Source organism: Bacteroides caecigallinarum, assembly GCF_021530995.1.
GTDB classification, from domain to species: domain Bacteria; phylum Bacteroidota; class Bacteroidia; order Bacteroidales; family Bacteroidaceae; genus Phocaeicola; species Phocaeicola faecigallinarum.
The window spans coordinates 1-44,110 of sequence record NZ_JADYTF010000015.1 but is presented as its reverse complement, the minus strand read 5'-3'; the positions used below and the strand labels follow the sequence as shown (position 1 = coordinate 44,110).

Here is a 44,110-nt window from a genome sequence, read left to right as displayed (position 1 = left end):
AGCCTTTGTGAGGATGATATAACTGTTTTATCCGCTGAATTTATATGAAATATGAGTATAATATTTTTGGGCATTTCCATGACATTATTATGAAAAATAAATGTCATTTCGGATAGAAGGCCTGATAAAGTATCTAAATATATATTTCAGCTAAATTTAAGAAAGTTTAATCTGCAACTATTTTTTATATCAATCAGAGGATTGCTTTTAGTTGTTCAGACATCTGTTGTTGTACTTTCTGTGCTTCTTCGCCTGCCACTTTTGCAAAGTTTTCAGTCTTGTCTGCATAGATGATTGCACGGCTTGAATTTACGATAAGTCCACATTCCTTAGTCATACCGTACTTACAAACCTCTTCCAGCGAGCCGCCCTGTGCTCCGATGCCAGGAACCAGAAGGAAGTGGTTAGGAACGATCTTACGGATATCTTCGAACATACGTCCCTGAGTAGCACCGACTACGTACATCATGTTTTCGTCGTTTGCCCATTCCTGACTCTTGCGCAATACTTTTTCGAAAAGACGTTCGCCTTCTGTGTCAGCAGTAAGCTGGAAGTCGTGTGAACCCTTGTTTGATGTAAGTGCAAGAAGAATTACCCATTTGCCTTCGTAAGTAAGGAACGGAGTAACACTGTCTTCACCCATATATGGAGCTACAGTTACAGAGTCGATGTTCAGTTCTTCGAAGAATGTACGTGCATACATAGCCGAAGTATTACCGATGTCGCCACGTTTGGCGTCTGCTATGATGAACTGGTCAGGATAGTTAGTCTTGATGTATTCTACTGTCTTTTCGAATGCAATCCAACCCTTCACACCCATGCTTTCATAGAAAGCCAAGTTTGGTTTGTAAGCGATACAGTAAGGAGCTGTAGCATCGATGATAGCCTTGTTGAATGCGAATATAGGGTCTTCTTCTTTCAGAAGGTGTTCAGGAATTTTCTTGATGTCAGTGTCAAGTCCCACACAGAGGAATGACTGTTTCTTCTTGATGTTTTCGAATAACTGTTGTTTGTTCATATCACGTAGTTTTTGAGATTTTTTTTAAGCTTTGTTTAAAGTTCGCTTTCCTTCAGTCTTTCAGCATTTTCAGCCACGATCAAATGGTCTATACAGTCCTGGATATCGCCGTCCATAAATGCACTCAGGTTATAGATTGTATAGTTTATGCGGTGGTCTGTGATACGTCCCTGAGGATAGTTGTAAGTACGGATTTTAGCCGAACGGTCTCCGGTGCTGACCATAGTCTTACGCTTCGAAGCTATATCGTCGATGTATTTCTGATGCTCCTTATCGTATATAAATGTACGCAGGCGCGCGAGAGCACGTTCCTTGTTCTTTGGCTGGTCGCGTGTTTCGGTACATTCGATAAGGATTTCCTCCACAACTCCGGTGTTAGGATTTTTCCAGTTATAGCGCAGACGAACTCCGGATTCCACCTTGTTTACGTTCTGTCCTCCGGCACCTCCGCTTCGGAATGTATCCCATTTTATTTCGCCTTCATTGATTTCCACATCGAATGGTTCAGCTTCAGGCAGTACGGCTACCGATGCGGCCGATGTATGTACTCGTCCTTGAGTCTCAGTGGCAGGTACTCGCTGCACACGGTGTACTCCCGATTCGTATTTCAGAGTTCCGTAAACCTTTTCTCCCGTTACGGAACAGATTATTTCCTTGAAGCCGCCTGCTGCACCTTCGTTAGCGCTTGATACCTCAAGTCGCCAGCCTTTGGTTTCGCAATATTTAGAATACATGCGGAACAGGTCGCCTGCAAAGATGGCAGCTTCGTCACCACCCGTACCGCCACGGATTTCAAGAATCGCATTGCGGTCGTCCTGAGGGTCGGCAGGAACAAGCAGAAGTTTGATTTCCTCTTCCAGTTCCGGAATGCGTGCCTCGCAGGCAGCAGCCTCTTCGCGGGCCATTTCCTTCATTTCAGGGTCGCTTTCGTTCATCATCATTTTGGCCTCTTCCAGACCGTTGATGCACTGCAGGTATTCCTTGCGTGCATTCATGATGTCGCCCAGCTCCTTATATTCCTTTGTAAGTTTTACATATCTTTTCTGGTCTGCTATCACGTTCGGGTCAGTAATCAGTGTAGATACTTCTTCAAAACGTGATACCAGTCCTTCAAGTTTCTCTAATATGGTGTTATTTTCCGCCATTTAAATCTTTTTGTTTTGTTTTTTTACCACAATCTGCCTTCGAATAACAATGTTATAGGTATAGCCAATAATAGTATTGAAATGATTAGGAGTATAAAACCCTTCCAGTTTTTGAATATAGGTTCCTTGCTATTATCAATAAAATATTTTGCAAATATAGCTCCCGAAAATCCGGCCGTCATATAGCCTAATGTTTTGATGTAGTAGATGTCTTGAGAATCTCCTAATCCGATTATAGCTATACTTGCTACAAAAAGCAGTGCTAAAACTGCAAGTTTCAATGACTGTTTATTGTTCTTTCTATCGTTACTCATAAACATTACTGTTTAATTGTTACCACAATTTACCGTATAGTATAAAACATACTGAAACGGCAATCAGCAGCGTAATCAATGAGATAATAATCTGCTTTCTGGGGGTTCAGTTCTTGTCTTTACCTTTAAACGGATTGTATATGCTGCCACTTTGTGCCGGCAATAGGAAGCCTAATACGTAAAGAATGTGAATGTCATATTCCAATCCGATACATATGCATACTATACCAGCCGCTAGAAAGGCTAAAAGTATAAGGCATCCTTTGTTTTCTTCTTTCATAGGCATTGTGGCTTTATTATGTTAGTATCTGAATTCTCCGAATTCGCTCTTGATAATCAATTCCTTGGAACCGTTGCTTTCTTCTATGCGACCGATAATCTGTGCGTCGATATTGAACGATTTACTGATTTCGATAACCTGTTCAGCGTGTTCAGGAGAAAGATATACTTCAAGACGGTGTCCCATGTTGAATACCTTGTACATTTCGTCCCAGTCAGTACCGCTCTGTTCCTTGATAGTGCGGAACAATGGAGGTACAGGGAAGAGGTTATCCTTAACCACGCGGCAGTTGTCGCCAACGAAGTGCAGAACCTTAGTCTGCGCACCACCCGAGCAGTGAACCATACCGTGGATTTCAGGACGGAGAGCATCAAGAAGTTTCTTCACAACAGGTGCGTATGTACGTGTAGGAGAGAGAACCAGCTTACCAGCGTCAAGTGGAGAACCTTCTACTGCGTCTGTCAGTTTCAAGTTACCGCTGTAAACCAGGTCTTCAGGTACAGCCTTGTCGTAGCTTTCAGGATATTTCTCTGCAAGATATTTTGAGAATACATCGTGACGTGCGCTTGTCAGACCATTGCTACCCATACCACCGTTGTATTCCTTTTCGTAAGTAGCCTGTCCGTAAGATGCAAGACCTACGATAACGTCGCCCGGACGGATGTTTGCATTGTCAATCACGTCTGAACGCTTCATACGGCAAGTCACTGTGCTGTCCACGATGATAGTACGAACCAGGTCGCCAACGTCGGCTGTCTCGCCGCCTGTAGCGTAAACGCCTACACCCATTTCGCGGAGTTCGGCAAGCAGTTCGTCAGTACCGTTGATGATAGCCGAGATAACTTCTCCCGGAACGAGCAGTTTGTTACGTCCGATAGTAGAAGAAACAAGTATGTTGTCAACTGCTCCTACGCAGAGCAAGTCGTCGATGTTCATGATAAGAGCATCCTGTGCGATACCTTTCCATACAGACAAGTCGCCTGTCTCTTTCCAATACAGATATGCCAGTGATGATTTTGTTCCCGCACCGTCTGCGTGCATGATGTTGCAGTATTCAGGGTCTCCGCCAAGAATATCAGGAATGATTTTACAGAAAGCCTTAGGGAAAATACCTTTGTCAATGTTTTTGATAGCGTTATGTACATCTTCCTTAGATGCCGATACGCCGCGCTGCATGTATCTTTGATTACTCATGAGTGATGATATATTATAAATTATAATTTTCTAAATCGATTCGATGTGCAAAAATACTCAAAATCTGATATATATCAAAGTTGGCAGGTGGTAAATAATGGCTCGAAGTATTAGTTTTTAGAACTCCTTTTCAAGTGTATAGCACGTAAAAAGGTAGAGGTGTTGTTTTATGTGTTCTGACAAAATGAAATCGTTTTTAATGGTATTTGTTGCATAATGTAATTATAAAGTCCTGTTCTGTCATTTATAGCCTTAGATATTTTATTCAGAAAAATCTGTAATGTTAATGGTTTTAGTCCTTATGATTGATAATAATGTATGTATAATATTATGAATGGTTAAGAATGTTAATTTAAACGCCTCGGCGTTTTATGTAAAATGTCTTGTTATTGTCTCAAAAACTCCTTGTCTTTTCAGGAAAAACTTCTTTTTCTTCTTCATAAAGTGACGGGTTGTCAATATTTTTTGTAAAAGTTGCCTTGTTTTATTCTAAAAAGAAGATTTTTAGATTTATTCTCGTTTTGATAGAATGATGTAATAATTCCTTTCTTGTTGTATTGGTGTAGGCGTATAGGCGGTTTGTGTGATATTTTGAAGGGATTTGGCTTTTATTTGTGATAGAATGATTTGGTAAAGCTTTCTGGGGATTGATTTTTCCCTGTCTTGATTTATATTGGTATTGATTATTCTATTCTTGGAAATCGCAAATAACAGAATGTCAATCTGACAAAAATATATTTCTGTCAATATTTTGCAATCATGTCATAGGATGTTTTTATTAGTTCTTAGCGGAAATTTTTTTAGTGTTGATTTATAGAAATCAGCCCAAAGCTGTTGATTATAATTTAATATTGTGTTATCTTTACAACATAATATTAAGAATCAAATAAAGTCTGTTTATGAAATACCCGATAGGAATCCAGAGTTTTGACCAGTTGATAGAAGACGGTTATGTGTATATCGACAAGACCGATATGGTATATAGCCTTGTGACCGAAGGTAAAATCTACTTTCTTAGTCGTCCGCGCCGTTTCGGAAAGAGCCTTCTGGTTTCTACATTGAAGAACTATTTTCTTGGTAGGAAAGAACTTTTCAAAGGCTTGAAGATAGACTCTCTGGAGAAAGACTGGAATGTATATCCGGTGTTTCATTTGGATTTCAATGGTACAGACTATACTGTTAGGGGAGGCCTTGAGAAAAAAATAAGGTATTATCTTTTAACTTGGGCAGAAGAATATTCTTTACCGGAACGAACTAAGGAGCTTGGTTTGGGCGACTTGTTTGCTGAGCTTATTCGTGCTGCCCACGAGCAGAGCGGGTGCCGTGCCGTAGTTCTTATAGACGAGTACGACAAGCCTATTCTTGATGTCCTTGACGTGGACAAAAATCTTGAGGAAGAACATCGCAATATATTGAAAAGTTTCTATTCGGTGTTCAAAAGTGCCGATGAACATCTTCAGTTCGTATTTCTTACGGGAGTTACCAAATTCTCTCAGGTCAGTGTGTTCAGTGGTTTCAATCAGCCATTTGATATAAGTATGCACGGTAAGTATGAAACTCTCTGTGGTATATCACAGACTGAGTTGGATACAGTATTTCATGAACCGATAGAAGAAATGTCTGGCAGATACGAATGTTCTTATGATGAAATGCGTTTAATGCTTAAATCTCATTACGATGGTTATCATTTCAGTAAGAACATGACCGATGTTTATAATCCGTTCAGCCTGCTTAATGCTTTTGCTACTTTGGATATCTCTGATTATTGGTTCAAGAGCGGTACACCGACCTATCTCATCCGTCTGCTTTCGCACACCGATGAGAATATGGACGAGATAACGGGGCGCTATTATTCGGCTGAAGAATTTATCGACTATAAAGCTACCGTAGAACAACCTTTGCCGATGATTTATCAGAGTGGCTATCTTACTATAAAGGATTTTAATCTGCGCCGTAATGTTTTTCTTTTGGATTATCCAAACAACGAGGTAAAGAAAGGCTTTCTTTCTCTTGTTGCCAGCAACTATTTCAATACCCGTGAGAGCATTTACTCATGGATTCGAAATGCTGCTTTTCAGTTGGAGGATGGAAAGATTGAGGACTTCCGTACAGGGCTGACTTCTTTCCTTGCCGGCATTCCATATATCATGCGACGTAAGGAAAACGAACGCGAACGTGAAAGATATTTCCAATATACTTTCTATCTCATCATGCGCCTGATAAGCGTATATACGGTTTATATTGAAAAGCTGCAAAGTCAGGGAAGAGTGGATTGTATTGTTGAAACTCCTGATTATGTCTATATATTTGAATTTAAACTTGATGGTACAGCTTGTGAAGCTATACGTCAGATAAATGAGAAAGGGTATGCTCTTGAGTATTCTTCCGACAAAAGAAGAATATACAAAATAGGTGCTGTGTTTTCATCTGAAACAGGTACTATTGCAGACTGGCTGTGCGAGTAGCCAGTCAGTATATTCTCATTTACCTGTGTTCCGAAATTATCAGAGTTATATTCTCCTCTTTTCCATCCGGGAGAACATATTGAATAGAATACACTCCTTTCTGGAGTTTCTTTATCAATTCATCAGAAGTGCTTTTCGTTCTGAAAAGCTCCATTCCGGTAACGTCGTTCACGACGACAGTGCATCCTTCAGGTGCTTCCGGCAGTCTGTTTACTGAAATAATTCTTTCGTCGTCCGCCGGACGGTTTAATTCGAGCGGCGAGCTTTCGTTGCCGTAGCGGTCGGTAGCCGTGATAGCCCAAAAACGTTTGATGTTTCCATTCTTTGTGCTGCAACGGAAACTGTTGAAGCTATGTTTCAGGCAGATAATGTTTTTACCGTCGTTTGTATCTACCGGATAAAAATCCGATGCATATATGCGATAAGTCAGTTCTTCAGCTTCCGAAGAGTCCGCTTTCTCCCAATTAATCATCACACTGTCATTCCTGAATGATATTATTCCGTTTACAGGCTGCTCAGGTGCAATGCTGTCCTGCCATACCATTGGAGGCACGGCAGCCGGATAGGCATAGAACCGACACTTCAGGCTGTCTGTCAGACCACACGTGTTTTTCATCAGAAATTCGTTTCTGAAGAAAGCCTGTCCGTCAAGTCCGTTGCGACGTGTGAAATGTATCTGCCTCATTATCTCATTTATGTCCCATTCGTGGGCTTTATGTTTAAGGAAATATATTCCCAGCCCCGGAACAACCCATCGCCCGTGTTTGTTTTCTTCCCAATCAAGCGCAAAAGGGTAGAACTGGTTGTTGCGGAAATACATCATTGGGAATATGGCATCGTGTATACCTGTTTCCAGCCATAGTTTCGCGTCCTGATATACGGCGTTGTAGGCGTTCCAGCCTTTCGAACTGTAGCGTCGAGTGTCGTTATATTTGCCTACAGGCGAGCTGCTGACCTTTACCCATGGCTTTATGCTCTTGACGTCATTGTATATTGTTTTCACTATCGATGTGATGTTGTCCCTGCGCCATTGTGCTAAACTCTTCCCTTTCCCGTATTTGCGGAATGTCTTTCCGTCGGGAAAGTTTTCTCCGTTTTCCGGATATCTTATATAGTCAAGATGAATTCCGTCGATATCGTAATTCATGGTGATTTCCTTTGCTATCGATGCCAGATATTTAGCTGTCTCGGGATTGCCCGGGTCAAGATACCAGGCTCTCTTGAAATGTATGCATATCGTTGGTTTTTTCTTTACTACGGATTGTTTTCTGAGCAGTTTTACCTGTCTGTCATTTCCTGCAGGTATGCATACCATCCACGCGTGAATTTCCATTCCGCGCTTATGGCATTCTTCAATTGCTAATTTCAGTGGGTCGTATCCCGGATTGCGGCCTGTCTTGCCTGATAGCGATTCCGCAAAAGTTTCATAAACAGAAGGATATATCACGTCGCCTCTCAGTCGTGTCTGGAATAAAACAGTGTTGAAGTTGGCTTCCTTCAGCATATCCAGCTGCCTGCATAGCTCCTCCTTCTGACGCTTTATTCCATATTCGGATGTAGCTTTCGTCGTAGGCCAGTCCAGACCTCCGATAGTCGTTATCCATGCGGCTCTGATTTCATATTTGGAAGATGCCAGAATGTTTGTAGTGAATATCGTTATTAGAGATATTATTATGATGATTCTTTGCATATTATTGAATTTTGAATGCAAAGATACTAAGACTTTGCCGAAAAATCTTCATAAAGAGAGTAATCTGTTGTTTTATGTTTTATTTCTGATTAAATAACATTACTTTTGTAACTGAAAATAATGAAAAACAAACAAAAAATATTATGATAACATTTAGTTTAGCTTTAGTATTACTTATTGTAGGCTATCTGGTTTACGGAAAGTACGTTGACAGACTTTTCAAACCGGATGCATCGCGCAAGACTCCTGCCGTGACTATGGCGGATGGAGTGGATTTTATTCCTCTTCCTACATGGAAGATTTTTATGATTCAGTTTCTTAACATTGCCGGTCTTGGTCCTATATTCGGAGCCATAATGGGTGCGCAGTTCGGTACTGCATCTTATCTTTGGATTGTTTTCGGTACTATCTTTGCCGGAGCCGTGCACGATTTCTTTTCCGGAGCGCTTTCCATACGTAATTCCGGTGAGAGCCTTCCTGAGATTATCGGAAGATATTTGGGACTGACCACTAAGAAAGTGGCATGTATATTTACCGTACTGCTTATGATTTTGGTAGGTGCGGTGTTCGTGTCAGGTCCGGCAGAACTGCTTGCTGGCATGACTCCGGATTATATGGATATATATTTCTGGATGGTAGTGATATTCATATATTATATCCTTGCCACAATGCTTCCAATCGACAAAATCATAGGTCGTATTTATCCGCTGTTTGCGTTTGCCTTGTTGTTTATGGCTGTTGGAATTCTTGTGATGCTTTACGTCAAGTCGCCTGAACTGCCTGAAATGTGGGACGGTTTCGGGACAAAATACGAGAAGAATCCTATCTTCCCTATGATGTTTATCTCTATCGCCTGTGGAGCAATCAGCGGTTTCCATGCCACACAGTCACCTCTGATGGCAAGATGTATGGTCAACGAGAAGCATTGTCGCCCTATTTTTTATGGTGCAATGGTGACAGAAGGTATAGTAGCCTTGATATGGGCTGCTGCAGCTACATATTTCTTCCACGAAAATGGAATTGTTGATCAGGCTACAGGCATAGCATATTCGGGTGCAAAGGTGGCTACAGATATTTCCAACCAGTGGCTTGGCACTTTTGGTGGAATACTTGCCATTTTGGGTATAGTTGCAGCTCCTATCACCAGCGGTGACACTGCACTCCGTTCGGCACGTCTTATCGTTGCCGACTTCCTCGGTATCGAACAGCGAAGTATCGCAAAACGTCTGCTGATATGTATTCCTATATTCCTTCTCACTGTAGGACTTCTGGTATTCAGTTTCAGTAATGCGGAAGGTTTCAAGATTATATGGCGATACTTTGCATGGTGTAACCAGACACTTTCGGTATTTACACTTTGGGCAATAACTGTCTATCTGGTGAAGAATAAGAAAAACTATTGGGTGACTCTCATTCCTGCCTTGTTTATGACATGCGTATGCTCCACATATATATTGATAGCTCCGGAAGGTTTCAGCCTTTCGCCTGTTATATCTTACTGGGGAGGAACGGCATGTGTCATAGTAGCTGCAATATGGTTTGTGGCATGGTATAGAAAATCTGTTAAACACTAAAATATAGATAATATGTTAATGACAACAACCAATAATGTAGAAGGCAAGCGTATTCTGCATTATTATGGAATAGTTTCTGGAGAGACTATAATCGGTGCAAACATGTTCAGAGACTTGTTTGCAAGTATTCGTGATATCGTGGGCGGACGAGCAGGTTCTTACGAAGAGGTTTTGCGTCAGGCAAAGGATAGCGCTATGAAAGAAATGTGTGATGAGGCTATGCGCCTGGGAGCTAATGCTGTCATAGGAATTGATCTTGATTTTGAAACTGTAGGTGGAAACGGAAGTATGCTAATGGTTACAGCTTCGGGTACTGCTGTATATTTGGAATAATATTTTTTTATAGGGTAGAAATGAAGAAAAGTTTAGTTGCGGTAGCCTTTATGGCATTACCTGGTTTGATGATGTCCCAAAAAAAGGGTTTCGACTACAAGTTTTACGGTCAGGTGCGTACCGACCTGTTCTATAATTCAAGAGCAAATTCGGAAACTGTTGACGGATTGTTCTATATGTATCCGAAAGACATATCTCCTGATGCCGACGGCAAGGACCTTAACAGTTTTGCCAACGGTGGATTCTATACCCTGTATTCACGTCTTGGAATTGACGTGAAAGGTCCTGAACTGATGGGGAAAATCAAGACTTCTGCAAAGCTGGAAGTGGATTTCCGCGGCTCGGGAACTTCATTTTCAATGTTCCGTATGCGACATGTATATTTCAATCTGGACTGGGGGAAGTCTGCATTGCTTGTAGGTCAGACATGGCATCCTCTGTATGGCGATGTTGCTCCCGACATACTGAACCTGAATATGGGTGCACCGTTCCAGCCTTTCAGTCGAGCTCCACAGCTGAGATATAGGTTTACTACTAAGGGAATGGTGCTTACAGCTTCTGCTATATGGCAGTCGCAGTATCTTTCTGTAGGTCCGGCAAATAATACTCCGGGAACTACATCAACTGTTAAAAGCCAGAATTTTATAAAGAACAGTTGTGTTCCAGAATTCTATTTCGGTGCGGACTACAGGACACTGGGAATGATTCTTGGTGCCGGAGTGCATGTTTCTTCTATGACCCCACGTACACAGTCGGAAACCGGAGGTAAAGTTTATAAGGTGAACGAACGTATAACAGGAATTTCCGGTGAAGCCCATGTGAAATATGTGAAGGATAAATTCTCTCTCGCGGCAAAGACTTTGTTGAGCTCCAATCTTACAATGACAAGTACAGTAGGTGGTTATGGAGTGACATCTGTTGACAGTCGTACAGGAGAGCAGGAATATGCTCCTTTGCGAGTTTCTCATTCGTGGATAAATATGGTATATGGAAGCAAGTTGCGTTTCGGAGTTTTTGCCGGCTATCTTAAAAATCTTGGTGCAAAGGAAAACGTGACCAGTCTGATAGGTACCGGTACAAATCTTGATCAGTTGACAAATGCATCAGCCGAGCTTACATATAATATCCCTAACTGGAAATTCGGTGCTGAATATTCATGGACGGGAGCATGGTATGGAGACAATGATTCTAAGGGAAAGGTAGTTGATGCACATCTTGTGAAAAACAATCGTATAGTGTTTACCGCGATGTTCCAGTTCTGATAATATCTCGTTTTTTTAAACCTGTTAAATAATGATATTATGAAGATAAAAGTTTTTCTTTTGTTTGCATCTTTGTTCATATCTTCAGCTGGTTCTCAGGCAAATCCGTTTGCCAATTATAAGGAAATGCTGAAGTCGGACAAATATTCGGACTATGCTTCTGTCACGTTGCTTGACAGCACAAATGTGTCTGTACAGCCAACCGGACAGGGTGCTTTCTCTATAGTAAAGGCCATAAAGGTGCAGACTCTGAAGGGAGTAATGACAAACCGTGTCCTGAAATATGATTATGATCCGCTGACCGCTGCTGCCAAGTTCAAGGTTGTCAGGATATATCATGAAGACGGAACATATACGGAAGTCGATGTAAATAAGACCTGCGACTATGCGGCACCTGCAAGAATGATATACTGGGGTGCACGACAGATTATGCTTCAGCTGGATAATCTGAAACCGAGAGATGTAATATATTATGAAATAGATAAGAAAGGTTTCACATACGCACTTCTTGGAGCTGGAGAAGATGATGACTCTCGTTTCATTCCTCCTATGCGCGGACAGTTCTATGATATAGTTCCGTTCTGGGTTTCCGAGCCGACTCTCAGAAAGGTATATAGGGTAGGCATGCCTATGGAAAAGGAACTTCAGTTTCAGTTCTATCAGGGAGAGTGCTCGTCGTCAATGCGTTATGACGACGGCAGGAAGGTATATACATTCACGATGGACGATGTAATGCCTTTCGAAAAGGAACCTAATATGGTTGATCTTTTCGATGCGGCTCCGAAGCTGATGATGTCAACTACACCGGACTGGATGGAGAAGTCACGTTGGTTCAATAAGGTAAATGAGGATTACGGCAGTTTCGAAGCCATACCTGAAGCACAGAAGAAAGTTGACGAGCTGATAAAAGGCAAGAAATCCGAGATGGAGAAAATAGCTGTTCTTACCCATTGGGTAGCCGATAACATCCGTTATGCCGGAATAACAATGGGAAAGGGGGAAGGTTTCACTCTCCATAATCTGAAGATGAATTATACAGACCGTTGTGGAGTGTGTAAGGATATAGCGGGAACATTGGTCGCTTTCCTTCGTATGGCTGGTTTCGAGGCATATCCTGCAATGACCATGGCGGGAAGCAGAGTGGAAAGCATACCTGCCGACCACTTTAATCATTGTGTGGCTGTAGTGAAGCTCAGCAACGGTACTCTTATGCCTCTCGATCCTACATGGGTTCCTTTCTGTCGTGAATTGTGGAGCAGTGCCGAACAGCAGCAGAACTATCTGCCGGGCATACCTGAAGGCTCGGATCTTTGTGTCACTCCTGTTTCTGCCCCGGAAAATCACTATGTACGCATCAAAGCTGAAAACCGCCTGAAGTCCGACGGAACATTGGTGGGAAAATTCACAATTTCTGCCGAAGGACAGAGCGACAGCAATATACGCCGTATATTTACAACAGGATTCCAGAGTGAATGGCGAAATACGATGGAAAAGCAGTTGCTTAGTGTGTCTCCTAAAGCTGTGATGAAGAGTGTTGACTACGGACGTTCTCCTAAGGATTACCAGAAGGCACCTATAAGCATAACGTTTACCTATGAGATACCTGAATATGCGATGACAGGCGACGGTGAACTGATTTTCAAACCGTTCGTGATGAATAACCTCTATACACAGGTATTGACTTTCCTGCGTGTAAATACAGACTTGAAGGACCGTAAGTATGGATTCAAGGATTCATGTTCGCGCCTTGTCGAGGTGAAAGAAAAGCTTTCTTTGCCTTCCGGATATAAGATGCTTGGTGACGAAAAGCATGTTAATATTGACGGTAAGGCCGCTGATTTTGATGGAATTCTGAAGCAAGATGGCGGTAAGATTCTTTTGGATACCAGACTGTCTTTATACAAGAGAGTCTATTCGGCAGAAGACTGGGATGATTTCCGTAATTCTGTAAATGCCTATAAATCGTTTGGTGAGTATATCGTAGTTAGAAAGTAATAAAGTAGGAGATTATGAAAACCATAAAACAATATTTATGTCTGGTATGCTTGCTTCTGATAGTAGCTCCGGTTTATTCCGCTTCGGAGGCAAGTTTCAGAAAACTATATAAGACATATACTCTGAATCAGGACGGGAGCATGGAGGAAAGGGTATATAAGGAACTGAAGATTTTCACTCATGCTGCAATGAACAGCAAATATGGAGAAACGTTCATTGTATATAATCCGGAATTTCAGGAGCTGATAATTAACGAATCTTATACAATACAGAAGGATGGCAGCAAGGTGATTACTCCTGCCAATGCTTTTGTGGAAGTACTGCCTTCTTTTGCGGCTGATGCTCCAGCTTACAATCATCTGAAGGAGATGGTGGTGGTTCATACAGGGCTTGAACTAGGAGCGACCATTGTGCTTGATTATTCTATCAAGACCAAAGCTGCGATGTGTGGAGAACTGGATGTGTTCACCATGATTAAGGAGCTCTCTCCTATAGAAGATTTCAGGCTGACTGTAAATGTGCCTGAATCTAAAAAGATTAATTATGAATTACTGAACTCTTCTGCAAAACCTGATGTGAAAGTTGATAATGGTATAAGGACTGTGTCATATAATATGAAGAATATAGCCCCGCGTCCTTATTCGTATCCGGTTTACAGTACTTCAATCGGTATAGTTCAGCAGGTGGCAAGTGGAATGATGCCTGCTTTTACAGCTTCTACGTATGATAGTAATGCTGTGGCTATTGATGTTTTGAAGAAGCAGTTCACTGTGGGTGATAGCAGTGTTATTGAAAATAAGATTGCCGAATTAAAGAAAGAGCCCGGTGATGACAAGAACAAACTTCGTATGGCTATAAACAAGTTCATGACATATTTATATAGTGTGAAAGGACAATGCGGAGTGTCGTTAAGTCAGGCTGGTTATAGGGTGCGTCCGGCTTCGGAGGTTCTGCTTTCAATGTACGGAACACGTGCTGAATTGGCAAATCTTGATAATGTATTACATAAGGCTGCCGGTTTTGATGCGGAGATAAAGGTTGCTTTTGTTGAGGCTAAAGATATGAACAGTGTAGGACTGAGCGGTGTAGTAGCCATTCTTTCAGACAGCGAAATGAACACATACGCAAACGGTTGGTATGCAGATGTTCAGGATTACATGTCGGTTACAGATTTAAATGGAGTAAAGTCATCATTGAGAACAGACAAACCTGAAAAGCCTACAAAGAATATCAAGACTATTGAGCTGAATGAGACTAATTCAAGAACATTGCCAGGAGGATATGTTGCTGTAACAATTCCTGATACTTATATTGCCGCAACTCTTTATCCGTATTCGGCTAATACATCAATATCTGAGAATATGTTGCTTCCACATAAATTGAATCGCATAATGCAATATAACGTTAAGCTTCCTGAAGGCAAGACGTGGATTGAAAAACGAAGTGTGAAAGTTTCGAATGAAGTGGGAGAGGTGAGTGTCGAATATGAGCTTTCAGGTGATGAAGTGAAAGTTACTTATACTTATAAGGTTGACGAACAGCTGATAACAAAGAAAAACTACAGACAGTTCTATTCACTTATGAGTGAATGCAAGGATATGAATAATTACACATTGATATTCAGATAACAAGAAAGGAGACCCAAAAGGTCTCCTTTTCTTGTTATGGTATGAAATAATTTTCAAATTATTTGTCACCACGGATAGCTGCGATACCCGGAAGGATCTTACCTTCGATAGCTTCAAGCAAAGCACCACCACCAGTAGAGATGTATGATACCTGGTCAGCCATACCGAACTTGTTGATACAAGCTACTGAGTCACCACCACCGATGAGTGAGAATGCACCTTCTTTAGTAGCTTCAGCGATAGCTTCTGCGATTACTTTAGAACCACCTGCGAAGTTGTCCATTTCGAATACACCGGCAGGACCGTTCCACAAGATAGTTTTTGCACCCTTGATAGCAGCCTTGAATTCTTCGCGAGTCTTAGGACCTGCGTCAAGACCCATCCATCCGTCAGGAATATTGCTGTCGTCGCAAACCTGAGTGTTGGCATCATTAGAGAAAGCGTCAGCAGCGATACAGTCGCAACCCAATACAAGGTTTACACCTTTAGCTTTAGCTTTTTCAATGATATCAAGAGCCAACTGAAGTTTGTCGTCTTCTACCAATGAGTTACCAATCTTACCACCTTTTGCCTTAGCGAAAGTAAATGCCATACCACCGCAAAGAATCAGGTTATCAACTTTATCCATCAAGTTTTCGATAATACCGATCTTAGTAGAAACCTTAGAACCACCCATGATAGCAGTGAAAGGACGTTTGATGTCTTTCAATACGTTGTCAACGGCCTGAACTTCTTTTTCCATCAGGTAGCCCAACATCTTGTGGTCTGCATCGAAGTAGTCAGCGATAACAGCTGTAGAAGCGTGTTTACGGTGAGCAGTACCGAATGCGTCCATAACGTAGCAGTCAGCGTATGAAGCAAGAGTCTTGGCGAATTCTTTCTGACGAGCTTTCATTTCTTTCTTAGCGTCTTCGTAAGCAGGATCTTCTTTTTCGATACCTACTGGCTTACCTTCTTCTTCAGGATAGAAACGAAGGTTTTCAAGCAAAAGAACTTCACCTGGTTTAAGAGCTGCGGCAGCTTCAGAAGCTTTTGCACAGTCAGGAGCGAATTTAACTTCAACGCCAAGAGCTGCAGAAACAGCGTCAACAATCTGGCTCAAAGAATATTTAGCGTTTACTTTGCCTTTTGGTTTACCCATGTGTGACATGATGATCAAAGCACCACCGTCAGCAAGGATTTTTTTCAATGTAGGAAGGGCACCGCGGATACGAGTGTCGTCTGTAATTTTACCTTCTTCATTCAAAGGCACGTTGAAGTCAACGCGAACGATTGCCTTTTTACCAGCAAAGTTGAATTTGTCAATTGTCATCATAATCGTAATATTTTTAATTAAAGAGTTTTTTCTTTATTAGACGTTCGCAAAGTTAACAAAAAAATATTACAGATGATAAAATGTGATAATTATTTTCATTGGTACTACAATTACAAGATATAATTTTGTCAGTATCTGTTTTTCTTTGCATTAAATCTGTAACCTATACCTATCATAAGGTTGTTCGGATCCTTGAATTTATATAGTTGATAGCCTACGTGAAGAAATACATTTTCTGTAATGCTTGTTTTCAGGACAAATGTCTGATAAAAGGAATTTGTGTCAGCGCCACGGCATACAAAGTTTTTTCCTATACCAAAATTGATAGAGAATATAGGCATTACCACTTCAGCTCTGGCTGACAGTCCGAGTGAGAATTGTTCGATAAAAGGCGGTCTGAAAAATTTCACATCATCAGTTGGCGTATTTGTATTTGCCACGTGGTCGGTTAGGTTTGCGCTCTCGTCATATTGAGCGTCAAGAGATAGCCCGGCGCGGAAAAACCTGTTGAAGTTGTACATAGGATTGAAATTAAGTCCTGCTACAGCAAATTTACCGGGGATTAATATTCCGGAACCGTCTGACCAGAAAATACCTTTCTTTTTTGTCGCGCCATATACTATCAGGTCATAGCTTACGTATGGTTTGAATCCTTGTTCCGGTATAACAGTCACTCGGTCATTATTGCTAAACTTTGATTTGGGATCATCTTGCGGACACCACATCAATCCTATACGCCCGTCAAGTGTGTTTACGCCATAGTTGGGGTAATTTGTGTTACCGTTTGAATAGTGTGTAAGTCCTATGCCTGCTCTTAACGCCACTTCATGAGTCATCTGCCAGTTGAGCAGCAAACCTAAATTAATATAGGCATTAGTCTTTGAGCCGACGATAGTGTTAAACGGATTCTTTTCTTCATCGTATTTCTTCCATCCGAATGAAGCTCCGAAATTCCATTCGTAGTCTAATGACAGTTTTTTTGTTAGTGATGCTATTCTGGATGTCTGGAATACATATACGGCGAGTGGGTTTCCTACTTCTTTTGTGTTATTGAAAGTATTGTAGCCTATGCCTATACCCTGAATGGTATTGGGATACATTTTTCCCATATAGCTGTCAGGACCAAATTTAAAACCATACTTTATGTGTCCGGAGAGGTTGGTGCGTATGGGAGATTGCGCCAGATTATCTCCTCTGAAGAAACTTTTTGTCGGGAATGTGTATGCCGGTTTGAAGTCAATACCTATTACGTGTATTATTTTTCTCTGGACACTGTCCTGCCTTTCTGCGTTGAGCTTTGCTGATACAAGGCATAGCAACAGAATTACGGTAATATATTTTTTCATTATTTATAGTCTAATTTAGGGGAATATCATGAGGTAATCGAACGGGTCTTTACTGCTTAGTCTTCCTGTAAAAACACATTCTTCTCCTGTGTCAGGATTTGAGGCATGTACTTTATAGTTTACATGGAATTCTTCAATATTGTTATATACTTCTATCTTTTTTGTCTCTCCTGGTTGAACTGTTGTGGAAACAACAAAGTCCTTGTCAAGCCTGCCCGTCCAGAAACTTTGTTCCTTCAGTCCGAATTTAACTTTAGTATTTCCCATTACAGGTTTACCGTCCACAATGTCCGGTATTGGTATTTCAGCAAGATTTTCTCCAAGAATCTCATCCAGATTGTTGAAACTATCATAGTCATCAGGATAGAACTCGATTTTTCTGAGTGAGTTCTTGAATGGATAGAAGTTTAATGTAACAGGTCCTCCTTCAGAGCCGGAATTGTTTACGGTTATGCCATCCACTTGTTCCACGACGTAGTCACTATAATAGAAATCATTCTCGAAATCGTATTCCACTTTGTCTATAACGAATTTGCTTGTTGGTTTCAATGATACATTTATTTCCTTGTGGTAATATTCGTTTCCTACTATTATACTGAAAGTGATAGGATGATTGACAAGATTTTTGACACATATAATCTCTAACTCACGATTATTCCTTTTTTCTATGCGGAAAGCGTAATATGTACTTTCGTAGTAAATGATTCCTGTTTCTCCTTCATGCAGCAACGAAAAATAATTATATATTGGGTTACCCTGAAGATCATATATGGTATAGTCAAAAGTGTTTATCGCAACACCTTCCATACTTGATATGTTCCAGTTGTCTGAATTAAAATTCAGTTTAAATGGTTTGCCCTTTTCCACATAACATGTATCAGGGTATTCTGTGATGAAATCATCAATGAAAATATCTGAATTACAACTTGTAAATAGTGTTGTAAGGATAAGGTATAGTACAATGGTTGTTGTTTTCATAATTATTTGTGTAATAATAATAGGCACACTTATTCCTTATAAGTAACCTTGAAAGGCAGAATCTGAAAGACTCTTCTGTCGGCAGTGGTCAATTCGAGTTTATATGAAATAGAGCTTCCGTTTCCTTTCTCTACTAATGACAGTAAAGTCTCTTCCGGTAGAAGTTCTTTCAGATAGAGTCTGCCGTTCTGTAAATGTATGAGTCTTGCTTTCTTGTCGGTATCGACAACGAGCATGTACGAACGGTTGTAATGACTTATAATACTTCCGGCATATCCATCACGGGTGGTAGTTTCTAAGCTTGAGTTTTCATAGCTTAGTGGTCTGTTTGCTGATGGCTCAATGAATTCCATATTCTTGTTGAATACCACTTCGCTATAGTTCAAATCGTAGATGTCTGTTCCCTTCGGCTCCATTTCTTCGTCTGTTGAGAAAAGACTGAATTCAAAATGTCTGAACCTGTCGGATATGATTATGCAGGCTCCGTTTGTAAGCAATTTTATTTTGACGTGGTTGCCCTCACGTATTATTTCGCATGATTCCTCGTTTATTGCTTTTATGGTATATGAACCGTTGTAAGAAAGAACATCGAACTCAAATTGGTTTCCTGAGATGATATTGACTTCATTGTTTATGGATGTGGTAATATTTTTAATATTCGATAGATCTGTAGGATAAGCATTCTGTACTTCTGTCAGTTCTCCACTGCTCATACGTCTGTATGTGGAGTACCCGTAAATTTTTACTCCATCTGCACGAATGCCAAGATAATCGATGATTTTCATAACATCTCCTTTCAAAGAAACAATACGCATTATTAGATTGCCATTTTGGCTTATCCTGTTACCATTCTCATATTCATAGGCGTATGTTAAATATCCATTAGCTGGAAAAGCATCTACATACATGTATTCTTTTAGTGATTCAGATGACTCGAAATAATATTGGCTTGATCCTCCTCCATCTAGGCCTTCATAATAGTCTTTTGTTGAACATTTACCGTCGCTGCCTATTTCATGTGTAATAACGTGTTTCCATCCATATCCTACTACTGATGATTTAAATTCTTCCATTGATATATTTGAGATATCAGGTATATAGCATTCTCCGTTTTCATCAAAAGAGAATGTCGGGTAAATCTCTTCCTTGTCGCAGGCGGCAAAGAATACAACGCATAATAATGATATGAAGAATGAGTGAAATTTCATGGTTTTTGTAACTATGGTTTTATATTCATACAAATATAATTAAATGTTCCAAAAAATCTTCTTTTAAATTACTTTTCTTGTTTTTTCTAAACATTTTTTATTCTTTCATGTAAAGAGTTTGTTTCCGTCTGATTCTGCTCAAATGTATAGGGGTTATTCTCAGATAGGATGCTATTTCTTTTAATGGTATCAGTTGGATAATGTCAGGATATTTTTCCAGAAGTCGTATATATCTTTCTTCTGGTGTGAAACGATATAAATCTATGTATCTCAGATATACCTGATTAAAGAGTTGTTCGGCTGCGATACGTGCCATATGTTGTCCCTTTACGCTATTATCATATTCATTGTTTATAACATCAGAATGGCAAAAGAGGATTTTACAATCAGTGATAGCCTGAATGTTGATTTCCGCTTTCATGCCGTAAATACAGAAAGGATAATCTGCCACAAATTCATCGGGAAATGAGAAACCTATATTGTAATCTTTCCCTTCCGTTACATTTCTGCAAGTGTATTTTACTATACCCGATTCCAATAACCCACAATATGGAAAAATTTCTCCTTCTTTCTGTATATACTCGTTCTTTTTATATTGGCGCAATTCTCCTTTTTCCAGACACAGGTTTCTGTAAAAAACGGTATCGATGCCTGTCATGTATGTGTTGAAGTTAGACATTTTTAGAATTATGTTTAGTTTGCTTGTGAGCTATAAAGGTATATTTTATTTTAATAACAACGCTCTTTTTTCAGACAATTGTTTTTGTGCTATGCAGATATATGTTTTTGCTGACAAGTGTCGGCAGTATAGGTAGGGAATACGTTATTTTTCATTATAACAAACCACTACATTTTTTATTTCATATTCGGGATATTTTTCCTGATAATACTGTGTAAAATCTTTATAGAAATATGGAACAGATGTAGGACCGGCAGATTTGCTTTTTGAAGGATTGCAGATGAATACATCATATTTTATTGCATTTTCTTCGTTTTCAGGATTATTGCCTATAATGAAAGTCCATTCCATAGTTCTTGTTACCGTTCCCTCAGGCTTGAGATTTTTATATGATTCAGGGAAGTCAGCACTCTCCTTGCTTTCTTTTTTTATGAAACCAAGCATGCCTATTTCCTTTTTTTCGTTTACAAGGAGCCATCTTGTCCAGTTGTTGTCCATATAGCAATCCAGACCGCCGAATGTAATCATTGGGTTTGAGTTTAAATCTTCTTCTATGACAGATTTATTTTCCGCATCAATATAATATCTGAATTCAGAATCAATGCCGGTGCAGTATTCTGTGTAGAACCATTCAGGGATAAAATTGTTTGGAACATTATCAGATGTTTTTTCTTCTTTTGAAATAAGTTTCAGCAGCTCATATTCTGTCCATGCCGGATCTCCCATACTATGATCAAGATAGTTGGTCTCACTTATGCGTAAAGTATATTCATATCCCGGTTCGTATTCAAATCCTTTTATACTTCCAAGCTGTTCCCATACAGCAGAATGTTCCCTCATTACCGCATATACTTCTGATAAGTGATTGTCACCGGATGAAAATAACAGTCCCGGCACTTTTTCTGATGCTACTGTGATGGTATATTCTTCATAACCTGTAATTTTTCTGCCTTCTTCTTCCTTCTGGCAGCTTATAAATATGGATGTACAGATTAATAATACAAGTGTTTTCAAGATTTCTGAAGTTTTCATTTCGATTACATGTATTGGTTTCCATAAGCAAATGTAGATTTTTATTTTATGAAAAACAATAAATTAGTATGCAAATTACAGTTCCTAAACGGCTTAATCAGCCCCTAAAAATTACCTCCTAAAAGAATATTTTAAAGCGTGGGCAAATTCGATCTAAAACGTGCCCGTGTTTTAGGTCGAATTTGCCCACGTTTTTTCAAAGGTATTTTCAAGGCGATTTAGTTCATTATAAAGAACAGAAGAAAGTGACTAGAAACGGAACGCTGAAGTCTACTACAAAACCATGAAATATTGAAACAACTACAAATTCCTGTCCGCTGCATCTTGTAATTATGGGTAATGTGGTATCCATTGTTGTAGCACCTCCTGATGAAATAGGAGCCAGGTTTCCGAACCATCTTACAAGTAATGGTGCAGCCAGTAGAGTTATAATTTCTCTTGAAATATTTGATAGCAGAGCCATTGTTCCTAATTCTGCTCCCTTATATTCTGTAATGAATATGCTTGATAGCGAATAATACCCGAATCCGCTTCCTACAGCCATACATTCAGCTGTTGTTCTGTGCGTCAGGATGAGGCTGGCCACTGCTGCTCCCGCCAATGTACCGAGGATTGTCATGACAGGTAGGAATACCAGTCTGGGATTTAGGGCACGGAAGTTTTTTATAGTTTGCGGATCATTGCCTATGCTTAGTCCTACGGAGAACATTAGTGCACATAAAGCATAGAAGCTGATGTCTGTTTCTGAAATATCCAATGGCAGAATATTATACAATCCTGTGATACACCCCAAAATAAAGAAACCTACGATAATAAGACTGCCTTTCATACTTTTGCTCCTTTCTTTCTTTTGTAGAGGACATACCATAATGCCCATGCACAGGTACAGCTGCCCAATACTGCACAGATTGTAATTATGATGGCTTCCAGGCCAAGGGTGGCTAGTCCGTTTATAATCTCCTGGTTGCCGCCTACCTCGATGCCGAGAATGAATAATAACAACCATATAAGAAATGTTATTAGTCTGTTGATTGGTTTCAACGGATATTTTCGGGTGAAAACACCTATAATAATACCGGTAAACATTATTAGAATTACTGTGAACATACGCTTGATTTGTGGATATTTAGTTAATAAAGATATACTACATGTAAATCGTGTTATAAACCATTGATTTGTTTATTTCAAATTTGCAAATTAAAAAAAACTCCTTACCTTTGCATCGTGTTTTTCATAGTATTAGATTTAAGGTTAATAAAGGTTGGAGTACAGCGGTACTCCTTTTTTTATGTCCGTATGTATAGGTCTGATATGTTTAAGAAAAATGACAAGTCGTTTTGTTTAAAAAAACAGTATATTTTTTTTATTTAGTAAACCATGTTTGGTATAGATAAAAAAGGAGGTTTCAGTTTTATTGGGCTGAAACCTCCTTTGCTGTTTATTGGATATATGGTCAATTATCCTATATTCTTGACCTTGATGAGGTATTCTGCTATTTGTACGGCATTCAGTGCAGCACCTTTCTTGATCTGGTCACCCACAATCCAGAATGTAAGTCCGTTTTCGTCTGCCAAATCCTTACGGATACGACCAACGTAAACAGGATCCTTGCCTGCAAGGAACAATGGCATAGGATATTCTTTTTCTGCAGGATTGTCCATCAGAACAAGTCCTTCGCCTTTTGAGAATGCTTCGCGAGCCTCTTCTACTGATACAGGACGTTCTGTTTCAATCCAAATGCTTTCTGAGTGTGAACGAAGGGCAGGAACACGAACACAAGTTGCACTTACCTTAACGTCTGAGTGCATGATTTTACGTGTTTCGTTGTACATCTTCATTTCTTCCTTAGTATAACCGTTTTCAGTGAATACGTCAATCTGAGGGATGAGGTTGAATGCTAGCTGATAAGCGAATTTTTCAACTGTTACAGGCTCGTTGGCCAATACCTGACGATACTGTTCGTAAAGTTCGTCCATAGCTGCTGCACCTGCACCGCTGGCAGCCTGGTATGTTGATACGTGGACGCGTTTTATATGTGTAAGGTTTTCTATGGCTTTTAGTGCCACAACCATCTGTATGGTTGTGCAGTTTGGATTTGCTATAATGCCACGTGGGCGGTCTAATGCATCTGCGGCATTGACTTCCGGAACTACCAGTGGAATATCGTTATCCATACGGAAAGCACTGGAATTGTCTATCATGACAGCTCCGTACTTGGTTATTGTTTCCGCAAATTCTTTCGAAGTACCGGCTCCGGCGGAGGTAAAGGCTATGTCAACACCCTTAAAATCATCGTTGTGCTGCAGAAGTTTGACTTCTATTTCTTTTCCACGGAATGTGTATTTTCGTCCTGCACTACGTGAGGAACCGAACAAAACTAATTCATCTAAAGGAAAATCTCTTTCTTCGAGCACTCTCAGGAACTCTTGTCCTACGGCTCCGCTCGCACCAACAATTGCTACTTTCATGTCTTTATAAATCTATTAAGTTAATATTTCCCTAACTATTATATATTCGTAAATTTTAGTCGTATTGTATCGTTTGTTATTATTTAGACTGCAAAAATAAAACATTCTGACTGATAAATATTGAAACTCGGAATTTTTTTTCTATTTTTGTTCAATAAATGAAAAATTACGATACGAATTTATGAAAGATTTGCTCAATTTACTAGACCTTGATTTTCATTTCCCCATAACAGACCCGACGTGGATTTTCTTTTTGGTGCTGGTAATCATATTGCTTGCTCCTATTATCTTGGAAAAACTGCATATTCCGCACATCATAGGAATGATATTGGCCGGAGTCGTTATCGGTGAGCATGGATTTAATATCCTGGCGCGCGACAGCAGCTTTGAACTGTTCGGGAAAGTAGGACTGTATTATATCATGTTCCTTGCCGGTCTGGAAATGAATATGGAGGACTTCAAGAGCATACGTGGAAAAGCGATGGTATTGGGGTTGTTGGCCTTCGTCATTCCGTTGGGCATCGGTTTTTGGACCAATGTAAACATCTTGGGCTATGGAGTCGTCTCTTCGGTATTGCTTGCCAGTATGTATGCGTCGCATACTCTTATCGCTTACCCCATTGTCATCCGTTACGGCATAAACCGCCATCGGGCTGTAGGTATCGCGGTAGGGGGTACGGCGGTGACAGATACCCTTACTTTGCTTGTGTTGGCAGTCATCGGCGGCCTGTATAAAGGCGAGACTTCGGATATGTTCTGGGTATGGCTGGTGTTGAAAGTGTTAGTGCTTGGAGCCATCATTATGTACACTTTCCCGCCTATAGCCCGCTGGTTCTTCCGCCGTTATAGTGACAATGTGGTGCAATATATTTTTGTCATGGCGATGGTGTTCCTTGGTGCCGGACTGATGGAAATCGTTGGCATGGAAGGTATATTGGGAGCGTTCTTGGCCGGATTGGTATTGAACCGTTTGATTCCTCACGTGTCACCGCTGATGAATCATTTGGAGTTTGTGGGTAACGCGTTGTTCATCCCTTATTTCCTTATAGGTGTCGGCATGCTGATAAACGTAAACGTGTTGTTCGGGCATATAGATTCTATAAAGGTAGCTTCTGTGATGATTGTGGTGGCATTGGTCGGGAAATGGATAGCTTCGTGGTTGACTCAGAAGATTTTCCGGATGCGTGCCGTGGAGCGTGAGTTGATGTTCGGGCTGAGCAACGCGCAGGCGGCGGCCACTCTGGCGGCGGTATTGGTGGGTTACGACATTATCCTTCCCTCCGGTGAGCGGCTGTTGAACGAAGATGTGTTGAACGGGACGATTTTGCTTATATTGGTGACATGTGTTGTCAGTTCGTTCATTACCGAACACACGGCCAAGCAGATTGCCACGAGCGACGATGTAGGCTTGGATGAAGGCAAAGAGCATGAAAAAGAGCGTTTCCTGGTTCCTATAGCTAATCCGGAAACTTTGGAAAGCTTGATGAGTTTGGCGTTGGTCTTGCGCAACGAAAAGATAAGCGACAATTTGGTTGCGCTTAGTGTCATCAACGACAACAACGATTCGGTGAAGCAGGAAATGCGAAGCAAGCGTAACTTGGAGCGGGCGGCCCAGATAGCAGCGTCAACCAATGTGCGGATGAAGACTGTTAGCCGTTTTGATTTGAACATAACAACAGGCATTCTTCATACGGCAAAGGAATGTGATGCGACTGACATTATCATAGGTTTGCATTATAAGGCGAGCATCGTTGACTCTTTTTTCGGTAACATGACAGAGAATTTGTTGAAGAATACATATTTGCAAGTGATGATTGTGCGTTTCCTGATACCTGTCAATACGTTGCGCCGAATAATTGTGGCGGTGCCTCCAAAAGCCGAGTTCGAGCACGGTTTTACCAGATGGATAACATATATGTGCCGTTTGAGCAGCCAGCTTGGGTGCAGGGTGCATTTTTATGCTCCTTTGCGTACTTTGGGATACATCAGCGGTTTTATACAAAAGAAATTCAAGGACACGCGCACCGTTTATTCCGAACTTGAGAATTGGGAAGACTTGTTGTTGTTGACCGGGCAGGTTAATTACGACCATCTGCTGGTTATTGTAAGTGCGAGGTGCGGGTCTATTTCTTACGATTCTTCTTTCGAGAAACTTCCGACGCAGGTCTCCAAATATTTCAATAACAACAGCATCATGCTGCTCTATCCTGAACAAAAAGGCGATCCTAACGAGAGTCTTTCTTTCTCCGACCCGCACGGATGGGCAGAGACGCAATATTATGATAAAGTAGGTAATTGGATTTATAAATGGTTCAAAAAGAATTCGTAAATTGGCAGCAGCGCACGGAACTGTTGCTGGGAAGAGAAAAAACGGAGCGGTTACGCCGTGCCCATGTACTGGTGGTAGGTTTGGGAGGAGTAGGGGCGTATGCTGCCGAGATGTTGTGCCGTGCAGGCATAGGGCACATGACTATAGTAGATGCCGATACCGTGCAGCCTACCAATATTAACCGTCAGCTTCCGGCACTTCATTCCACGTTGGGGCAATACAAGGCAGATGTGCTTGCCACACGTTTTCGCGATATTAATCCCGATATACGATTGGATGTATTGCCTGTATATTTGAAGGATGAAGCTATTACGGAGTTGCTGGACAGTGAAAGGTTTGATTTTGTTGTTGACGCCATTGACACCGTGGCTCCGAAATGTTATCTTATATATAATGCTTTGAAGCGAGGGCTAAAGATAGTCAGCAGCATGGGGGCAGGTGCCAAGAGTGATATTACGCAGGTCAGATTTGCCGATTTATGGGAGACTTACCATTGCGGACTTAGCAAGGCTGTGAGAAAACGTTTGCAGAAAATGGGGATGAAGCGGAAATTGCCGGTGGTATTCAGTACAGAGCAAGCAGATACGAATGCCGTCGTATTGGTAGATGACGAGCAGAATAAAAAATCGACTACAGGCACTGTGAGCTATATGCCGGCGGTGTTCGGGTGTTATCTGGCTGAATATGTGATAAAGAGAATCTAAACATTCCTGAGATATGATAGAGATAGAAGGAATAACGAAAAGTTTTGGACAACTTCAGGTGTTGAAAGGTATAGACTTGAATATTGATAAAGGTGAGGTCGTGAGTATTGTAGGACCGAGTGGAGCGGGAAAAACCACGCTTCTTCAGATAATAGGCACTCTTGACAGAGCTGATTCGGGTAGGGTAATTATAAACGGTACTGACGTAAGCCGCATGAAAGAGAAAGAACTGTCTGCTTTCAGAAACAGGGAGATAGGTTTCGTTTTTCAGTTTCATCAGTTGCTGCCTGAGTTTACTGCATTGGAGAATGTCACTATTCCTGCCTTGATTAAAGGAGTTTCAGCTGCAGAGGCTCGCAAGCAGGCACTTGAAATGCTGAAGTTTTTAGGACTGTCAGACCGGGCGTCGCATAAACCGGCAGAACTCTCGGGTGGAGAGAAACAGCGTGTGGCTGTGGCAAGGGCTTTGATAAACAATCCGGCTGTAGTGTTGGCTGATGAACCTTCGGGAAGCCTTGACACTAAGAATAAGGAGGAACTACACAATCTGTTCTTTGAATTGCGCGATAAGCTGGGGCAGACTTTCGTAATAGTAACTCATGATGAAGGACTTGCCGGCCAGACTGACCGGACTATTCACATGCTGGATGGAAGGATTGTTTAACCAACAACTATAAACCAACAACTAACAACTATATATAATTATGAGTCATATTAAATTGGGAGAATATAACCTTCTGGAAGTCGTAAAGGAAGTAGATTTCGGGGTTTACCTTGATGGTAGCGAAGATGGAGAAATATTGTTGCCAACACGTTATGTTCCTCAGGGATGCAAGCCTGGTGACGTACTGAATGTGTTTATTTATCTCGATATGGACGAACGTCTGATAGCTACAACTTTGCAGCCATACGTTAAGGTCGGCGAGTTTGCGTGTCTTGAAGTGGCATGGGTGAATCAGTATGGGGCATTTCTAGACTGGGGATTGATGAAGGACTTGTTTGTACCTTTTCGCGAGCAGAAGATGAAAATGCTGAAAGGAAACTCGTATGTGGTGCATGTACATCTTGACGAGGACAGTTATCGTATTGTGGCGTCAGCAAAAGTTGAGAAGTATCTTTCAAAAGATATGCCGGAATACAATGCGGGCGATGAAGTGGAAGTACTTGTATGGCAGAAAACAGACCTTGGATTTAAGGTGATAGTTGACAACAAGTTCGGAGGAATGATTTTCAAGAATGAAATATTTACCAATGTGCGTACAGGCATGAAGATGACCGCTTATATCAAGCAGGTTCGTCCGGACGGAAAGATAGACCTTGAACTTCAGAAAGGGGGAGTGAAGAAGGTAGAAGATTTTGCTGACACTCTTCTGGAATATATACGCAGCAATGGTGGCTCTACACCTTTGAACGACAAGACAGAGGCAGACGTGATTTACAGTACCTTCGGTGTAAGCAAGAAGACTTTCAAGAAAGCGGTAGGCGACCTGTACAAGAAACGTCTCATAGTGCTTGAAGGTGAACAGGGAATACGTCTGGCTTAATGATATTTGTGTATATAGGGTTTATCCTATATGCTGTAGGAACATTCCTAAAAACGTTTGGGAATATTCTGTTGTAGGGGGATTTTTATCCTCCTATTTTTGTATCAGGAAATTAAAACGGTAAGATTATGAAGAGAAGATTTTGTTTAATGATTATGGCAGTTGCAGCCTTTATGTTTGTGTTGCCTGCCGGTGCCTTCGATTTGGGCGACGTCAGGGTTAATGCCCGCTTCCTGACTGACAGGATGGCATTCGAACTGAAGTTGAACGAACGTCAGTATAATGATTTGTATGAGATTAATTTTGATTTTTTCAATAATGTTGATCCGTATGTCTCAGCTTTATCGCGTGCCGAAGCACGTGCGATGGATGCTTATTACAGATATCTCGATGAAAGAAACGATGACCTGAGATGGGTTCTGCCAAGTGCCGCGTATGTAAAGTTTATGTCAATAGACTATTTCTTCCGTCCTATATATGCGGTGAATAATGTTTGTTACGTACGCGTATATAAAGTATATCCGGACAGACGTTTCTTCTATTATGGATTGCCTGTTCATTATTATTCTTATAAGGGAGCACACGGACGTGTGCATTGTGGTGGCGTAAGTTATTATAAGAAGAATTTCAAAAAGCATTACAATCATAAAGTTTATGTAGGGCATTATCAGTGTAGACCAGAGTACAGACCTCATGATTTCGGACGACCTAATCCGGCGGTAAGACCGTCTCGTCCTGTGTGTCCTCCAGCAAAACCTCTGCCTCCGACAAAACCGGTTCGTCCAAATAAACCGGTACCTCCTTCAGTGACCCGTCCTCCAAAACACGACCATGACAAGCATGACAGGTATGAACGTCATGAAAACAGAAAAGAGGTAAGAAAAAGCAAGGAACGTATTGACAGAAGTTCAACACGTAAGTCAAGAGACGTCTCAAGCAGAAGCGTTAGGGAATTGTGATACGGCTATCAATATTTTTCATAATGTACATATCTCTCTCTTGTTATAATTTGTATTGTTTTTTTATCAGGTAAAAAAATGAGGATAACAAAAAAAACGACAATGCTGTCAGTTTGCATACTGTCTGGTATTGTCGTTTTTCGCTGTTCAATATGTTTGAATTCATTTCAGAGTAAGCGGTACCCCCTTGTAGAAGTCCAGTATCTTGGTTCTGAATATATAGTCGTACTTGGCCTGTAACTTTTCTGATATGGCTTTCATCCAGCTTGTACGGCTTTCGTTGTATTCGGTAGCATTGGCTTTCCCTTCTGCGTATTTTTCTTTCATCAGATTGAATGAAGCTTCTGCCGCCTCATCGGCTGTAAGGCTGCTTTCATATCTGCTTTCTGCACCTAGAGCATTGTAGTATGCCTGCTGTATTTCTTTGTAAAGGGCTTTCTTGCTGTCTTCAAGCTGCCAGTTGAGTGTACTTTGCTGGATTCTTGCGTTTCTTACCTGGTTTCTTGTGCTGAAACGGTTGAAGATAGGGATTGTCAGCTGGAATCCGAAGTACTGGCTGAAGTTATCTTTTAACTGTGAGCCGAATACAGGATTTTTCATTCCTGCCACCTTATAATAGTTTGTACTGAGTCCGGCTCCGAAACTCAGTTGCGGATAATATGCGCTTTGAGCTATCTTTATAGACTTTGCCGCTCCTTCCAGACGATATTGTGCTGCCTTGATAGAAGGTTTAAACATTATAGCCTGATTGTAGATGTCTGCCGGAGAGGTGATGCTGCCCATATATTCGTCCATATCAGCTTTAGGAGATACGATAGCGAAATTATCAGGCGACGGAAGTTCAAGCAACTGGCTTAAATCCAGAAGTGCCAGTTGGTAATTGTTGTCAGCCTGAACAGCAGACAGCTGGTCCTGTGCAACTCTTGATTTTGCTTCAAGCCATTCAGCCTCTGAAGCTTTTCCAGTCTTGAAATATGCCTCTTTCTGTGCAAGCATTTCCTTGCTTAATTCAACCTGCAGATGTGCCACCTGTGCAAGCTCTTCATTGAAAAGTACTTGCAGATAGGCAGATGCCACCTGTATGCTTATGTCTTCCTTGGCCTTGTTCAGATCTTCTGTCGCAGCCTGTAGATTCAGTTTGGCAAGGGCAATACTGTTTGTTATCTTCAATCCTGTAAACAGGGGAACGCTGGTGTTCAGGTTGAATGCCGTATTTTGTGTGTTGAGGCTTTTATATGTATTGTCAGCCTGTATGCTTCGTCCAAAATTGAATGAATGCGAGGTGCTACCGTTCAAGTCCGGAAGTCTGCTCCATTTTGCTGTACTCAGTTCTACTGCGCTTTGCTCTTTTGAGGCTTCCTGCTGCTTTATGCTCAGATTGTTTTCTATGGCGTGGGTGATACATTTTTCCAGATCCCATTTTTCCTGAGCTGTAGCATTTGCAGTGAATAGAATCATCAGAGCAGAAGTCATGATTATATTTTTCTTCATTTCAGTTTTCTTGTTAAACTGTTATACATTATTCTTTTTTAAGTCCGCGCACAAAGTCATTCTCTTTCAGACCCGATTTGATTTCAACGTTTATTCCGTCGCTCACTCCGGTTGTCACGTTCTTGCGGTCGAATTTCTGACCTGAAACACTGTCTGTAAGGAGATATACAAATGTCGAGTCTCCCTTGAATTCCAGTGCACTTTCAGGGATACTTAGTACATCATTTGCTCTCTGAAGCTCCATTTCTGCGTTTGCGCTATATCCCGAACGGATAGTGACACTGTCCGGCACTGTAATTGCGGCTTTTATTTCGAACTGATTTGCTCCGTTGTTCTCTACGCTTTTTGGTGAGATGTATTCCAGAGTGGCACTGAAAGACATATCCTGGAGAGCTCCTAAAGTAATTTTTACAGGAATTCCAACTGAGATTTTTCCTACTTCAGTTTCGTCTACGTTGCCGCGGAAAATAAGGTCGCCCATATCTGCTACGGTTGCTATAGTAGTACCGTCGTTGAAAGTGTTACTCATGATAACCGAGTTACCGACCTTGATAGGTACATCCAGAATAAGTCCGTCTATTGTTGAACGGATAAGTGTGCTACTAAATGACGCACTGTTTTTGGTGATACCTTCCTTGATGATTTCCAGATTGTCTTTTGCAGCCTGGATTTCTTCACGAGCCTGTTTTGTAGTCAGCAATGTCTTTTCGTATTCTTCGCTGCTCACCAGTTTCTTTTCGTAAAGTTTCTCCATTCTTTCAAGGTCGATTTCTGCCTGACGGCCGTTCATCTCTGCCAGACGTACGCGGCTTTCGGCCGAATTGAGCTGACCCAGTTCCGGGATAACCTTTACTTTGGCTATAACTTCTCCCTTTTTCACATTTTCACCGGCCTCCTTGTAGACTTCGGATATGATACCTGAAATCTGAGGCTTTATCTGTACCTCATCTCTAGGTTCTATTTTACCTGTAGCCACTGTTGTCTGTACGATGTTTGATTTTACTACTTTCAGAACGTTGTATTCAACGTCTTTTGGCTGTGATTTCTGGTAAAGGAATACGAAAGTTCCGATGAACAGTAGTGCAATGACTACCATTATACCGATTCTGATAAATTTCTTCATATAATTTGGTTTTTAAGTTTCTTATTCTTATGTGTATTGTTCCTTCTAAATAACTAACTCTTAATTTTCATTATAAATTGAATATCATTCATCTCTGATAGCCTCTATAGGTTTGATGGCCATTGCACGGAATGCAGGTGCCAGCCCGGCCAATAATCCTAGAAGCAGCAGCAGAATGCAGGCTCCTATAGCTCCCCAGAAACTTATTTGGAAATGCGCTGTTGAGGTAGGAGAGGACAGGGCCTGTTCCACAATGTTAAGAAGGAAAACGGCAAAAGATATTCCGCTCATTCCTGCAATGGTGGTCAGTACCATGCTTTCTGTAAGAATTTGGCTTAATATGTCGTTGGGGCGAGCACCGATAGCTCTACGGATTCCTATTTCAGTGGTTCTTTCTTTCACTGTCACCATCATGATGTTGCTGACGCCTATTGCACCGGCAAGCAGCGTTCCGAGTCCTACCATCCAACCCAATACTTCTATACCAGAGAACAGATTGTCCATCATTCCGAACATGGCTTCGGCATTTACGCTGATTACAGCCTGTTTATCGTCTGGATGTACATTATGTGCGCGCTTTATTACGGATTCCACTTTTTCCTGTACTTGGCTTACGGAGTATCCCTTCTTGACGGTAAAACTCAACATCTGGATTTTGTCTCCGAAATTATAGTTTTGCTGCATGGTTGAGAAGGGGATAATGATTGAGGTTTCTGCCTGTCCCTGAACAGACATGTTTCCGGCAGCCATGTTGACTCCTATCACCTGATAATATATACCGCTTACTTCGATATATTTTCCGCAAGGATTGCTTTTGTCGGGAAAAAGACTTTCGAAGATTCTGCTGCCTAGTACACATACTTTTCTTCGGTTTATAATATCCATATCGTTTATATATCGTCCCATGGATATTTGTGGCTCTTCTATCTTGGCATATATCGGATAAAGTCCTTTAAGAGTACCCGAGGTCTTGTTCTCATTATATACCATGTCTATTCCCCATTTCGTAATGTTCGGGGTTACAACTTCTATTTCAGGAACACTTCGCCTGACTCTTTCTACGTCGGTATTTGTTAGTTCCCAAAAACGTCCCTGCTGAAATCCTTTATAGGCCTTGCTCGTTTGGTTGGTACCCATAAAACCGGAGTTGGTGGCAAACCCTACAAACTGTTTTGCCATAAGGTCCTGCACACCCTTGGTTCCTCCCATAAGGGCCACAAGCATGAATATTCCCCAAAACACTCCGAAAGCCGTAAGCAGGCTTCGTGTCTTGTTCCTTGTTATGGTGAGGATTATCTCCTCGCATGTATCCAAATCAAATCGTCTCATAATCAGTCTGCTCTAAGTGCTTCGATAGGTCGTATCATTACAGCCTTTCTTGCAGGGAACAGTCCGGCAAGTGTTCCTGCTATTATCAGTGTAAGTGTGGCTTGTATGGCAATGCTTATGTCCACTGTAGGATTCTCGAAGACAGTCATCGAAAATATTCCTGCATCTACAACCTGTTTTCCTGCCACTATATTCATATATTCAGTAGTTGCAATACCCGCTACCATGCCTATATATCCGAAGAATGTTGTTATCACTACACTTTCCGATATTATCAGCCATAGAATTGAAGAAGGTTTTGCCCCAAGCGCTTTCCTTATGCCGAACTCATGTGTTCTTTCTCTGACAGTAATAAGCATGATATTGCTTACACCTACTATCCCGCTGAGCAATGTGAAAATACCGACAACCCATATCGAAATATTCAGAATATTTGTTGCCGACTGCTGTTGCAGATACTGGGTAAATCTGTTCCATATCCATATTGCGCTGTCATCGTCAGGAGCGAAGTTATTGTTCTTCCCAATTGCCGCACGATACTCTTTTTCGAAGATGTCGTTTGATGCCTGATCTGTAAGATTTTGTGTGGCGAAAATTATATTGTCGATACTGTCACCTTTGCTGTAGATAATCTGTAATGTGGTGAAAGGCACAAGTGCGCTTGGCGAGAAACTGTTCTGGTCGGAGTATATTCCCACTACCTGATACATGACACCTTGCGAAGTTATGTATTTGCCGATAGCTTCGGATTGTGGAAACAGAATGTCTGCTGTCTTCTGGTGAAGGACTATTACTTTCCTCATCTCTTCCATGTCACGCTTGTTTATGAAGCGTCCCTTGACGAGTCGCATAGGTTCCATTTCTGTGTGATTCGGGAACACGCCGTTGATTGTTATGCTTACGTTTTCTTTACCGTATGTCAATATGCCGCTATGGCTTGTTGTAGCCCCTACAGTGGTAATATTGCCGGTGAATCTTTTGGAGGTTATTTTCATATCGCTTTCGTTGAGCGATATGTTTCTGCCCTCGTTCAGTCCGTTGAAAGCCTTCGAAGTCACTCCGGGATAAATCTTCATGGAGTTCATCTTCATGTCTGCCGACTGGTTTTCGAAAGCATGTATAAGTCCGTTTCCTGCCCCTAAAAGAACAATGAGCATGAATATTCCCCAGGCTACGGCAAATCCCGTCAGTGCAGTGCGCAGTTTGTTACGCATTATTGTACCGTATATTTCTTGAATAAGATCTATCATTTCTTTTTTTGTGAATTATTTCATAAATCCGTTCTTGCCGAATGGTGATGCGTTATGGTCTATGTTGTCTTCTATCTTTTCTATTATACCATCTTTTATGTGGATTATCTTGTTTGTCTGGTTCGCCACACCGCTTTCGTGTGTTACTATTATGATAGTCAGACCTTCCTTTTCATGTAATTCTTTCAGTATGTTCATTACTTCTACCGATGTCTTGCTGTCCAGCGCTCCCGTAGGTTCGTCAGCCAATATGATTTCAGGCTTTGAAATAAGAGCTCTGGCTATGGCAACTCTCTGCTTCTGTCCGCCCGAAAGTTCGTTAGGCATGTGGTGGGCCCATTCTTTCAGTCCCAGTTTGTCAAGGTATTCCATAGCAAGCTCATTCCTTTTCTTTCTGCCCACTCCCTGATAGTACAGAGGAAGTGCCACATTCTCCATCGCGTTTTTGAATGATATAAGATTGAATGACTGGAAAATGAAACCTATCATTCTGTTTCTGTACTCGGCTGCCTTAGTTTCGCTAAGGTCCTTTATAAGTACCCCGTTCAGGGTATATTCCCCTGTGTCATAATTATCAAGAATTCCCAGTATATTAAGTAATGTGGATTTTCCCGAACCGGAAGCTCCCATGATAGAAACAAATTCCCCTTTTTTTATTTCAAGGTTAATACCTTTCAGTACGTGCAGTGGAGCACCGTTGTGGTAAGTCTTGTTTATGTCTTTTAAACGAATCATTTTTTAAGTTGATTAATAAATTGCGCGGCTAATTTAGAAAAAAACTTATACATTAGTATTAATATTTATTTGAAAAATTTGTTAGATTATTCTCTATTGTATATTTTTGCCTCAATAATTAACCCTAAACAATAAATGTCATGACTGTAAATATGGAAAAACCTTATGTGGTTGGTATGGACATCGGCGGTACAAATACCGTTTTCGGTGTAGTTGATTCTCGTGGAAACGTATTGGCTTCCGATTCTATCAAGACTCAGGAGCATGAGGAAATTGATGAGTATGTTGATGCTGTGTGCAAGAAACTTATTCCTCTTTTGCAACAATTCGGAGGTGCAGAGAAGTTCAAGGGAATGGGTGTTGGAGCACCTAACGGTAACTATTACAATGGAACAATCGAATTTGCTCCGAATCTTCCTTGGAAGGGAGTTATTCCTTTGTCAGCCATGTTCGAAGATAAATTAGGTATCCCTACAGCACTTACTAATGATGCAAACGCGGCTGCAATCGGTGAAATGACTTACGGTGCGGCACGTGGCTTGAGAGACTTCATTATGATTACACTTGGTACAGGTGTTGGTAGTGGTATCGTGGTTAACGGTCAGTTGGTTTATGGTCATGACGGTTTTGCCGGTGAGCTTGGACATGTGATTGTTGAGCGCGACGGTCGTATCTGCGGATGCGGACGCAAGGGATGTCTCGAAACTTACTGTTCTGCAACTGGTGTTGCGCGTACTGCACGTGAATTCCTGGTAGCACGTTCAGAACCAAGTTTGCTTAGAGAAATTCCTGCCGAGGAAATAGTTTCAAAGGATGTGTACGATGCAGCTATAAAAGGTGATAAACTGGCTTTGGAAATATTTGAATATACAGGAACTATTTTAGGTAGAGCGTTGGCTGATTTCGTAGCGTTCTCTAGCCCTGAAGCTATTGTATTGTTCGGTGGTCTTGCAAAATCAGGTGATCTTATCATGAAACCTATCCAGAAGGCTATGGAAGAAAATGTTCTTAAGATTTACGCCGGTAAGACTAAATTGTTGCTTTCTCAGCTTAAAGATGCTGATGCAGCTGTACTTGGCGCAAGTGCATTGGGTTGGGAAGTAAAGGAAGACTAAACTTTTTATTATAATAGTTTAAATGCTCATCAAGCTGAGTTATAATATCAGCCTGATGAGCATTTTTCTTTCTATTCTTTCCTTTCTTTCATATGTTTCACATCCTTCACAACCTTTCTTTCTTATATTTCCTTTGCCTCCTTCACTTCTTTAACTTATTCCATATATATGGCCTTAATACATAATAGCTGAAAATACTGCCCAATATCACACCTGTTATGTTTGCCAAAAAGTCAAACCAGTCGCCTCCTCTTGTCTCGGTTAGAGTAGCCTGACCTATTTCAACAAGTCCACTCATTATTATCGGGCATAATATTCCACCAACAATAAGATGCCTCCTGATTATCGGCCGATGTTGTCTGAGATGTTCGGACCATAATATGACGGTAAGTCCTCCATACATACATATATGAACAATCTTATCTATATTCTTTATCTCGCTGATAGATGTCTGTGGAGGCTTAAAGAAAGAGAGATACAAAATAGCTGCTATTACCAGAATTGACAGTGGATAACGTTTTAAATATGTAATCATGTTATAAATGTTTATTTCATCGTCAAAAATATTATATTTTTCGTACATTTGCGCCACTAAACAGTTCTATTTATTATTTAATATGTTTTTTTATGCAACATCATCACGACAGAGTCAGTTTTGGAAGTAAATTGGGAGCGATATTGGCGGCAGCAGGTTCGGCTGTAGGATTGGGAAATATATGGCGTTTTCCATACGAGGCAGGAAATCATGGCGGCGCTGCTTTTATACTTATATATCTTGGATGTATCTTCATATTCGGTTTGCCGATTATGGTGGCAGAATTTACTATAGGCCGCAGTGCAAAGGCCAGTACAGGAGGTTCGTTCAGTGTTTTGGCTCCAGGTACGAAATGGAAGTGGGTAGGCTATCTTGGTGTTCTCACCGGTTTTCTTATTTTGGGATATTATTCGGTTGTGGCAGGATGGACACTGGAATATCTGCTTCAGGCAGCCATAGGAGGTTTCCATGGCAAGAATGCCGAGGGCTTTATCGCCATGTTCAATGAATTCTCGTCCGATCCTTTGAGACCTATAATATGGCTTACAGTGTTTATGCTTCTGACACACATCGTTATAGTGAGAGGAGTGAAGGATGGTATAGAACGTTCTTCAAAGGTCATGATGCCTGTACTTTTCATTCTTGTGGTATTGCTGGCTATATGTTCAGTCACTCTACCGGGCGCGGAAAAAGGTCTTGAGTTCCTTTTCAAGCCTGATTTCAGCAAGGTTACGCCTGAAGTCTTTCTCGGAGCCATGGGACAGGCATTTTTCTCTATGAGTCTTGGTATGGGATGTTTGTCGACGTATGCTTCGTATTTCGGAAAGGATACCAGACTTGGTCATACAGCCATGAGTGTGGGAGTGATTGATACTTTCGTTGCCATACTGGCCGGAATAATCATTTTCCCTGCAGCGTTTTCAGTAGGAATTAATCCAGGTTCCGGACCTTCATTGATATTCATAACATTGCCTAACGTATTTCAGCAGGCTTTTTCGGCAGTGCCTTTATTGGCTGTGGTATGTGCCATGGCTTTCTATCTTCTGCTTGCGCTTGCGGCTCTCACATCTACCATATCGCTTCATGAGGTGTCCACCGCTTTCTTTCATGAGAAGTTCGGACTTACCCGTGGCAGGGCAGCAACTATAGTGTCTGTTGGATGCTGGACTATAGGTGTGGTTTCTTCGTTGGCTTTGGGCGAATGGAGTGGATACAAGATTGCGGGACTCAACTTTTTCGATGCCCTTGATTATCTGACTGCAAAAATCATGTTGCCTGTGTCAGGTATGTTGTCTGCCATTTTCGTAGGTTGGGTATTGAACAAGTCTATAGTGAAAGGCGAGGCTACCAACTACGGTGCGCTGAAGCCTACCTATTATCCTCTCTACATCTTCATTCTTAAGTTTATCGCACCTTTAGGGATAATGCTCATTTTCCTCAACGAATTGGGCTTGTTTTAATAATTAGCTTCTCTGTATGTGGAATGATTGGTTCTTTTATTCCCGCGGACAGCGGAGGGCTATAATACTCTTGCTGCTGTCGCTGATTCTTCTTATAGCCATGTTGGCCAGTGGAAGTTTTGGTGACAGGCAAAAGGGAATAGCGGCAGAACCATTGGCAATAGCGGATTCATTATATAGAAAAGTCGAGAAAGACAAACGTGAATACGAAAGGAAATATGCATACCGAAAGAGCGATAAGAAAGAACGGACTGCTTCTACAAAAGAAATGAAACGAAGCGCCGATACCTCAACGTATGCCGTAAAAGAGGAAAAAAGAACGGTCTATAGATTTCCCAAACAGGAAAAATTCCAACAAGGAATAGTTGTAGATGTAAATACTGCTGACACTTTGGTCCTGAAGAAAATACCGGGCATAGGAAGTGTAATATCGCGCAATATAGTGAACTACAGAAACCGTCTTGGAGGATTTTATGACGTAAGTCAATTGCTTGAAGTAAAATATGTAGATACCACACTTCTGCTATGGTTTCAGGTAAAGTCCGATGTATATCGTAAAATCAGTATAAATAAAGCTGATATAGATGAATTAAGGAGTCATCCGTATATGGATTTCTATAAGGCAAGGGCTGTTGTGGACTACCGGCGTAAAAGAGGCAAAATTACCGGTATGTCGCAATTATCGATGCTGAAAGAGTTTTCCGATGAAGATATGATAAGACTCAGTCATTATTTTTCCTTTGAATAGTAAATAATAGAGTTTATAAAATATTTGGCGGCTGTTTAAGTACCGGTTAGAGAATATTTCTGAACAGTACTTAAACAGCCGTCAAACGTATTTTAAGCGTGTAAGTCAAAACGAAATGTATAAAGTTTATTCTTCAATCATGTATCCTGCAGATTTTGCTATCAGTTTTGGAATCTGTGTGTTGTCCAGTCTTCCGCTGAAGTTTTCCGAGCCTGCACCGATGGCAAATACAGGAACGTATCCGGCAGAATGATCTCCGCTGACCCATCCGATGAGGGCTATCTCGTTTATTATACGTTTTGCTTCAGCTGCCAGAGCTTCATCCTGGGCATATTCACTTTTTTCCATTTTGGCTTTTTGACCTTTCAAAGTCTTCTCGTAAACGCTTCTCAGACGCGCTTCCTGCTCTTCCGACAGTTCTATTTCATCCCAGAATCCGAAATTCTCTTCCAATGCATCCTGTACAGCTTTCCAAGGAACATTGTTTTTATACTCCTTGCGCATAGAATTCAGTATCTTTGTAAACCCGCTTTCGCTTGTCTTCTGGTTTTCGATGGCTTTAAGGTTCAGTTTGTACTGGCCTGTTCCCAATACTATACCTCCGGTTTCATGGTCGGCTGTCACTACAATAAGAGTTTCATCCGGATGTTGTTTGTAGAATTCGTATGCCTGTTTTATAGCCTTGTCGAAATCCTGTACTTCGCGGAATGCTGTTGCTCCGTCATTACTGTGGCATGCCCAGTCTATTTTTCCGCCTTCCACCATCAGGAAGAATCCCTTGCTCAGATCTTTTGAAAGGAAGTCGATGGCAGAGCGTGTTATTTCCTCCAGCGTCATGTCTTTTTCAGTTCTGTCTATTGCGTATGGAATCGCACTTCTGTCTTTAGATGAGGCTTCCTCGGTCTGGAACAATATCATCTTGTCTGCCTTTGCGCTTTTACTGGTGTAATCCTTATATCCTCTGGCGATAGAATAGCCGTATTCGTCTGCCATTTTGTAGAGGTTCTTTGCATTACTGTCCTTTTTGTTTTTTGGTTCCATGAAATCAGAGCCGGCATAGAAATCAAAACCTGCAGTGTAGAGGTCAGTACCGATGTTATAATAGCTGCTTCTACTTGCCTCATGTGCATAGAATGCTGCTGGAGTGGCATGGTCTACACTGACACTTGTGGCTATACCCACTCTGCGACCGCTGTTTTTTGCCCAAACAGCAACACTGTTAACCGGAGTTTCAAGGTCTTTCAGTACTCCAATGGCACCGTTTTTTGTCTTGTTGCCTGTGGCCAGTGCTGTTCCTGCCGCAGCCGAGTCTGTTACTCCGTTGGTAGCTGAGAATGTGGTTGCTACTGTAGATACTGGAAACTGAGTGAAGCATAAAGGTTCGATGGCTATTTTCCCGTTCAGTTCTCCCTGGAAAAGTTCTGTTCCCTGAACTTGGTTTACGCCCATTCCGTCACCGATAAAATAGAATACGTATTTTGCCTGTTGTGCAAAGCACAAATTGTATGAAAATAATACAAGAGCAAATAAAAAATAGAGTTTTTTCATTGTTTTGTTTATGTTTATTTTGTAGCACAAAAATACATAATATATTAAATAAATAGATTTTTTTTCTATTCTTTTGTTTGAATTGTATTAAAAATGTTATATTTGTTACGAAAAACTTACAAAATTTAAATTTTTATATTATGAAAGCATTTGATTATCTGTTAGGGTTTTCTATCTTTTTAGCAGCATGCAGTAATGAAACATTGTCTCTAAACGAAGATTTATCAGTAAAATTATTTGTAGAAGTAGGTTCTAATCAAAATCAACAACAAAAGTCAAGGACAGTTACCGATGCTGACGGTCATGTAACTTTTTCCACCAATGACAAGGTAGGCATGTTTATACAAAATCAGGAAAACCCTGTATTGTGGACATACGATGGTGCTTCGTGGAATCCTGAAAAAACAATTGTATGGGAAAACCGTGCTGATGACTTTGATTTTCAGGCATACTATCCGTGCGAAGAAACAGCTCAAGTAACTCGCACTTCGGTTCCTATGCCCGATCTTTCTGTTCAGACAGGCGATATAGACGATATAGGCACTAAGGATTTTCTTGTCGGAAAATGCACTACGTCATATTCAGACGATAACGGTGTAGTATCTTTTTCTGGCACAAATGCATTCAAGCATGTATATTCCCTATTACATATTAATATTGTTAATGAAGAGACGGCACAATCTTTTTCAATGAACGAATGTAGTTTTTCAGGTGAAGGTATAGTTACTCTTCATGTGTATTCTTTTGATTCGGCTTCAGAAGGAATGAAAAAATCGGGTGAGGATGAAAAGTCAATTTTGGAAATAGCGGATCTGTCTTCTTTTACGGAGTCGGCTATTACTGTACTGCTTAATCCTGTAAGCCTTGAAATCCCACTAAGTTTTACTTTGAATTACACAAATGGCGGGGAAGGATATGAATATGAAGCTTCTGTAGATATAGGAAAAGAATTTCTAGCTGGAAGTTTCTCGAAAATTACGCTGAGATTAGTTGATGGAAAATTGACAATGACGGGTAACGAAGTTGAGGATTGGAATGTCATAACGTTGGATGAAATAGTGATAACCGGCACTCCAAAGTAATATATTGTCATATTTTTGTAATACATAAAGAAATTTCTTGTAATTTTGCGCACTAAAATCATTTAGAAACTCTTTTAATAATTAGTTGCACGTATGAAAGCACTGAAGGAACGGATATTGCGCGACGGAAAATGTTTTGAAGGTGGTATCCTTAAAGTGGACAACTTTATCAATCATCAGATGGACCCTATTCTGATGAAATCCATGGCAGTGGAATTTGTAAGGCGTTTTGCCAGTACCAAAATCAACAAAGTGCTGACCATAGAAGCCAGTGGTATAGCTCCAGCCATTATGGTGGGCTATTTGCTCGAACTTCCTGTAGTTTTTGCCAAGAAGAAAAAGCCAAGTACTATGGAGAATATGATTACCACTACCGTTTACTCTTTCACAAAGGACAGAAACTATGATGTTTGTGTCAGCAGTGATTATCTGTGTCCTGGTGATAAAGTGCTTTTCATCGACGATTTTCTTGCCAATGGAAATGCGGCTAAAGGTATTATCGACCTCGTAAACAAGGCTGGTGCCGAGCTGGTAGGTATGGGATTCCTTATCGAAAAATCATTCCAGCACGGTGGAGAGCAACTCAGAAGCATGGGTGTTCATGTTGAATCGCTTGCGATTATCGAAAGTCTGGACGACTGCAAGATTGTTCTTAAGGAAGAATAACTAACAAATAAACTCAAAAACTCAAATTTTAAAGAATGGAAAATGAACAGAACGTAGCTCCGGGCGAGGGGCTGATTTACGGACTTAACGACCGTCCACCTTTGAAGGATACCATTTTTGCGGCTTTGCAGCACCTGCTTGCCATTTTCGTGGCAATCATCACTCCTCCGCTTATCATAGCCGGAGCTTTGGGACTTGACATCGAGACAACCGGTTTCCTTGTTTCCATGGCGCTTTTTGCATCTGGTATCTCTACATTCATACAGTGTAGAAGGGTAGGACCTATTGGTTGCGGACTTCTTTGTATTCAGGGAACCAGCTTCTCTTTTATCGGTCCTATCATTTCAGCGGGACTTACAGGCGGGCTCTCTTCAATATTCGGAGCTACCATAGCGGCTTCTTCTGTGGAGATGCTCATCAGCCGTTTGTTGAAGTACACACGCAAGATTATCACTCCTCTTGTTTCAGGTATAGTGGTGACGCTTATCGGTATGAGCCTGATAAAGGTAGGTATCACGGCATGTGGAGGTGGTGTGGCGGCACAGAACAACGGCACATTCGGTTCATATCAGAATGTAGGTCTTGCGGCTTTGGTTCTGGTGCTTATCATTATTTTCAACCGCAGTTCCAACCGCTATCTCCGTATGAGTTCCATTGTGATAGGACTTCTGATAGGTTATGTAGTGGCATGGGCCTTGGGTATGGTTGATTTTTCGTCAGTGCAGAGCTACGGCGGTTTCAATATTCCTGTACCTTTCAAATACGGAATCTCGTTTGATATTTCTGCCATCATCGGTCTGGGACTTGTTTATCTGATAACAGCCATCGAGGCATACGGCGACGTAACTGCAAACTCCCTTATCTCAGGCGAGCCTGTGGAAGGAGAGAAATTCGTGAAGCGTGCTTCCGGAGGTATCCTTGCAGACGGTTTCAACTCTATGCTTGCAGGTATATTCAACTCGTTCCCTAACTCAATCTTCGCACAGAACAACGGTATGATTCAGTTGACAGGAGTTGCCAGCCGTTATGTGGGATATTTCATTGCCGGTTTCCTTATCCTGCTTGGTCTGTTCCCTGCTGTAGGTCTTGTATTCTCGCTTATGCCTGAACCAGTACTTGGCGGTGCCACACTGCTGATGTTCGGAACAGTGGCTGCTGCCGGTATACGTATCATTGCTTCACAGAAGATTGACAGAAAGGCTACACTTGTAATGGCATTAAGCTTCTCTTTCGGTCTGAGTGTGGAACTTGTTCCTGATATACTCTCACAGTTGCCAGACACGATAAAGAATATCTTCTCGTCCGGTATCACAACAGGAGGACTTACTGCAATATTGGCAAACGTGCTTATCAGAATTAAGGAGTAAAATTATCTGAGAGATATATAAAATGGCGGTTATTGTCTCATTTGATGGGGGCAGTAATCGCTTTTTTTGTACTGCAGGGCTGACGCATTACTTAATAAACTGATAATCAACCTAAGTTTGATAAACTCAATGATAAAATCTATTTATAAATACTTTTTTCTTTACTTTTGTCCAATATTTTCAAGTTAAAAACATCCAATG

The 44,110-nt window shown here is 41.1% G+C and carries 38 protein-coding genes; 17 read left to right on the top strand and 21 right to left on the bottom strand.

Going from position 1 to position 44,110, the window contains the following annotated elements:
* Positions 1–193: 193 nt before the first annotated feature.
* From pyrF to I6E24_RS03980, 4 genes are all read right to left on the bottom strand, one after another.
* Positions 194–1,018: an orotidine-5'-phosphate decarboxylase gene (pyrF, locus tag I6E24_RS03995; protein WP_235326435.1), complete on the bottom strand. Its 825-nt coding sequence runs from the start codon at positions 1,016–1,018 to the stop codon at positions 194–196.
* Positions 1,019–1,053: 35 nt separating this feature from the next.
* A complete protein-coding gene (gene prfA, locus I6E24_RS03990) occupies positions 1,054–2,163 on the bottom strand; it encodes a peptide chain release factor 1 (RefSeq protein WP_235326433.1) in 1,110 nt (369 codons plus the stop codon).
* A 23-nt stretch (positions 2,164–2,186) separates the two neighbouring features.
* A complete protein-coding gene (locus I6E24_RS03985; protein ID WP_235326431.1) occupies positions 2,187–2,477 on the bottom strand; it encodes a hypothetical protein in 291 nt (96 codons plus the stop codon).
* A gap of 301 nt (positions 2,478–2,778) precedes the next feature.
* Positions 2,779–3,951: an AIR synthase related protein gene (locus I6E24_RS03980; RefSeq protein WP_204445313.1), complete on the bottom strand. Its 1,173-nt coding sequence runs from the start codon at positions 3,949–3,951 to the stop codon at positions 2,779–2,781.
* 899 nt (positions 3,952–4,850) lie between these two features.
* Between I6E24_RS03980 and I6E24_RS03975 the strand changes: the two genes are divergently transcribed.
* Positions 4,851–6,416, top strand: a complete 1,566-nt coding sequence (locus I6E24_RS03975; protein WP_235326429.1) for an ATP-binding protein — start codon at positions 4,851–4,853, stop codon at positions 6,414–6,416.
* A 19-nt stretch (positions 6,417–6,435) separates the two neighbouring features.
* Here I6E24_RS03975 and I6E24_RS03970 read toward each other — a convergent pair whose 3' ends face one another.
* Positions 6,436–8,106, bottom strand: coding sequence for a glycoside hydrolase family 10 protein (locus tag I6E24_RS03970; protein WP_235326427.1), 1,671 nt, complete (start codon positions 8,104–8,106; stop codon positions 6,436–6,438).
* Between the two features lie 143 nt (positions 8,107–8,249).
* Between I6E24_RS03970 and I6E24_RS03965 the strand changes: the two genes are divergently transcribed.
* The 5 genes from I6E24_RS03965 to I6E24_RS03945 are packed head-to-tail and all read left to right on the top strand — an operon-like array spanning position 8,250 to position 14,898.
* Positions 8,250–9,680 carry a carbon starvation CstA family protein gene (locus tag I6E24_RS03965; RefSeq protein ID WP_235326425.1) on the top strand — a complete coding sequence of 477 codons (1,431 nt, stop codon included), beginning with the start codon at positions 8,250–8,252 and terminating at the stop codon, positions 9,678–9,680.
* A gap of 12 nt (positions 9,681–9,692) precedes the next feature.
* On the top strand, positions 9,693–10,013 hold the full coding sequence (locus I6E24_RS03960; protein ID WP_154044602.1) for a heavy metal-binding domain-containing protein: 321 nt from the start codon (positions 9,693–9,695) through the stop codon (positions 10,011–10,013).
* 20 nt (positions 10,014–10,033) lie between these two features.
* A complete protein-coding gene (locus tag I6E24_RS03955) occupies positions 10,034–11,275 on the top strand; it encodes a DcaP family trimeric outer membrane transporter (protein WP_235326423.1) in 1,242 nt (413 codons plus the stop codon).
* A 39-nt stretch (positions 11,276–11,314) separates the two neighbouring features.
* Positions 11,315–13,270 (top strand): DUF3857 domain-containing transglutaminase family protein, encoded by a 1,956-nt coding sequence (locus I6E24_RS03950; RefSeq protein ID WP_235326421.1) that lies wholly within the window; start codon positions 11,315–11,317, stop codon positions 13,268–13,270.
* Positions 13,271–13,284: 14 nt separating this feature from the next.
* Positions 13,285–14,898, top strand: a complete 1,614-nt coding sequence (locus I6E24_RS03945; RefSeq protein WP_235326419.1) for a DUF3857 domain-containing protein — start codon at positions 13,285–13,287, stop codon at positions 14,896–14,898.
* Between the two features lie 58 nt (positions 14,899–14,956).
* On the opposite strand, the gene I6E24_RS03940 is transcribed toward I6E24_RS03945, so the two are convergent.
* From I6E24_RS03940 to I6E24_RS03900, 9 genes are all read right to left on the bottom strand, one after another.
* Positions 14,957–16,213: a phosphoglycerate kinase gene (locus tag I6E24_RS03940; RefSeq protein ID WP_235326417.1), complete on the bottom strand. Its 1,257-nt coding sequence runs from the start codon at positions 16,211–16,213 to the stop codon at positions 14,957–14,959.
* A gap of 128 nt (positions 16,214–16,341) precedes the next feature.
* Positions 16,342–17,559 carry an acyloxyacyl hydrolase gene (locus tag I6E24_RS03935; RefSeq protein ID WP_235326415.1) on the bottom strand — a complete coding sequence of 406 codons (1,218 nt, stop codon included), beginning with the start codon at positions 17,557–17,559 and terminating at the stop codon, positions 16,342–16,344.
* Positions 17,560–17,574: 15 nt separating this feature from the next.
* Positions 17,575–18,537 carry a hypothetical protein gene (locus tag I6E24_RS03930; protein ID WP_235326413.1) on the bottom strand — a complete coding sequence of 321 codons (963 nt, stop codon included), beginning with the start codon at positions 18,535–18,537 and terminating at the stop codon, positions 17,575–17,577.
* Positions 18,538–18,566: 29 nt separating this feature from the next.
* A complete protein-coding gene (locus tag I6E24_RS03925; RefSeq protein ID WP_235326411.1) occupies positions 18,567–19,745 on the bottom strand; it encodes a hypothetical protein in 1,179 nt (392 codons plus the stop codon).
* 97 nt (positions 19,746–19,842) lie between these two features.
* Positions 19,843–20,424, bottom strand: a complete 582-nt coding sequence (locus I6E24_RS03920) for a Crp/Fnr family transcriptional regulator (RefSeq protein ID WP_235326409.1) — start codon at positions 20,422–20,424, stop codon at positions 19,843–19,845.
* 144 nt (positions 20,425–20,568) lie between these two features.
* Entirely contained in the window at positions 20,569–21,456 is an 888-nt protein-coding gene (locus I6E24_RS03915) for a DUF4377 domain-containing protein (protein WP_235326407.1), read from the bottom strand.
* Between the two features lie 226 nt (positions 21,457–21,682).
* Entirely contained in the window at positions 21,683–22,285 is a 603-nt protein-coding gene (locus I6E24_RS03910; protein ID WP_154044297.1) for a lysine exporter LysO family protein, read from the bottom strand.
* On the bottom strand, positions 22,282–22,563 hold the full coding sequence (locus I6E24_RS03905; protein ID WP_154044298.1) for a LysO family transporter: 282 nt from the start codon (positions 22,561–22,563) through the stop codon (positions 22,282–22,284). Before I6E24_RS03905 ends, I6E24_RS03910 begins: the two co-directional genes overlap by 4 nt.
* 350 nt (positions 22,564–22,913) lie before the next feature.
* Entirely contained in the window at positions 22,914–23,924 is a 1,011-nt protein-coding gene (locus I6E24_RS03900) for an aspartate-semialdehyde dehydrogenase (protein WP_204401907.1), read from the bottom strand.
* 181 nt (positions 23,925–24,105) lie between these two features.
* On the opposite strand from I6E24_RS03900, the gene I6E24_RS03895 reads away from it, so the two are divergent.
* The 5 genes from I6E24_RS03895 to I6E24_RS03875 all read left to right on the top strand — a co-directional run bounded on the left by I6E24_RS03895 (position 24,106) and on the right by I6E24_RS03875 (position 29,460).
* A complete protein-coding gene (locus I6E24_RS03895) occupies positions 24,106–26,253 on the top strand; it encodes a cation:proton antiporter (protein ID WP_204390704.1) in 2,148 nt (715 codons plus the stop codon).
* Entirely contained in the window at positions 26,232–26,957 is a 726-nt protein-coding gene (locus tag I6E24_RS03890) for a tRNA threonylcarbamoyladenosine dehydratase (RefSeq protein ID WP_154044301.1), read from the top strand. The genes I6E24_RS03895 and I6E24_RS03890 overlap by 22 nt, the downstream gene beginning before the upstream one ends.
* Positions 26,958–26,970: 13 nt before the next feature.
* Positions 26,971–27,621: an ABC transporter ATP-binding protein gene (locus I6E24_RS03885; RefSeq protein WP_235326405.1), complete on the top strand. Its 651-nt coding sequence runs from the start codon at positions 26,971–26,973 to the stop codon at positions 27,619–27,621.
* Positions 27,622–27,661: 40 nt separating this feature from the next.
* Positions 27,662–28,501, top strand: coding sequence for a CvfB family protein (locus I6E24_RS03880; RefSeq protein WP_235326402.1), 840 nt, complete (start codon positions 27,662–27,664; stop codon positions 28,499–28,501).
* A gap of 128 nt (positions 28,502–28,629) precedes the next feature.
* Positions 28,630–29,460, top strand: a complete 831-nt coding sequence (locus I6E24_RS03875; protein WP_235326400.1) for a hypothetical protein — start codon at positions 28,630–28,632, stop codon at positions 29,458–29,460.
* Positions 29,461–29,622: 162 nt separating this feature from the next.
* On the opposite strand, the gene I6E24_RS03870 is transcribed toward I6E24_RS03875, so the two are convergent.
* From I6E24_RS03870 to I6E24_RS03850, 5 genes are all read right to left on the bottom strand, one after another.
* Complete coding sequence (locus tag I6E24_RS03870) at positions 29,623–30,951, bottom strand: TolC family protein (RefSeq protein ID WP_235326397.1); 1,329 nt, start codon at positions 30,949–30,951, stop codon at positions 29,623–29,625.
* A gap of 28 nt (positions 30,952–30,979) precedes the next feature.
* A complete protein-coding gene (locus I6E24_RS03865; RefSeq protein ID WP_235326395.1) occupies positions 30,980–32,074 on the bottom strand; it encodes an efflux RND transporter periplasmic adaptor subunit in 1,095 nt (364 codons plus the stop codon).
* A gap of 84 nt (positions 32,075–32,158) precedes the next feature.
* Positions 32,159–33,403: an ABC transporter permease gene (locus tag I6E24_RS03860; RefSeq protein WP_235326393.1), complete on the bottom strand. Its 1,245-nt coding sequence runs from the start codon at positions 33,401–33,403 to the stop codon at positions 32,159–32,161.
* A gap of 2 nt (positions 33,404–33,405) precedes the next feature.
* Positions 33,406–34,653 carry an ABC transporter permease gene (locus tag I6E24_RS03855; protein ID WP_235326391.1) on the bottom strand — a complete coding sequence of 416 codons (1,248 nt, stop codon included), beginning with the start codon at positions 34,651–34,653 and terminating at the stop codon, positions 33,406–33,408.
* Between the two features lie 15 nt (positions 34,654–34,668).
* Positions 34,669–35,388 (bottom strand): ABC transporter ATP-binding protein, encoded by a 720-nt coding sequence (locus I6E24_RS03850; RefSeq protein WP_235326389.1) that lies wholly within the window; start codon positions 35,386–35,388, stop codon positions 34,669–34,671.
* Between the two features lie 140 nt (positions 35,389–35,528).
* Between I6E24_RS03850 and I6E24_RS03845 the strand changes: the two genes are divergently transcribed.
* Positions 35,529–36,503 (top strand): ROK family protein, encoded by a 975-nt coding sequence (locus tag I6E24_RS03845; RefSeq protein WP_235326387.1) that lies wholly within the window; start codon positions 35,529–35,531, stop codon positions 36,501–36,503.
* Positions 36,504–36,645: 142 nt separating this feature from the next.
* Here I6E24_RS03845 and I6E24_RS03840 read toward each other — a convergent pair whose 3' ends face one another.
* Entirely contained in the window at positions 36,646–37,038 is a 393-nt protein-coding gene (locus tag I6E24_RS03840; protein ID WP_235326385.1) for a VanZ family protein, read from the bottom strand.
* 92 nt (positions 37,039–37,130) lie between these two features.
* Here I6E24_RS03840 and I6E24_RS03835 point away from each other — a divergent pair, with 92 nt between their 5' ends.
* Together I6E24_RS03835 and I6E24_RS03830 are read left to right on the top strand one after the other, a co-directional pair.
* Positions 37,131–38,498, top strand: coding sequence for a sodium-dependent transporter (locus I6E24_RS03835; RefSeq protein WP_235326383.1), 1,368 nt, complete (start codon positions 37,131–37,133; stop codon positions 38,496–38,498).
* 16 nt (positions 38,499–38,514) lie between these two features.
* A complete protein-coding gene (locus tag I6E24_RS03830) occupies positions 38,515–39,246 on the top strand; it encodes a ComEA family DNA-binding protein (protein WP_235326381.1) in 732 nt (243 codons plus the stop codon).
* A gap of 126 nt (positions 39,247–39,372) precedes the next feature.
* Here I6E24_RS03830 and I6E24_RS03825 read toward each other — a convergent pair whose 3' ends face one another.
* Complete coding sequence (locus tag I6E24_RS03825) at positions 39,373–40,794, bottom strand: alkaline phosphatase (RefSeq protein WP_235326379.1); 1,422 nt, start codon at positions 40,792–40,794, stop codon at positions 39,373–39,375.
* 140 nt (positions 40,795–40,934) lie between these two features.
* Here I6E24_RS03825 and I6E24_RS03820 point away from each other — a divergent pair, with 140 nt between their 5' ends.
* The 3 genes from I6E24_RS03820 (at position 40,935) to I6E24_RS03810 (ending at position 43,909) form a co-directional block, all read left to right on the top strand.
* A complete protein-coding gene (locus I6E24_RS03820; protein ID WP_235326377.1) occupies positions 40,935–41,876 on the top strand; it encodes a fimbrillin family protein in 942 nt (313 codons plus the stop codon).
* Positions 41,877–41,969: 93 nt separating this feature from the next.
* Entirely contained in the window at positions 41,970–42,542 is a 573-nt protein-coding gene (gene xpt / locus I6E24_RS03815) for a xanthine phosphoribosyltransferase (protein ID WP_235326375.1), read from the top strand.
* Between the two features lie 35 nt (positions 42,543–42,577).
* On the top strand, positions 42,578–43,909 hold the full coding sequence (locus I6E24_RS03810; protein WP_235326373.1) for a nucleobase:cation symporter-2 family protein: 1,332 nt from the start codon (positions 42,578–42,580) through the stop codon (positions 43,907–43,909).
* Positions 43,910–44,110 lie beyond the last annotated feature (201 nt).

Coding starts and splice junctions, on each gene's coding strand:
- I6E24_RS03945 (WP_235326419.1), top strand. CDS start 13,285: ATGAAAACCATAAAACAATATTTATGTCTGGTATGCTTGCTTCTGATA.
- I6E24_RS03845 (WP_235326387.1), top strand. CDS start 35,529: ATGACTGTAAATATGGAAAAACCTTATGTGGTTGGTATGGACATCGGC.
- I6E24_RS03900 (WP_204401907.1), bottom strand. CDS start 23,924: ATGAAAGTAGCAATTGTTGGTGCGAGCGGAGCCGTAGGACAAGAGTTC.
- I6E24_RS03850 (WP_235326389.1), bottom strand. CDS start 35,388: ATGATTCGTTTAAAAGACATAAACAAGACTTACCACAACGGTGCTCCA.
- I6E24_RS03810 (WP_235326373.1), top strand. CDS start 42,578: ATGGAAAATGAACAGAACGTAGCTCCGGGCGAGGGGCTGATTTACGGA.
- I6E24_RS03875 (WP_235326400.1), top strand. CDS start 28,630: ATGAAGAGAAGATTTTGTTTAATGATTATGGCAGTTGCAGCCTTTATG.
- I6E24_RS03835 (WP_235326383.1), top strand. CDS start 37,131: ATGCAACATCATCACGACAGAGTCAGTTTTGGAAGTAAATTGGGAGCG.
- I6E24_RS03935 (WP_235326415.1), bottom strand. CDS start 17,559: ATGAAAAAATATATTACCGTAATTCTGTTGCTATGCCTTGTATCAGCA.
- I6E24_RS03905 (WP_154044298.1), bottom strand. CDS start 22,563: ATGTTCACAGTAATTCTAATAATGTTTACCGGTATTATTATAGGTGTT.
- I6E24_RS03950 (WP_235326421.1), top strand. CDS start 11,315: ATGAAGATAAAAGTTTTTCTTTTGTTTGCATCTTTGTTCATATCTTCA.
- xpt (WP_235326375.1), top strand. CDS start 41,970: ATGAAAGCACTGAAGGAACGGATATTGCGCGACGGAAAATGTTTTGAA.
- I6E24_RS03860 (WP_235326393.1), bottom strand. CDS start 33,403: ATGAGACGATTTGATTTGGATACATGCGAGGAGATAATCCTCACCATA.
- I6E24_RS03970 (WP_235326427.1), bottom strand. CDS start 8,106: ATGCAAAGAATCATCATAATAATATCTCTAATAACGATATTCACTACA.
- I6E24_RS03825 (WP_235326379.1), bottom strand. CDS start 40,794: ATGAAAAAACTCTATTTTTTATTTGCTCTTGTATTATTTTCATACAAT.
- I6E24_RS03910 (WP_154044297.1), bottom strand. CDS start 22,285: ATGAAAGGCAGTCTTATTATCGTAGGTTTCTTTATTTTGGGGTGTATC.
- I6E24_RS03930 (WP_235326413.1), bottom strand. CDS start 18,537: ATGAAAACAACAACCATTGTACTATACCTTATCCTTACAACACTATTT.
- I6E24_RS03920 (WP_235326409.1), bottom strand. CDS start 20,424: ATGTCTAACTTCAACACATACATGACAGGCATCGATACCGTTTTTTAC.
- I6E24_RS03880 (WP_235326402.1), top strand. CDS start 27,662: ATGAGTCATATTAAATTGGGAGAATATAACCTTCTGGAAGTCGTAAAG.
- I6E24_RS03830 (WP_235326381.1), top strand. CDS start 38,515: ATGTGGAATGATTGGTTCTTTTATTCCCGCGGACAGCGGAGGGCTATA.
- I6E24_RS03885 (WP_235326405.1), top strand. CDS start 26,971: ATGATAGAGATAGAAGGAATAACGAAAAGTTTTGGACAACTTCAGGTG.
- I6E24_RS03855 (WP_235326391.1), bottom strand. CDS start 34,653: ATGATAGATCTTATTCAAGAAATATACGGTACAATAATGCGTAACAAA.
- pyrF (WP_235326435.1), bottom strand. CDS start 1,018: ATGAACAAACAACAGTTATTCGAAAACATCAAGAAGAAACAGTCATTC.
- I6E24_RS03870 (WP_235326397.1), bottom strand. CDS start 30,951: ATGAAGAAAAATATAATCATGACTTCTGCTCTGATGATTCTATTCACT.
- I6E24_RS03985 (WP_235326431.1), bottom strand. CDS start 2,477: ATGAGTAACGATAGAAAGAACAATAAACAGTCATTGAAACTTGCAGTT.
- I6E24_RS03890 (WP_154044301.1), top strand. CDS start 26,232: ATGGTTCAAAAAGAATTCGTAAATTGGCAGCAGCGCACGGAACTGTTG.
- I6E24_RS03965 (WP_235326425.1), top strand. CDS start 8,250: ATGATAACATTTAGTTTAGCTTTAGTATTACTTATTGTAGGCTATCTG.
- I6E24_RS03980 (WP_204445313.1), bottom strand. CDS start 3,951: ATGAGTAATCAAAGATACATGCAGCGCGGCGTATCGGCATCTAAGGAA.
- I6E24_RS03975 (WP_235326429.1), top strand. CDS start 4,851: ATGAAATACCCGATAGGAATCCAGAGTTTTGACCAGTTGATAGAAGAC.
- I6E24_RS03915 (WP_235326407.1), bottom strand. CDS start 21,456: ATGAAAACTTCAGAAATCTTGAAAACACTTGTATTATTAATCTGTACA.
- I6E24_RS03840 (WP_235326385.1), bottom strand. CDS start 37,038: ATGATTACATATTTAAAACGTTATCCACTGTCAATTCTGGTAATAGCA.
- prfA (WP_235326433.1), bottom strand. CDS start 2,163: ATGGCGGAAAATAACACCATATTAGAGAAACTTGAAGGACTGGTATCA.
- I6E24_RS03865 (WP_235326395.1), bottom strand. CDS start 32,074: ATGAAGAAATTTATCAGAATCGGTATAATGGTAGTCATTGCACTACTG.
- I6E24_RS03820 (WP_235326377.1), top strand. CDS start 40,935: ATGAAAGCATTTGATTATCTGTTAGGGTTTTCTATCTTTTTAGCAGCA.
- I6E24_RS03925 (WP_235326411.1), bottom strand. CDS start 19,745: ATGAAATTTCACTCATTCTTCATATCATTATTATGCGTTGTATTCTTT.
- I6E24_RS03960 (WP_154044602.1), top strand. CDS start 9,693: ATGTTAATGACAACAACCAATAATGTAGAAGGCAAGCGTATTCTGCAT.
- I6E24_RS03895 (WP_204390704.1), top strand. CDS start 24,106: ATGAAAGATTTGCTCAATTTACTAGACCTTGATTTTCATTTCCCCATA.
- I6E24_RS03940 (WP_235326417.1), bottom strand. CDS start 16,213: ATGATGACAATTGACAAATTCAACTTTGCTGGTAAAAAGGCAATCGTT.
- I6E24_RS03955 (WP_235326423.1), top strand. CDS start 10,034: ATGAAGAAAAGTTTAGTTGCGGTAGCCTTTATGGCATTACCTGGTTTG.